Here is a 57,671-nt window from a genome sequence, read left to right on the forward strand (position 1 = left end):
CGGACTTCCTCCATGGGGTAAGTCCAGATGCCGTCTTGCAGGCGGTTTTCCCAGGTAAATTCGCCCTGCGCAAGGGGAGTGTGCGCTGCATCGATCAAAACCGCCTTGATGCGGGTGGAGCCAAGCTCCATGCCGAGGGAACATTGGGGTAAATCTATCATGGCGTATCTCCTTGACAAAGTGGGGGATGTTCGGTATCATGAAACTATCTTATTGTTCAGAAAGGGTGCGCTGACGTGGGGACAGTTTTCAACAAAAAAGAGCTTTTGGTTCTGCTGCAGGACTTCCACTGCCTGACCGGGCTGCGCTCAGCGGTGTTTGACTCCTACGGCATCGAAGTGCTTGCCTACCCGCCGGAGCTTCCGATGTTTTGCAGCCTGATCCGCAGTGTGCCGGAGGGCAAGACCGGCTGCTATCTGTGCGACCAGGCGGCGTGCCGCAATGCGACCCGGCAAAAGAAAACCATCATCTACCCCTGCCATGCAGGGCTGATCGAGGTCATTACGCCCATCCAGATCGACGATGCGGTGGTGGGCTTTTTGCTGTTGAGCCACATTGTGCAGGGCGAGGATGAAAACGTCGAATGGGCATATGCGAAAAAATGCTGTGCTGCGTACAATTTGAACACAAACGCCTTGCACGAGGCCTACAATACCCTGCAGCGAACGCCGTACCCGGTGCTGAAATCGGCAGCCGACCTGCTTGCGCTGGCAGCGGCGGCGCTGTACCAAAAGGGAATGACGCGGCTGGCGTCGGACAGTATGCAGGAAAAGCTCAGCCAATATCTGGCAGCGCATCTGCACGAAAACCTGACTAGCGAAACCATCTGCCGGGCGCTGTCCGTAAGCCGCACGGGGCTGTATTATCTTTCACGGCAAAGCTACGGCTGCGGCATCAATGAGCAAATCACTCATCTGCGCATCCAAAAAGCGATGAAGCTGCTTTGCGACACCTCTTTGTCCAATGCGCAAATCTGCCAGCAGATCGGTTTCCCGGACGACAACTACTTTTACCGCGTATTCCGCAGGCAAACCGGCTTGACGCCCCGCCAATACCGTGATTCCATCATAGCAGACAATGCGAAACCTGAGTAGGGATTCCTGTTTGCAATACTGGATTTTTGTTCAAAAATTTTGATAAAATGTCCGCCCAACAGCAAGAGAAGCCCTCGGTTCACAAGGAACCGAGGGCTTCTCTTTTAGAATGCAGCGGGAAGGGTACGCGGAGTCTGTGGCAAATTAAAAGGAATTTGCGGCAGGGCGCGCTTACCCTTCGTATCCTTTTTCGTCGTACTTGTCCTTTTCCGGTGCGGCAAGCAGAACCTGCGCATAGGCACCGCCCAAGGCCTGCAGCCCGTCGGCAACAAGCCCGGTGAACATTACCGCCCCCGCATACCGCAGGTGGGTATTGTCGGTTTTTCCTTCGGGATAGTTGGGGTAAAGGTTGGGGGCAAAAACCATATACAGCTCACGGCTGGCGGGTTCGCCCAGACGCTGTACCAATCGGGCGCTGGCGGCGGTTAAGTCGATCAGCGGCAGACCCTCGCGCGATGCCAACGCGCGCACTGCGTCGGGGTAGGCACCGTGGGTCGGGGTCAGGGTGTCCCCCTCAAAATGGCGGCGAACCAGCGGTGTGATCAGCACCGGCAGCGCACCCTTGGCTTGTGCGGCGCGGGCATAAGCCAGCAGATTGGCGGCAAACTGCTCCGGCGAAGCGTAGCGGGTCGGGTCGTTTATTTTTTCGTCGTTATGACCAAATTGAATCAGCAGCAGATCGCCCTGGCGCAGTGCGTCCTCAACAGGAGCCCACAGCCCTTCCTCACGAAAGCTCTTGGTGCTGCGCCCGTTGCGGGCGTGGTCGAACACTGCAATGTCGGGGCGCACATACAGGTCTAAAACCTGCCCCATACCGCACTGCGGCCAGGTAAAAATCGAATTGAACTGCACGGTGGAATCACCGATCCAAAAAATACGCGGTGCCATACAAATACCAGACTCCCCTCTATATATTATATATGTTATAGCACGCAGACTGCCTAAAAACAAGAGAAAAACCACACAAAAGTCGAAATTCACAAAATCACGCAAATGCGCCAAAGTCGAGCGCGCGTTCATACTTCGGGATGATTTACTTTTTTGCCTGCAATGGTATAATCTAAGTATCGTACTACCATTGGTTTTCTGCCTTTACAGAAATGGGGAAACAAACGTGAACGGAAATGTCTTAATAAAACCGGCTGTTCAGCAAAAATTTGACGGTGTTATGCGAAACGGACGCATCCTCTTTTTCAGCGCGCCCTGCGGCTTTGGCAAAACAGCGGTGGCCAACGCCTTGCTGCGCAAATGGCGCACGCTTTGCCTGCGTGCCGATGCACCGGATTTTTCGCTGCAGGGGCTGCCGGACGAATGGGACATTTTGCTGATTGACGACTTCCAGCTCATACAAGAGAAGGAGCAGCTGCAGGCGCTCTGCGATTTGATCCGCGCCAACCCGGCCCGCCGGTTTGTGCTGCTTTCCCGCGGGGTTCCGCCCGCCTGTATGGCGGCGTTCCAGTACACGGGGCTGATGACCACCTTGGAGCCGGACGACCTGCTTTTTGACCGGGAGGATATCCGCCGCTATTTTGCCGACAACAAGGTCCCTGAAACTGAGAGCGAAATCTCCGTTATTGTAAAGGAAAGTCTCGGCTGCCCCTTGGGTGTGGTGATCACGGCGCGGCAGATGTTCGGCGGCAAGCCTTTCAGCCCGGAGCTGGTAGCGCGAGCTTACCGGGAGGTGTTTACCTACCGAAGATTCGCAAATGTTCCGGAGCTTTTTGTCAGGCTGCAGCCTCTCCCTTGCCTTGCGGAAGGGAAGGGGCTGTTTGTGTTTTTGAGCAGATCTTCATCGGGCATAAATGATGTAAAATTTATGACGAAAATCCGCGCTGCAAAGAATACTCCTATTGCAAAACAGAAGAAAGCGCAGTATAATAAGGCTAAGAATACAAAAGCCGCAGCGATGCGGCTTTTGTATGGAATGGTAGTTAGTACTGTCTAACCAAGCGGTTTATGTACATGGGTTAGTTAGCTCTAACAATAAAGAGAAGAACCGCAATGCGGGAAGACAAGAGTTTCTGGGACAGAAATGCAGGTCGGTACGACCGCTTAATGCGAATCGGAGGTGTGATATGTCGTTCTTTGAAAACACCCGTAAGCCTGAGGGCTTTGGCGGGAAAATTATGGTTGCTATGATGAATCTGGGTCACAGCCCTGTGGCGCGGTGGGGGCTTCGCTTTTTAGAGCTTGCGCCGGATGCCAGGGTACTGGACTGCGGCTGCGGAGGCGGCGCCAATATAAAAAGGCTGCTGAAAAGATGCCCGCGCGGCATTGTCAGGGGTGTGGATTATTCCGCTGTCAGCGTAGAGAAAGCCCGAAACTTAAACCGGACTGCCATTCAGAAAGGGCGCTGTGCGGTGTGGCAGGGCAGCGTGGAGCATATCATCTTTGCGAAGGATTGGTTTGATGCGGTTACCGCGTTTGAAACAGTCTATTTCTGGTCGGATCTGCCGCAGTGCCTTCAGGAGGTTCGGCGTGTGCTGAAGCCCGGTGGGACATTTCTCATCTGCAATGAGAGCAACGGTGACACGGCTCAGGACGAGAAGTGGACGAAAATTATCAACGGTATGACCATCTACAAGGACACCCAACTGAAAGTGTATTTGGAACAGGCGGGTTTTCAAAATATTCAGATACACAAAAGAAAAAACTGGCTTTGTGTCACGGCACAAAAATAAGGTGCGGCGTTGATCCATTCGACACCGGAAGGGCAAGCCCGATGCGGGAAAAGTGATAAGGGGGAAAACCTATGGAACGAAAAGAAGCGATTCGCAGCGCCTATCGGCTGACAGGCGGCAACAATTTTTACGACGGAATGATCACCTGCTCGACCTTTGGCGGAAAAGCGGTATGCCGCTTGGTGTGGGATATGAACAAGGCGGAAAACGATGCCTATCTGGAAAATGCACTGTCCGGTATCCCGGAGCATTTCTCCGGTAAGCTGCTGGAAGTGCCGGTGGGAACCGGTATTCTGACCATGCCGCTTTACAAGACACTGCCCCAAGCGGACGTTACCTGTCTGGATTATTCGGCGGATATGATGGGACAGGCGAAGGAAAAGGCGGAACGTCTGCACCTGCAAAATGTGACCTTCCGGCAGGGAGATGTAGGGGCGCTGCCCTTTGCGGACGGCGCGTTTGACGTGGTTTTGTCGCTGAACGGCTTTCACGCATTCCCGGATAAAGAGGCTGCCTATCGGGAGGTGTTTCGGGTCCTGAAACCCGGGGGAACCTTCTGCGGCTGCTTTTATGTGGCGGGCGAGCAGAAGCGGACGGACTGGTTCGTTCGGCACATATATGAAAAGGCGGGGTTCTTTACAGCACCCTATGAAACGACCGCCGGCTTGAAAAAACGGTTGGAGAAACGGTACGCAGCGGTAACACTGGGAACCGTGAAGAGCATGGCGTGGTTTGTCTGCCGGAAAGGAAATCAATGAAAGGCTGCAGGTGCTGCTTTGACCGCAGGCGGCTGTTGAGATAGTAGTGTTCACTACGGAAAGGACTACGATGAAATTTAAGACATTGGGAAATCGGAATGCCCCCGCTGTTTTGTTTTTTCATGCAATGGGCGTGACGGGGGAGAGCAGCGAACCGGTTGCAAACTATTTACAGGATAGGTATTTCTGTATTCTGCCTACTTCCACGGTGTACTGCAAAGGGCAGAAATATGTCAGCAAGGCGGAAGAGGTTCGTCAGGTGGAAGCATATCTGAAATCTCAGGGAGTGGAACACCTTGAATTGGTTGTGGCTTCTTCGATCGGTGCCGATCTTGCCATGGCTTTTTTAACAGGCACGAAGCTGCCCATCGGACATGCTTTCTTTGACGGCGGGCAGTTTGCGCAAATCGCAAAAGGAACGCGCCGCATTATGACGCCGTTTTTGTATTTCGCTATCAAGAGTCTGTATTGGTCAAAGGGCGGCACACTGAAAAAGATTTTGTGGTGTGACGATGACTCCATAAAGCCGTATTTTATAGCTGCAGGTGAAAATCTGACCTACACAAATTTGCGGCGGCAGATTTTGGACAGCTTGGAGGATAAGCCCTTTCCGTGCCTTGCCGAGGAACTGCAAAAGCATATGTATTTCGAGTTTGGCAGCATAGAGGATCATTGTAAATACCGTCAGGCAGTGATGGAAGCCTATCCCTGCGGCCATTATCCTGTGTTTGAGGGGTACGATCATATGCAATATCAGATTCGTGACCCGCAAGGCTTTGCTGAAATGCTGACATATATCGCTGCGCATGACGATATGCCGAAGCTGCCCTTTATCAGAAAGTGAGCTGTCTTTATGAAATACAAAATTGAGAAAAACACCGTACAGGAAACGCTGGTTCTCCCGCTGTATTCCCGAAAGCTGTGCTCGGAACTGTACCCAAACCTCTATCGGGATGAAACGGCGGTGCGTTTGATAGAAAACATCGACTACGATTTTTCAGAGGCGGAGAAAAATTCCCGCAGCCTGATGCAGCGCTTTGGTGCGCTGGAGGTTGCCATGCGGCAGTGCGACCTTGCGTGGGAGGTACGGGAGTATCTGAAAGCCCACCCTAACGCGGCGGTGGTCAATCTGGGCTGCGGGCTGGACAACACCGGCAGAGCCTGTGACAACGGTCGCTGCAAAATTTACAATCTGGACTTCCCCGACGTGATCACTGTGCGCAACGAACTGCTCCCTGCCGGAGAACGGGAGCAAAACATCCCCTGCAATTTAAACGACACGGCGTGGTTTTCTGAAATCGATGCATCGGACGGCGCAGTGTTTTTTGCCTCCGGGGTGTTCTATTACTTTTTGACCGAGCAGGTCAAGGCGCTGGTACAGGCAATGGCGAGTGCCTTCCCCGGCAGTATACTGGTCTTTGACGCAGCCAACAAGACAGCGGTGAAGATGATTGCAAAAACGTGGCTCAAAAGCGCAAAGATTCAGGATGTGGGCGCGTATTTTGCCGTGTCGGATGCCAAAAGCGAGCTTTCCCCCTGGGACAGCCGTCTGCAGGTATCCGGCCGGGGTTATATGCTGGGCTACAACGATTTGAAAGACCCTTCCGTCAGCGGATTTTTCCGCTTTCTTGCCAAGGTAGGGGATAACGGGATGAAAATGCAGATCGTAAAAATTGAATTTGGAGACAGACAATGAAATACGCAGGGATGCCCTTTGGAATGTGGGCGCTGTTTGCCGGTTCGTTTCAAAAGCAGCTGACTGCCGTGTTGGGCTATGATGCAGCCACCGCAAGAGCCATCACGAAAAAGGCAAAGCCGCAATACCGGCAGATCATCCGCGGGCTGCCGGAGTTTGAAAAGGCCGACCGCTTCAAAATGAATCTTGTCAACTGCGCCATGATCGGGGCGTTCATTCTCTCCATGCCGCAGCGCCCGGAGGTGGACAGCCTGACGGATTACTACGCAAAATCCATGATGACAGCGCCCATGCAGTGGTTCTGCTGCAGGAGCGGAAAAAGCAAGTTTACCCCAAAGGACATGGCCGCTATGAAAGCCACCGCCGCGCTGAAAGCCGCCGACCGCAACCCCTACTCGTGGAACATGGAGTTTTACGAATACCCGGATGGCAGCGGCTACGAGGGACGCTTTACCAAGTGCGGCATCTGTGTGCTGATGAAGGAACTGGGGCTGTACGACCTGACCCCCGCTTTGTGCCATCTGGATTACACCATGAGCGAGGCGGGTGGTGTGACAAATTTTGTGCGGCAGTACACCCTTGCCTCCGGCGGACCCTACTGTGACTGCGGGTACAAAAAGAAGGGGTAGCGGACGCTTCTGTCTGTGTTGCCTTTTTATGCTTTACTGCCGATATAGAAATCGCAGCTGTTTTTGACAAAAAGTGGACACATCCCACTGGACAAGAAGAAAAGTGGCGGTATAATACTAATATAGGGCAAAATCGGCACAAAAATGCAGTTTTTACCGATCCCGTGCGAGCAATGTTTCTTTTTGGAGGCTTTCGTGAACGGATATTTTTATGTTTTAACAGGCATTGATCTTGTCGTTCTGAGCTTTATGTGTATTCTCACAAGGCTGAGCGAATCCTTGAGCAAAAAGCAAAAACGGGGTTTCCTTCTCGCCTTTGCGCTGATTGCGGCAATTTCCGGCTTGGAAATGGTTACCCTTGCCGTTGACGGTGCGCCGGCAGAATTGCGAGGGGTGAATATTTTGTCCAACTATCTGGGCTTCGGGCTGTCGCCCGCCGTGCCGCTTTGCTTTGTGTATGTGCTGGATAAAAAATCGCTGTCAAGGCATAGCTTTAAGGCAGCGGTATGCTGCGAGATCGGGTATCTGCTCTTTTTTGCGCTGTCTATACCTTTTGGCGCGGTGTTTTCCGTCAGCGCCGATAATGTCTATACGCGAGGCAGGTACTTTTTTGTTTACGTCATCCTGTACTTTGCGTCGCTTTTGTACCTCTCGGTGTCCATGGTAATCACAAGCCGTGTGTTTCAAAACCGGAGTCGAGCCTTGATCTATCCGCTTATGTGCTTTCTGACAGTTGTCACCGTCATTCAGGTGGCGCTGCCCGATTTGCACGTGACCTGGATGTGTGTTACCCTGCTGTCGGTGCTGTACTTTACCTATTGCAACGAGATGTGGAACCAGTTGGATTCGCTCACCGGGCTTTTGAACCAAAACAGTTATCTGAATCGCACGGCAGAGATGCGCAGCAGTGGCGGGCTGTTGATCGCCTTTGATGTAGACAGCTTCAAGCAAATTAACGACTGCTACGGTCATTTGCAGGGTGATGTCTGCCTGGCCGCGATTGCCGCGTGTCTGAAAAAGGCATACGCGAATGATGGGTACTGCTATCGCATCGGAGGAGATGAATTTTGTGTGCTGCTGAAAAACGCCGCCAAAGAGGCCGCCTGCAAAGAGGAGTTTTTGCGTCAGATGGAAGAGCAACGCAGGGAGCTTGAATTTCTACCGACGGTTTCCTATGGCTCAGCCCTGCTTTCCGGGGAGAATGTTCTTGCGGTAAAGGAGCAGGCCGACCGTGCCATGTATCAATACAAAAAAGCGCGAAAGAGCTGCGCGGCAGCTAAACAAGAGGAAACTACAGCTTAACATAGGTGTTTTTTATATAAATAAGCAGGAATGTTTTTGTTTATTAAGGGACAATCAACAAAAAAGCTTAAACTGTGCCATACAGCTTGTTAACTGTGGTGACGAAACAATCTTGAATTTTGACTTTGCCCTTTGTTGCATGGTATAATTAAGGCAAGAAAAACCGCACGAAATGCGGTCAGAGAGAATCACCATGAAACTGCACATGTTTTGATTTCAAACGTTGTCGGCCTTCTCCTTGGCAGGAAATTGTCAAGAAGAAGGCCGACTTTCTGTTGCTGCACCGATTGCGGGTGCAGCGTTGTTTTCAATTATGGGATGTTGACGTGTGTTCTGCGGGCGGCGATTCCTGACTCATCAGGGTCATCAGGTAGTCGCGCAGGGCCTCAGGTGTTTTACCTTCGAGCTTTTTTGTCACGCTGCAAAAGTAATTTTCGCTGCTGAAACCCACCATTTCGGCAATGTCCGCTACGCTCAGATCAGACTCCAACAGCAGACTTTTGGCCTTTTTGATGCGGTAACAATTCACATACTCTACCAGACGCTGTCCTGTTTCCTGCTTAAACAGCTTGCTGGCATACTCGGTATTCAGGCCGGTCTCGGCGCAAATTTCCGCTACGCTTAGTTTGCGGTAGTAGTTGTGTGCCACCGCCGTCTCGATTTGGTGGATCACATGCGAATGCCCTGAGGTGCGGGCGTCGTCGCGGCGGGTTTCCTGCAAAATCATCGTAAAGATGACCATAAAATGCACATGCGCTGTCAAATGCCAGTAGGGGTTTTGCTGGTTGTAGGCTTTCAGGATGGCGCGGAAACGATACTCCATGTCGGACGGGTTTTTCAGGGATAACGTCACAGGAAGCTGATAGCCGCCCTCAAACACGGGATTCTCGCGGATGTGTTCCGGCTCCGGTATCTCCGGGCTGAACAGCCGTACATATTTCGGGCCTTTGTAAAACTCGCTGACCCACTCGCGGTCGGGGTAAAAAAACAAATCACAGTGGAACCAGTATAATTCGCCCTTTTCGTTTTCATCCACCCAAAAGTGGTGCGGCGTGTTGGGCGGGATAATAACAAGCTGCCCGGACTGGATTTTGTAATAACGGCCGGCTACCGTGAAGTTGGCCGTGCCCTTAAAGCAGAAAAAGAACTGGTGATCGTAGATTCTTCTGGCAAAGCTCTTCCACGAATCACGGCCTTGTATGCCTGCCTCGCGAATGTAGGGGCAAAGCTCATCGAAACGGCGCTCCATATTCAATCCCTGCTTTCTCTCTGTTTTTTATTTTACTCTCTTTCAAAATACCATGTTTTTCCGTCTGCGTCAATAAAAGTTGTATATACTTTTGTTCTTTTTTGTGCGAAATGCCCCAATTTTTCGAGATGATACGGCTTTTCTGTGATGTGCATATCGAAAAATTGAACTTGCTGCCTTTGAAAACAGTCACGCATCTGCTATACTGAAGAAAATGTACCCCTAAGGAGGATACCACCCATGCGCTGGAATCTGCAGCAAGACAAACTGGTACTTACCGCCGCCGATCCACATACCGACAGCATTGAACTTTCGGGCCGCGGTTGCAGCCTGATGCTGGGCTATGGCACGGGCGTTGAAGGGGAACTGATCCTTTCGCGCCGCGCAGTTTTTCCCACGCTGCGTTTGGCCCCCAACGTGACAGAGGCTACTTTTATCTGTGATATTCCCGCCGATGCGGCGCTGCATCTGGAAACCTCTGAACGGGAGCGGGCCGTAGCATTTACGTTTGACGGTGTATTTACAGCGCAAAGTAGACTGGGCGATTTGTCGCTGCTTCGTACTTTTGTACCGGACAGCAGCGCTCTCGGTTTTTGGGAGGAGCTGCGGGTTCAAAACACAGGTACACAGTCGGTGGCTGTGCAGCCCTGCCGGAGCGAAACCATGCCCGCGCAGTACGGACGCGGTGTCTACGGCATTTATGAGGTACAGACCCAACCGGAAAACAGCGATGCCGTAACACTGGCGCCCGGCGCGCAGGTCATTTACCGCGCCCATACCGCTGCACGCATTTACGGCAAGCCTTGGCCCGAACCACTGCCCTTTGCGCAGGAGCTGCAAAACCGCCGTGACCGCATACAGGCGCTGCAGGGGCAAGCTGTACTGAAAACCGGCGATGCGGCGCTGGATACGATGTTCCGCCTTTGCAAGCTGCACGCGGCGGAAACCATCTTTGATACATTGGTCGGCCCCTTGCACAGCCCAGGCGGGTGCGAGTATTACGCCGCCAGTTGGACCAACGACCAGGTCGAATACGCAGGGCCGTGGTTTGCCTTTGCGGGGGATGCGTTAGCCAAGCAGGCGGCGTTGAACGCTTACCGTCAGTACGTCCCTTTTATGGGGCCGCAGTACACACCGATTCCGACCTCCATCATCAGCCAAGGGCAGGACATCTGGGAAGGCGCGGGCGACCGCGGCGATGCGGCCATGTTTTTGCAGGGGTGCAGCCGCTTTGTGCTGACGCTTGGCTCGGCACAGTTGGCCGAGGAATTCGCCGAGCCGCTGCTCTGGTGTGCCGAATACTGCCGCCGCCACACGCTGCCCAACGGGGTCATTGCCTCCGACAGCGACGAACTGGAAGGACGGTTCCCTTCGGGCGAGGCCAATCTTTCCACCAACTGCCTGTGTTATATGGGTCTTGCCACAACAGCGGTCCTGCTGCGTGAACTGCATCGCGACGCCGATGCCCACCGGCTGGAGCAGCAGCGAACGGCGCTGGGGGACGCCATTGAGCGTGAATTTGCCGCCGAGGTGCGCGGCTTTGACACCTACCGTTACTATAACGGCTGCGAAAAACTGCGTTCCTGGATTTGCTGGCCACTCTGCGCGGGGATACCGAACCACGCTGCCGGTACTGTGGACGCGGTATTCAGCCCGCAGTTGTGGAGCGTGCAGGGCATGTTGTGTGAGGAGGGCGATGCTACCTACTGGGATCGTGCCGCCCTATATGCTTTGCGCGGCAGCTTTGCGCAGGGCTTTACCGAAAAAGCCTGGCCGCAGTTGGCTGCCTATACCCGGAACCGCCTGCTGGGCGAGCGTGCACCTTACCCCATTGAGGCATGGCCTGAGGGCGGTATGCGCCATCTGAGCGGGGAGAGCGCGCTCTACTGCCGCATCGTCACCGAGGGGATCCTGGGCATAGAGCCGCTGGGTCTGCATCGCTTTGCGCTGACACCCCGCTGCCTGCCCGGCATCGAAAGCTGGAGTCTTGAAAATATCCATGCGTTCGGCACGGTGTTCACGATCCGCATAGACGGAAAAAGCTGCCGGGTCGTTTCCGAGCACGGCAGCCTGAATATACCTATGGAAGAACGCAGCGTCGTGGAATTTTCGGCGGATACCCGCTAAAGGCACTCACTCAAACGGGTAGCGGATGTCCGGCCGCCAAAAAACAGAGGTTTTGCAAAACTTCCGAAAAACCAGGAGGCATATATGGATATACGCAACATTCCGTTCAGTCGGCGCGGCTCTTATATGGCGATTTCCGACTGCTGCGAAAACTACCGCGGCCATGGCAACCGCGCAGGGCTGTGGCTGCGCACGGTGTCGGGCGCAACCGAAACGCCCTTTGTCATGCGGCTGCAGCTGCTGGAGCGTGGACAGCCTGCCCCATTTACCACGGAGTTTGACGGCCTGACGCTGCACCTCGTCGGCGCACATGGCAATGTCAGTCTGTGTTTTTGCGGGCCAGATACTCTGCTGTGCCATGGCATCGGCGCAAATATAGGGCTGCTTCTGGATGAGATCTGCGCGCCGGGCAGCTGCAACTACCTGCAGCCCATCGTGCCGGGCGATGAAGATATCCTTTGCGTCAACTGCTACAAGAATTCCGCCCGCTACCTGCTTTTCCGCAGCGCGGGAACGATGACGCCGCATCAGGTTTGGGATCGTGAGGAGGCGCATGACTGTTGCGTGAAGTTTGGTGCGGCAGCAGGGGAGTTCCGCTTTGCCATACGCGAGTTTGTGCGAAAACTGGATCTGACGCCCCCGCCTGCCGATGCTGCCCCCTGCCTTGCGACAGCGCGGGAGGATTTGGCGCGCTTTTTGCCGGAGGCTGCAAGCATACCCGCCGCGTACCGCACCGCTGCGCAGACATCGGCCTATGTGCGGTGGGCATCACTGGTGGCGCCGCGCGGCCAACTGCGGCGGGAAGCTATGCTGATGTCCAAAAACTGGATGACCAGCGTCTGGTCGTGGGATCACTGTTTTAACGCATTGGCACTTTGCGATGTTGACCCCGTGCTGGCGTGGAATCAGTTTTTGGTGCCCTTTGACCTGCAAAGTCCCGACGGCGGTTTGCCGGATTTTGTGGACGATGCGGCTTGCTTTTTTAACTGTGTCAAGCCGCCGATTCACGGTTGGACGCTGAAAAAAATGATGCAGCGCATGGAATTGACGCGGCAGCAAAAACAGACCGCCTACGAAAAACTCTCTGCCCTGACAAGGTGGTGGTTTGCCCAGCGTGATCAGGATGGGGACGGCCTGTGCGAATACTGGCACGGCAATGACAGCGGATGGGATAATTCCACCGTGTTTGCGCAGGGGCCGTGCGTGATTTCCCCCGATCTGAGTGCCTTTTTGGTGGTGCAGATGGACGTGCTGAAAATGCTGGCTATACAGCTCGGTCTCACGGACGAGGCCGCGCAATGGCGGGAACAGGCACAGAAAACCGCCGATGTAATGGTAAAAACACTGTTTGAGAATGACCTGCCCATTGCCCGTGATGTCGTGACCCGAAAAATCATTCCCAACAAAAGCCTGCTGCCCTATATGAGCCTGCTGGCAGCCGACTACCTGCCGCGCCGCTGCGTAGACGCAATGCTGGCTGTGCTGCAAAGCAGTGATTTTTTAACGCCCTACGGTTACGCTACCGAAAAAGTCGCAAGCCCGGCCTTTGAGGAAAACGGCTACTGGCGCGGTGCGGTGTGGGCACCTACGATGTGTCTGTTGTACGATGCCCTGAAAACCGCAGGGGCCGATACGGCGGCCCGAACCGCAGCCGAGGCGTACTGCCGTGCCGTCCAAGTCGGCGGCCCGGCAGAAAACCACAGCGCCCTGACGGGAGCCGCCCTGCGCGACCCCGCCTACACCTGGTCAGCCAGCGTGTTCCGTCTGCTTCTGCAGGAAATTTTACAGTAAAAAATCCCCCGCGCTGCTCCCCAAAAGGGAACAGCGCGGGGGATTTGTCGGTTACAGAGAAAAGCCGAAAAATGCAAGAGCCTTTTGGATGGAAAAATCCCAGAACCGCCATTCGTGCTCGAAATTGTCGTATTCCTCAAACTGTGCGTCGATGCCTAAATCCTGCATGTGCTGCTTGAAATGCAGGTACTCTTGATACAAAAAGTCGTTCTTGCCGATGGCACAGTACAGGCGGGGACGGTCGGGCAGACGATCCCATGCCTGCAGACGATCCCAAACGTTGGAGGGTGAGTTCAAAAAGGCGTCCGTGCCGCCTGCGTCCTGCACCATGTTCTGCAGACGCGGCCCCCACACGGGCTGCGCATCGGAATCCCGTAGGTGGGTATAGTCGGCGGCGCAGCAGGACAAAACCGCAGCGCCCGCGAACAGATCCGGGTGCCCGACCGCATATTGCAGCGCGCCCGACCCACCCATCGACAGTCCGGCAATAAAGTTATCCTCTTTTTTGGCAGAGGCAGGAAACCAGCCCTGTATCAGCGGCATCAGCTCCTCGGTCAGGTAATCCCACATGCGGTAACCCAGCGCAAAGCCCTGCCAGTTGACATAGTTGGCATTCAGCCCTGTGGGCATCACGACAATCAGATCCAGCTCGGTGGCATATAGCTCAATGCGGGACTTGCGCAGCCAGTCGGTGTAGTCACCGTAGGTACCGTGCAAAAGCCACAGCACCTTGTACTTTTTGCCGCTTGCGTAGTATTGCCTGGGCAGACCGGCGGTTTCAGGCGACCAGATGGGGTAATCCGGCAAAATGACCGCGACATCCGTGTTGCCTTCCAGATAGTAGCTTTGAAAATTCAGATGCACCAAAGACATGGCAAACCCTCCGTTTCGTTAGCGGGGCAGCGGCCCCTTTGCTGTTATGATACCCGCAAACCGTCGCGCCGTGCAAGAGACGATTGCGGAATTTTTGTGGTTGTATCGATTTTTTGCACCCTGCCCGGCGTTTCGGAAAACACACAACGGGGGCAGGTTTGCTTTTGTGCTTTTATCCGTTCTGCTGGCGGCCGGAAGTCTCGTTGGCGCAATGCAGTTCCAGATATTCGGTGGGGGTCATGCCGAAATACTGCCGAAAACACCGATAAAAGGTACGCGGGCTTTCAAAACCGGAGTTTAGTGCCGCGTGCAGGATGGGCGCGCCGTCGTTCATCAACTCGGCGGCATGGCGGCACCGCAGGGAGTAGAGGTACTCCGGTACGCTGCAGCCGAACGCGCTGTTGAAAATGTGAGAAAAGCGGCTTTGACTGTATCCAAACTGTTCGGCCAGTGATTTTTGGGTCAGGGCTTCGGTGTAGTGCGCCTGCAGGTATACAAGGATATCCTGCACTAGATGGGTGTCAAACTCATGCTGTTTGGGCATCAGCCCGACCTTTTCGATCAGCGTACCCAGCACAATATATAAATACCCGCGCACGAGGGTTGGGTTTTGCGGCGGCTCGTTGTCGTGCAGCATACCGGCCAGCGTCAGCATAGCGGAAAGCAGCGGCCCATCGGGGCGGTCGTCATCGTACACCAGTCGCTGAAAGGTCTGTCCTTCCAGAATATCGCGACAAAAGGGGACCCAGTGCGGCGGAATGATCAGCACGACCGACTCGCAGTGGCCGAGACTCTGGTAAGAATGTACAAGGTAGCTCGGCGCAATGGCAAGCTGCCCGGCGTGCAATATCTGCCGCTTGCCGCCTAAGGTGATCAGCATCTCGCCGCTTAAAATATAGGCCAGTTCAATGCCGGCGTGAAAATGCGGATAATATTCGTCGTTGATAAGGCGCCAGCAGATGGGTACATCGCGCTCGTCACGGTCGTGTTCGTAGACTCCCAGCATGGACAGAACCTCCTTTGTTGATATCTGCCTCTATTATATAGCATATTTTGACACTTGAAAAGTAGCGAATGGCAAGACTTTGTTAGTGAATATCGCTAAAATAATAAGTGCAAAGGGAAAATCAAAAGTAAAAATGATGAACCGAGGCTGCTGTACAGCAAAGAAACCGCCCTATAAGACTGGAAACGTAACGACTCCTGAAAGAAAAATTGACATTTTTGTGCGGATAACCAAAAAACAGAGAAATGCAAAAATGTTGGCCTTATGGTGCTTTTCCGAAATCTCGTTACGTCGGCAGCGATTTCTGCATGATTTTAACCGGAAATGCTTTGAAAATCTCGATTTTTTATAAAATCTCACTGTTTTGAGTCTTTACAAATCCGCTTGGCAAAATTATAATAAAGGCAATAAAGGCATAGAAAAATCAACGAAAATTGATTAGATTTGTGCAATGTGAATAGAAAACATGAGAACTATGTGAAGAAGCTCTTTTGTAAAACAGAAATATTTTCACTTCTCAAAAATTCGTACTTGATAAGAATTTGCTGTTTTTTATTTGCTCACGGTTCACTGCCCGCGGGAAATCCAACAAGGAATTGGCTGCCAAGGCAGCTGGAGAAAAACTATACAACATGAAAAAACGGAGGAAAACAAAATGAAGTTGAGCAAACAAATTTGCGCGGCGACTATGGCGGGCCTGATGGCCGTTTCCATGGCAGCTTGCGGCGGCGGCTCCGGCAGCACCGCAGCGTCCGGCAATGAAGGCGGCAACACCGCCGCCCCCGCAGTGGGTGAGACCCTGGGCCATGCGCTGACCTACGACACCGCCGCCCCCGTCAACAACGGCGAAAAGATCGAGCTGACCCTGTGGACCGACCCCGAACCGGAGCCATACTATCAGGAACTGGCCGAGAAATACCACGCCATCCATGAGAATGTCACCATCAACGTGATTTCTCAGCCTTGGAGCGACTACTGGACCAAGCTGCCTCTGGCGCTGGATGCCGGTAACGGCCCCGACCTGTACCGTACCCACCCCGGCTACTTCCCCAACCTGCAGAAGTACAGCTATGAGCTGCCTGCCGACACCTTCCCGATGGATCAGGTGGCCGAGGACTTCCCCCAGTATGATGCCTCGCTGTATGACGGCAAGTTGTACACCATTCCTCTGGGTATGACCACCGGCGCCGGTGTGTACTACAACAAGGATATGTGGGCTGAGGCCGGTCTGACCGAGGACGACATCCCCACTACCTGGGATAAGTTCGAGGAAGTCGGCAAGAAACTGGTCAAGACCGACGACAAGGGTAATATTATCCGCTACGGTTTCTCCATTGACCACGCCTTTGAGGGCTTTATCGACACCATGAACTACTCCGCCGGCGAGGCTATGTTCAAGGACGACCTGTTCACTTACAACCTCGACAACGAGACCACCTACGAGAACATCGCCCTGCTGCAGCGCTTCAAGGACGAGTTCATGATGTACTCCGACGGCGACGCCGAGGACCAGTTCGGTCACGGTCAGGTTGCCATGGTCGGCCACTGGAACTGGGTTGCCGGTTACTGGAACGCCACCTACCCCGAACTGAACTGGGGCTTCTTCCTGATCCCCACCAAGGACGGCAAGCAGCCCGCTGCTTATGACCGTGCCATGCCCGAATGGACTCTGACGGTTTCCGCTGCCGACGAAGCCAAGCGCGCCGTTGCCTTTGACGTGCTGAAATTCTACGCCTGCGAGCAGAACAGCTATCTGGATCACGCCGTTCGTATCGGTTGTGTCTGCGCCAACAAGAACCTGGTTGACGACCCCAAGTTTGACGACCAGCCCAACCTCAAGACCATCAGTGAAATTTCCGACCACCTGGTCGCTCTGGGCACCGTTCCCAACTTTGAGGCCAAGAACAAGGCTCTGCGCGCTGCCGGCAGTGATATCTTCATCAACGGCAAGGACCCGAAGGAAGTTATCCCCGGCGTCATGGAACAGCTGAACAGCGATGCCGAGAAGAACAACATCGTGTTCAAGTCCAGCGAGAACGAGTTCAAATACTACGACCAGCTGCACAAGTAAGCTGTACGCAGATATCCGCGTAATAACCAACAGGCAAGCACGGGCCGCTGCAAATGTTGCGGCGGCCCGCTTTTATTACCCGCCCAAAGGGTAATGCATGCCGGCAAATCATCAGGGGTGAATAACGTGAAACCAAAGACAGCAGCAAAAAAATCTTCGATGCGCCAGCCGGGCCGACGGTTGATGATCGGCGGTACGATGGGCTTTGTGCTCGTCACCTACGGCCTGTTCATCTTTTTCCCGATCGTGTACGGTTTGTGGACCAGCTTTTATAACTGGAACCCGTTCCGCAGCCAATTTGAATTTGTGGGTCTGGGCAACTATACCTACGTCATCCAAAGCCCGGATTTCTGGCTTTCGCTTAGAAATACCGTGCTGTTTACCATCGGTGCACTGATTATAACGGTTGTTTTCAGCCTTTTGTTGGCGGCCATGATGCAGGGCGTCAAAAAGGGTATGGGTTTCTACCGCGGCGCGTATTTTCTGCCGGTCATCAGCTCGACGGTTGCGACCTCGATGCTGTGGAAATTCATGTTCCGCTACGACGACGGTCTCTTCAACGCTTTGCTGATGCAGATGGGCCTTTCCAAGGTGCCATGGCTGCAGGACGCCAACGTAGCTTTGCCGGTTTTGATGTTTGTGCAGGCGTGGAAGGACATCGGCTATGCGCTGGTGCTGATTCTGGCCGGCATCAACAACATTGACCCCAGCATCTACGAAAGTGCCGAGATCGACGGTGCCAGCAAGCCGCGCCAGTTCTTCAGCATTACGCTGCCGTTGATCCGCAACACAATGACCATCCTGATCATCACCAAGCTGATCGACTATATGCAGGTGTATACCCCTGTTAAGTTTATTACCGGCGGCGGTCCCGGTACCAGTACATGGACCATGTCGTTCTATATCTTTGAACAGGCGTTTACCTACTACAACTTCGGTTTTGCATCTGCCGTATCGTTCCTGTTGTTTGCTATTATTTTTGTGCTGTCGCTGATACAGATGCGATTCGACAAGAAGGAAGCAGATTGACCCAGCCTGTATACGAAAGAAAGGTATGACGATACATGAATACGATCAAAAGACGTAAACCGATACGCATCGGTTACCTACTGTGCCATTTGTTCCTGCTGCTGGTCGTGGCCGTGATGCTGTTTCCCTTCCTGTGGATGATGCTGTGCAGCTTAAAGACCACAGCGGAAATTACCCGCATCCCGCCGCAGTTCTTCCCCGAAAACTGGGGTTATTTCGACAACTTCATCAACGTTATGGTCAAGTATAACTTCGGCCTGTTCTTTATGAACAGCCTGAAGTATACCGTTATCAAGACACTGGTCGTGCTGTATGTTTCGGCCATCGTGGGTTATGTGCTGGCCAAGTTCCAGTTCCGCGGCAACCGTTTCATCTTTATCATGATCCTGTCCACCATGATGATCCCCTGGCCCGCCACACTGATCCCCAACTACCAGATGATGGTCTGGTTCAAGTGGATCAACACCGATATCTCGATTCTGTACAGCTCGCTGACTTCAGCATTCGGTGTGTTTATGATGCGCCAGTTTGCCTTCTCTATCCCCGACTCGCTGATCGAAGCCGGGCGACTGGACGGCGCGGGCGAGCTGAAAATTTTCCACCGCATTGTTCTTCCCATGATGCTTAACGCCATCGGTGCGCTGGCCATTTTCACCTTCCTGTGGGAGTGGGACAACTACCTGTGGCCGTATCTGATGTTGAACGACATGAAAAAGTACACGCTGCCCATCGGTCTGGCTATGACCAAGGGCCAGTTTGTGGCCGACTACGGCCCGATGTTTGCCGGTATCTGCATTTCTGTTGTGCCGGTGCTGATCGTGTACCTCATCTTCCAAAAGACCTTCATTCAGGGCATTGCGTTGGGCGGTGTCAAAGAGTAATCAGGCATCCCAAAGGCCCTTCTGTTTCTGAAGGGCCGATTTTTCTCACAGGGCGTGCGGTTGCCGTGCGCCAAAGGAGGTTTGGCGTGAAACCCGAGCAGATCTTGAAGAAAATGACACTGCAGCAAAAGGTGGCGTTTCTTTCCGGCGACGGCGACTGGCACACCAAGGCCATTCCGGAGTTGGGCGTGCAGGCGGTCGCCATGGCAGACGGCCCCAACGGGTTGCGTATCGAGACCGATCAACTTACCCGCGACAGCCTTCCCGCCATCTGCTACCCCGCTATGGCCGCGCTGGCATCTACCTGGGATCGTGCGCTGGCGGCGCGTCTGGCACAGGCCTTGGCCGAGGAATGTCGCGCTGCATCGCTGGATATTTTGCTGGGCCCAGGGGCTAACATCAAGCGCAGCCCGCTGTGCGGCCGCAATTTTGAGTATTTGTCCGAGGACCCGTACCTTGCGTCCGAGCTGGCGTGTGCCTATGTGCGCGCCTTGCAGCAGGGCGGCGTCAGCGCCTGTCTTAAACATTTTGCACTCAACAATCAGGAATTCTGCCGCATGACGGTGGATGTGCGCGTGCGGCAGCGCCCTTTGCACGAAATCTACCTGAAAGCCTTTGAAAAGACCGTGCGCGAGGCACATCCCGATACTGTGATGAGTGCCTACAACCGCGTCAACGGGGAGCAAATGGCCGAAAGCTCGCTGCTGCGCGATGTTTTGCGCGGTGCATGGGGCTTTGACGGTGTAATCATCAGCGACTGGGGCTCGGTCAGCCAACGTGACGGCGGCGTGGCCGTCGGCATGGACCTGGAAATGCCCGACTCCCACGGCAAATTTGACGGCGATGTCTATGCCGCGCTGGAGGACGGCCGCCTGAGTGAACAGCAGCTGGACGACTGTGTACTGCGCCTGCTGCAATTTGCCGAAACCTGCGCGCAGCGCCGACAGAACGCACAGCCTTCTCAGCCTATGGACGAGCAGGCGCATCTTGCCCTGGCGCGGGAGATCGCCGCACGGGCCATGGTGCTTTTGAAAAATGACGACGCGACCCTGCCGCTGCAAAACGGCCGCCGCGTGGCTGTTATCGGCGAGTTTGCCCGCACGCCGCGCTATCAGGGCGGCGGCAGTGCCCATGTGCGGCCCGCACAGCTGGAGGTGCCGCTGGACTGCCTGCGCAAGGCATACCCCGATTTGATTTTTGCCCCCGGCTATCGTCTGGACGGCGGAGATGCCGCCCTGGCCGATGCCGCTGTTCAGGCAGCCGAACAGGCCGAAGTCGCCCTTGTGTTTGCAGGCTTGCCCGACGCCTATGAGGCCGAGTGCTATGACCGCGTGGATTTGGAACTGCTCGCCGAGCAGAACGAGCTGATTGCGCGTATCTGCCACGCCAACCCCAACACCGTTGTGGTGTTGTTTGCAGGGTCGGCGGTTACTATGCCGTGGGCGCAGCAGGCAAAAAGCATCCTGATGGCCTACCTGCCCGGACAAGCTGTTGGTTCCGCATTGACCGATGTGCTGACAGGCGCTTGTGAGCCGACAGGCCGTTTGGCCGAAACCTTCCCTGCGCGGTTGGAGGATACCCCCAGCTATGGCAACTTTCCGGGGGATGGTTCTGTCTGCGACTATGCCGAGGGCATCTATGTCGGCTACCGCTGGTACGACAAGCGCAAAATTGACCCGCAGTTTGCCTTTGGTCAGGGCGAGGGCTATACGCAGTTCGCCTATCGCGACATATCGCTGTCGGCAGGGGAACTTGACGCCGACGGCGCGGTGCAGGTGAACGTCACAGTGCAGAACATCGGCACCCGCAAGGGGCGCGAGGTCGTGCAGCTGTACGCTGCGCAGGATTCGGGGCAGTGGGGGTATGTTCGCCAGCTCAAGGGTTTTGAAACGCTGGAACTGGAGTCGGGACAAATCGGCCACGTCAGTTTTACGCTGCGTGCCGAAGATCTTTCCGTGTGGAGCGAGCGCGAGCAGCGCTTTTGGGTACAGGACGGCGTTTATATTCTGGAGGCCGCGCATCACAGCCGTGATATCCGCTGCCGCGCCAAACTGGCCGTGCACACCGGCGACTGTGAGCGTGCCCCGCAGGGACGCAACGTCAATGTGCGCCAGCTTTTGGCCGACACGCGCACCCGCGCTATGGCAGAGGAGATCTACGCCGAAATGTTGGCCGACCGTGCCGCCCGCGACCCGAACTTTGACCGCAGCAAGGCGGAACGGCTGGGACAATCGCTGTTTTTAAGCTACCCGGCCCGCAACTTTATTGACATTTGCAGCGCCGAAACAGCAGCCAGACTGGAAGAACGGGTCTACCGAGAAATGGCGGCGCCGGAATAATTCTGCGCCCCAAGGAGGTATTGCAATGCAGCGCTTCAGCAGGCAGGCCCTGATTTATGTCGGAACCGAGGCTGTCTACGGTACGGCGATGGGCATGTACGGGTTTATCCTGAACTTGTTTTTCCTCTCGCTGGGGTTGACTGCCGCGCAAATCGGTGTGATTACCGGCGCCGGCATCGGGGTCATGGGGCTGTGCGCGCTGCCGCTGGGCTTTCTGGCCCGCCGAACAGGCCGCAAAAACATGTATGCGGGCGGTGTGCTGCTGATCGGCGCCAACTTGGTTTTGTATGTGCTTTGCCCGTTGTCGCTGCTGTTTTTGCCGGTGGTCTTTGTGGCCGTCGGCATGACGATGGTCGAGGTATCCGAGGTGCAGGTCATGTACCAAAGCTGCGCCGACGACCGCGAACGGGTGACGGTGTTCAGTGTTTCCTTTGCCACATTTTCGCTGTGCAGCGCGCTGGGCACTTTTTTGGCCGGGCGGCTGCCGGGCCTGATAGGCTACCGCGGCACCATGCTGCTGGCGGGTGTTATCACGCTGCTGGTGGGTCTGATGCGCTGGGTGGCCCTGCACGATGACCGAAAAACGCCCGAGGCCGCGCGGCGCCGCCAACGCGCGCCGCTGAAAACCGTGCTGGATCGCAGGTTTTTCTCGTTTTTGGCGGTCATTGCGTTTCACGGTGCGCTCAGCAACACCATTGGCCCGTTTTCAACGCTGATCCTAAAATATCGCTGCAACTGGCCGGACAGCCGCATCTCCACGGTGCTGACTGTTTCGCTGGTGTGCGGGTTTCTGCTGGCGCTGTACACGCCGCGTCTGCAGCGCAAAATCTACCACGCCGGCATCTATGTGGGCGGCTATGCGGCGTTGATTGCCGTGCTGGCCGCGCTGGCTGTGATGGGCAATGTCTACCTGTTTGCCGTACTGTTTATCGTGCGCAGCGGGCTGGAAATCATGCTGAAAAACATGATCGACTCGGTGACCTACCTGACGCTTGACGAGGCGCAGAAGGATATCTATGCGGGCGCTCGCTCGCTGATGAAGGGCACTGTGGGGGCGCTTACGGCGTTGGTCGTGGGCGTACTGCTTAGCCGCGGCGATGTGGGCTTTGTATTCTGGCTGGCTGTGGGGCTTATGGTCTGCGCGGCAACGCTGTTTATCCTGTGTATCGCACCCCTGTTTCATGACAAAAAGAATGGAGAGCGACCCTTATGACCGAACTGTATCATTTTGACTGGAACGACCAGTCGGTGTTGTCCCGCGGGCGGCTGGCACCGCGCGTACATTTTTACCCCTATCAGGACGTGGACGCCGCACGGCAGGGCGAGAACTCTGCCCGTGTGCAAAGCCTGACGGGGCAGTGGAATTTCAACTGGTTTTCCTCCCCGCTGGAGGTGCCGGACGCATTGCTGCAAACCCCCTTTGATGCCGCCGCCCCCTGCCTGACCGTGCCGATGAACTGGCAGTATGCAGGGTACGGAAAACGCTGCTATACCGATCTTTTGTATCCCTTCCCAGCAGATCCGCCACATATCCCCATGCGCAATGAAACCGGTGTCTACCGCCGCGCCTTTACGGTAACGCCGCAGCACGGCAGCCGTGTTATGCTGCGCTTTGAGGGTGTGGAAAGTGCGTACCATCTGTATGTAAACGGTCAGGCGGCAGGATATTCGCAGGGCAGCCGTATGCCCGCTGAGTTTGATATTACCGAGCTTGTCCATGACGGCGAAAATCAACTGGCGGTCGTGGTATACCAGTACAGCGACGGTACCTATCTGGAAGATCAGGACATGTGGTGGCTGGGCGGTATCACCCGTGATGTTGCCCTGCTGAACCGCCCGGCCTGCTATTTACGGGACATGGTGCTGGACCCCGACTACGACACGCATACCGGCGAGGGCATCCTGCGCCCCGTGCTGCCGCTTTCGGTGCAGGGCGGCCATGTGGAACTGACGGTCTATGACAAAAACGGTACGGTACTGGCACATACGGCGCATCCCGCAGATGAGGTGCGTGTTCCTGCTGTGCGGGCCTGGACGGCCGAGACCCCGACGCTGTACACCGTGGTGGCTGCCGTGTACGATGCCGACGGCACGCTGACCGAGGCTGTGCCGCAGAAAATCGGTTTCCGCCATATTGCGATAGAAAACGGCGTACTGACGCTGAACGGGCGGCCTATCTTTATGCGCGGTGTCAACCGCCACGAGTATAACCCCAAAACGGGCCGTGCCGTCACCTGTGCGCAGACCCGCAGCGAATTGCAGATGATCAAGCAGGCGGGACTGAACGCCATCCGCTGCTCGCACTATCCCAACAACCCTTTCTTCTATGATTTGTGCGAGGAGTTAGGCCTGTATGTCATCGATGAGTGCGACCTGGAAACCCACGGCTTTGAACCGCTGGGCAAGGATACCCGCCTGAACAGCGACCCGACCTGGCGCGAGGCATATCTTGACCGCATCGAGCGCATGGTCGGGCGCGACCGCAACCGCGCCTGCGTGGTGATGTGGTCCCTGGGCAATGAGTCCGCCTACGGCCCCAACTTTAAGGCTATGTACGACTGGTGCAAGCAAAACGAGCCGACCCGTCCCGTACACTACGAGGGGGACTTCAAAAACCAGAGCGTGGATGTTTCCAGCACGATGTACTCGACCATCGGTATGCTGAAGGAGCTGGACACCCAGCAGGACCCGCTGCGCCCGCATATCCACTGCGAGTTTGCCCATGCCATGGGCAACGGCCCCGGCAGCCTGCAGGAATATTATGAAGTGTGCGAAAATTCCCGCCGTATTCAGGGAATTTTTGTCTGGGAATTTAAGGATCACGGCGTATACGAAAAGCTGCCCGACGGGCGCGAATGTTACCGTTTTGGCGGCGAGTACGGCGAGAAATTCCACAACGGCAACTTCTGCATGGACGGGTTGGTGCGCTCGGACGGCGTGCCCTCGCCGGGATTCTTCGAGTACGCCCGCGTGGCCGAGCCGGTGCACGTTGAGGCGTTTGATTTGGCGCGCGGCAATGTGCGGGTGAAAAACCGCTTTGATTTCCTGACATTGGACGGCTTTGTATGCCATGGCCGCGAGCTGTGGGACGGTGTGCCCCAAAAAGAGTTTACTTTGCCGATGCCCGCTGCCGCACCCCGCAGCACGTTTGAGTTGACTCTGCCAGAAAACATGGGGGAGGGCTGCCCCGTCGGCAGCCTGGTAACGCTGGAGTTGGAATTCCGCACAAGCACTGCCCTGGGTGGGCTGCCGCAGGATTGGCCGGCCGGACGTGCCGGCGTCGTTCTGCGCGAGGAAACCCCCGCGCCCGCCGCCCCCGCCGCGCCCGCCGCCTGTGAACGGCAGGGATATGCCCTGTATGTCAGCGGAAAGGATTGGTCCTTTGTGCTGGATCCCGTGCAGGGGCGCATCTGTGAGTACATCTGCCGCGGACAGCGTCTGCTGGAGCATGGCCCCGAACTGAATTACAACCGCGCGTATATCGACAACGACATCAAAAACCAGCCCCAGTGGAACGAAAAACACCTGCACTCGATGCGGATGTGCGTATCCGCCATTGACTGGCAGCAGGAGCAGGACGCCCTGGTAATTCGCGTTGAGGGAAAATTCTCGCCTGAGGCGATGGATTGGGGCACCGATGTCACGGTGACTTATCGCGTCTTTGCCGACGGCACACTGACAGTGGCGCTGACCGGCGATTTCTACGGCCCTGCACCCACCGAACTGCCCAAAATCGGCAGTGAACTGCATGTTCCCGCTGACCTGCACTGCGTGACCTGGCGCGGCTTTGGCCTGGGTGAGTGCTACTGTGACAGCAAGCAGGCGCAGACAGACGGTATCTGGCAGCAGCAGGCGGCCGATATGGGGTTTGCCTACTCCTGCCCGCAGGATAACGCCAACCGCACGGGTGTGCGCTGGGCGGCTATGCAGGCAGAAAACGGCGCAGGTCTGGCTATTGCCGCCGACCGCCCGTTGGACATGGCGGTGCGCCGTTACAGCGATGAGCAGCTGCAAAATATCGCACACGACTGCGAACTTACGCCCGATGCCGACCGCCTGTACCTGCACATGGACTACCGCAATTCCGGTTTGGGCAGCGGCAGCTGCGGGCCAATCGCGATGGCGCAATATAAGGCGTATCCCATTCACTACGCATGGAAAATGGCCTTTGCGCCCATGAGGCCCGACGAGGACGCCCCCCGCGCCGCCCGCCGCGCTATGGCAAGGCTGTAAGGCATTTTGCGGTATAAGAACTTATGCAACATCATGAAAGGGGAACCGTTTATGTGGAAAGACCGGTTTTGCCAGCCCATCCGCGACCTGCTGGCCGATGACGCCTGGCTGGTAGCGGAGGAAGGCTACCACCCGCGTGAGCAGATCGTCTACGAAAGTATCTTCTGTTTGGCCAGCGGCTACATGGGCAGCCGTGCCAGCGCCGAGGAGGGCTTTTGCCGCCGCACACTGCCCGCCAACTATATCAACGGTGTGTTTGACCGTTCCGAGGCATTCCAGCGCGAACTGGCCAACACGCCCGACTGGTGCAAGCTGAAAATGTACTATCAGTGCGAGCCGATCGCCCCCGAGGAGGGCAACACGCCCGAGGACTACCTGCGCGTGCTGGATATGCAGCACGGTCTGCTGGCCAAGCGCTATGTCACTCAGGCGGCGGACGGCCGACGCACCAAGGTGGAAATTCTGAAATTCCTCAGCCGCGCCCACGGCTGGTGCGGCGGGTTTAAGGTCTGGCTGACCCCGCTGAACTACGGCGGTTTGCTGGAATTTGAAAACATCATCGATGCCACCGTCACCAACTTTATTGACTTTCCGCGTTTCCGCGTCAAGCATATCCGCACCACGGACCTGCGCGCGCTGGACGGCTTGGGCTGCTATCTGGGATGTGAGACCCGCGACTTCAAGCTGCCCGTCGGCACGGCGGCGGGGGTGCGCATTGTGGACGAGCAGGGCAGAGATATCCTGAAAAGCCGCGCGTTCCGCCCCTACGGCGAAACTGCCTGCGAGTTCGTGGACGCCTACTGCCGGGAAGGGCAGACCATCTGCGTGGAAAAATATGCCGCCGTCTGCACAGGACGCGATGTGCCCGAATCTCAGGTGGCCGAAACGACCCGTGCGCGGTTGCAGGCCTTTGTGGACACCGGCTTTGACGCCGAGCTGCAGGCACATCTGGCCGAGTATGCCCGCCTGTGGCACCGCGCGGACCTGGAGCTGACCGGCGATGACCGCCTGCAAAAGGCGCTGCGGTTCAACATTTTCCATCTGATGTCTACCCCCAGCCGGACCGACAACCGCACCAACATCGGTGCCAAGCTCATCCACGGCGAGGAGTACGGCGGCCACGCGTTCTGGGATACCGAACTGTTCCTGCTGCCTTTCTTTGACTATGTTTTCCCCGAAGTGGCGCGCAATCTGGTGGATTACCGCTATCTTTTGCTGGACAAGGCGCGGGAAAACGCCGTCAAAAACGGGTTCCGCGGCGCCAAATACCCGTGGGAGTCGGCAGACACTGGCGATGAGGAATGTCCTGCCTGGACCATTGAGCCGGACGGTTCCTGCTACCGCTGCTATGTGGCCGACTACGAGCACCACGTCACGGCGGCCGTGGCTTACGGCGGTGTGCACTATTTTGAGCTGACAGGGGACGAGGATTTCTTTGACCGTGAGGGGCTGGAAATTCTCTGCGAGACCGCGCGGTTTTGGGTGTCCCGCCTGGAATACAACGCCGAAAAAGACCGCTACGAGATCTGCAAGGTCACAGGCCCCGACGAATGGCATGAACCGGTGGACAACAACGCCTACACCAACTATTTGGCGCGGTGGAATATCCGCAAGGCGGTGGAATACCTGGCCCTTTATAAAAAGGAAAAGCCTGAGGTTTACGCACGTCTGGCACAGCGCATTGACCTGGCAGAGGACGAGCCGAAGCGTTGGAGCGAGCATGCCGAAAAAATCTACCTGCCCGACACCAACGGCGTCATTGAGCAGTTTGAAGGTTACTTTGACCTTGCGGACGCTGTCATCGACGAGTGGGACGAAAACAACATGCCGCTGTGGCCCAAGGCCCTGGCCGAGATACCCAAAGAGCAGCGCTGTATCCTGAAACAGGCCGATGTGGTCATGCTGATGTACCTTATGGAGCATGAGTTCAGCGCCGAGACCCAGCGTCTGAACTTTGACTATTACGAGAAACGCACGCTGCATCGTTCGTCCTTGAGCCCCAGCATCCACTGCCTGATGGGGCTGCGCGTGGGCGAAAGCGAGCACGCCTACCAGTATCTGTGTCGGTCGGCGTATGTGGATATCGACAACAACCAGCGCAATACGCGCGAGGGTATCCATGCAGCCTCGGCGGGCGGCACATGGCAGTGTGTCACGCTGGGCTATTGCGGCATGTCCACCACCGACACGGGTGAGCTTTGCTTTACGCCGCATCTGCCCGAACAATGGCAGCGCGTGCGGTATCATATCCGCTGGCGCGGTGCCGACCTGCGTATTACCGTAACGCAGGACGGTGTGGACGTTGAGCAGGAAAACGGCACACAGCCCGTTATATACCTGTGCGGCGGCGAGCGTCGGACGGCCCGCAGAATCTGAAAAGAAGGGGAAACCTATGCTGAACTGTGTGATTTTTGACCTGGACGGGGTGCTGGTATCTACCGATGAGCTGCACTACCGTGCATGGAAGGCCATCGCCGAAAAGCTCGGCGTTCCGTTTACACGGCAGGACAACATGCGCCAGCGTGGTGTCAGCCGCATGGAATCGCTGGAGGTCGTGCTGGAAAAATGCCCGCGCACCTTTACGCAGGACGAAAAACTGGCCCTGGCTACCGAAAAGAATGATCTGTACCGCGCCATGCTGACCGATTTAAGCCGGGCAGATGCCCTGCCCGGTGTGCGCGAAACGCTGGCTATGCTGCGTGAGCGCGGTGTAGTCACGGCGGTGGGATCCTCCAGCAAGAATACGCCGGAAATTTTGCAGCGCACCGAGTTGGGGGACGGTATGCAGGTGGTGGTCAGCGGGCTGGACATCACCCACTCCAAGCCGCATCCCGAGGTGTTTGCCAAGGCGGGCGAGCGCGCCGGCTTTGCTCCGCAGCAGTGCCTTGTGGTTGAGGACGCCGAAACGGGCGTGCGTGCCGGCAAGGCGGCGGGTATGCGCGTGCTGGCGGTGGGGGCTGCCAAGGACAACAGCGAGGCGGATTTCCGCTTTGCAACCCTGGCGGAGACATTGCCCCACTGGGACGAGATTTTTTCTGCATTTGAACAGGCATAAAAGGAGCGTGTAACGTTGCAGCAAACAAAACAGGAAACAAAGGCCTGGGCGGCGGACCTGCTCTGCCTGCTGGTGGCGGGCATCTGGGGTTCGGGCTTTATTGCCAGCCAGATGGCCATTGACGCCCACATGAGCGCCGCGCTGATCATGGCGCTGCGTTTTGCGCTGGCCGCTGTGGTCATGCTGGCGGTCTGCCTGCCTAAGCTCAAGCGGCTGCGCCTGCGCGATATCAAAATGGGCGGGCTGGCAGGTGTACTACTGTTCGGCGCATTTTATACGCAGATCGTCGGCCAGCAGCACACAACGGTATCCCACTGTGCTTTTTTGACCGCGACCAACGTGGTCATGGTGCCTTTCATCGTCTGGGCGGTCAGCCGCAAACGGCCGTCTGCCAAGACCTTTGTGCTGACCGCCACGACCCTGCTGGGTATCGGTGTGCTCAGTATTACACCGGGCAGTTTTTCGCTCAGTTTTAACTACGGCGATGCCATGACTCTGTTGTGTGCCTTGCTGTTTGCCCTGCACATCACCACGCTGGGCTGGGCTACCCGCGGCGCGGACGTCATGCTGATCAACCTTGTGCAGCTGGCCACGGCGGCGGTTATTTCGGCGGTGGTTTTTCTGCTGACCGATGCGGGCGCAGCGGCAGCGGCAGATTTGCAGCACGGCCTGCCCGCCGTCATCTATCTGGGACTTTTTAGCACCTGTCTGTGCTATTTTTTGCAGACACTGGCGCAAAAACACACCACCCCTGCCCAAGCCGGTGTGCTGCTTTCGACCGAGGGGCTGTTCGGCAGCCTGTTCTCGGTCGTGCTGGGCCTGGAAACCCTGACCACAAACTTAGTCATCGGCGGCATCATCATTATGGCGTCCATTTTGCTGATGGAACTGCTGCCGTCCAAAGAATAAGGAGCAGAAGATCATGAACGAGTTTCTTTCGTCTTTGCTGGAGACTGCCTCCGTAACCGGAAGCGAAACGCAGGCCGCTGAGGTTTTGCAGCCGTATTTTGCGCAAAAGGGCCTGGCCACGGTGCGCGATGCGAGCGGCAACTTCTATGCGGGCGATGTGTCAGGCAGCGCGGGTGTGCTGCTGGCTGCGCACATGGATGAAATCGGCCTGATGGTGACCTGCATCATGCCCGACGGCACGCTGCGTGTCTGCAGTGTGGGCGGCATTTATATCCCAATGTACTTTGGCCACCGTGTGCGCATTTATACGCGCGCTGGCGTTGTGTACGGCAGTGTGTCGGTCAACCGCGAGCTGTACCGCCGCAGCGAGTTCAAGGCCACCGATATCATTGTGGATATCGGTGCCTCCAACGCCGAGCAGGCCGCCGAATGGGTAGAAGTGGGGGACATTGCCACCTTTGATTCCGACTGGCGTATGCTGAAAAACGACTGCCTGAGTGGCCGTGCGCTGGATGACAAGATGGGGGTATACATCCTGTCGGAAACACTGACCCGTCTGCACGAGAACGGCAAGGATGCGCAGGTCTGCCTGTGCGCCACCGTGGGCGAGGAAACCGTCAAAAACGGCGCTTACTGGGCGGCATCCCGCCAAAAACCCAAGCTGGCTATCGTCGTGGATGTGACTTACACCAGCGACTACCTGCACGGTGCCGCCAAGGAGGAATGCGGTGAAATCCTGCTGGGCGGCGGCCCGGCCGTCTGCATCAACCCCATTTGCAGCCGCCGCCGTATTGAGCAGATCAGGCAAGCTGCCAAGCGTGCAGGTATTTCGCTGCAGTTTGAGGTTTCGGGCGAGCGAACCCACACCGACGCCGACGGGATCCATCAGGCAGCGGGCGGCGTGGAAATGCTGATCGTTTCGCTGCCGATGCGCTATATGCACTCTGCCTGCGAAACCGTAAGCCTGCAGGACGCAGAGACCTGCATCCGTCTGCTGACCGAATACCTGGGCAGTCTGCCCGAATAATCCGATCAAGAAAAAGCGCTGATGCACAGCTACGCCTGACAGCGCACTGACTCAATACAGCAGCCCCACCCTTGCCTTATGGCAGGGGAGGGGCTGCTTTTTGCAAAGAACAATCCTTGCAAAACGGAATGCAAGATTCTATCGTTAGGTTCGGCATAGCCATTGTACCGGATCACCCAATTTTGCAAAGTATGGGGCTTAAAACCCTGCGCATCACCGAGCCTTGCCCTGACCGCACCGCCTACCTCTGCCGCAAGCGCGGCGTATTGCACCCTTTCGGGGCGCAGCGGTTTTTTAATTTCTGTAAAACGGAATTGAACGGGAAGGAAATCGACGGCAAGTGAAGTTATACCTAGTAACAGATAAGAACATATAAAGCGTATAGGCAAGCCCCACAAGGCTCAAAACGGTTCAAAACCGACGGAAAGCCTTGCGGTGCTTTTTTAGCAATTTTTCTAAAGAAATTTCGCTCCTATCCTGACATCATGGGGTATGCAGCTCTTGCCCGCAGAGCATAACTTTGGCGCAGAAAGTACCATTTTGATAGGTAAATGTACTTGTACCGCCGGTCTTTTCTGCAATATGGGTGACGGACTGGATGCCGATCCCGTTACCCTTCCGTTTGGATGAGCGGAAAACGCCGTTCTTTTCGTTGACCTCGCCGTCAAACGCATTTTCAACCTCGACCAGAAGAATCCGATTACTATGTACATAGGCGGTTATTTCGATTTGCCGCCTGCCCGGAGCGGTGCGAAGGCTCGCTTCCAGCGCATTTTCCAGCAGGTTGGACAGCACCATGCACATATCGATCTCATCGATCGGCAGTGTTTCCGGCAAATCGAGTCTGGCGCGGAAGGGGATCTCCTCGCGCTTTGCCATGGCACAGTAATAGCCGACAACACTGTCAGCCGCACGGTTTTCGCTGAAGCACATATCAAGATTCGGAATGCGGGCGACGGTTTTTGCGAGGTAGCTTTTCAGTTCCTCCGAATCACCCGCCTCGACCAGCACAGAAATTTGATTGAATTGGTGGCGCATATCGTGCCGTGCCTGCCGCGCTTCTTCGATAGCAGTCTTAAGGCTCTCATAGCGCTGCTGCTGCATGGAAAGAAACTGGTTTTCCTGCTGCAGTTTCGCATTACGGTTAAGGCTGGTTGCCATCAGCAGAAAAACCGCATTAAAGCAGAACATAAAAATCAGAAGTGCGCTGCTTAGCACAATATAGCCCTGCAGCACGCGCCCGGTCTGCAGCGTTGTCTGATAGCGCGGAATCATAAAAAGGTTCAAAAGAATGAACGCCAGCGGCAGGACCCAGAACACATACCAGGTTTGCGCAAAATTATCGTCCTCGACCATCGCACGCACCGTATGTGACGCAGGATAATACGCGGCCAGCACAGTGATCCAGCAAACAGCGTTATAGAACACGCAAGCCCCAAGGCAGAGCCACGGTTCGTCCGTCGGCAGCTGCTGATCCCGGATGATCGCGGCGCTGACAGCGCGGGACAAGCTGTTCACGCACGCGAACACCGCGCAGACGGACAGCGCAATCGTGCCGGATTTCCAGAGGGAGATGGTAAGCGTTCGGGTGTACAGGCAAATTGCAGCCAGTGCGACCCCTGCAAGGGCAAAGAACGTAGAAGCCCGAAGCCGATAGCAGGCAAGCCCGCTGCCGATACACAGGCACGCCATCAAGGGGAGAAGCCATGCGGTCAGCCTTCCCGGTGACTGCTTCAGATAGGTTTTTACGGGGAAATATCCAAGCAAAAGACCGGGGAGTACGACGAGCAACTCCAAAATCGGACGCAGAATTTCTTTCATCTCATACGCTCCCTTTGCAGCAGAAATTCCATAAACGCCTGCCGGGCAGGCTTCAAAAGTTCCTGACTGACATAGGCACTGCTGCCGTCTGTCATACAGAAGGCGCCATCCCGAAAATCAGCGGCGTGCTCTAAATTGACGATCACGCCTCTGCCGCAGACGAAAAAGCGGGGGTCTTTTTTCAGCGGTTCGGTGAATTCCTTGAAGCTTTGGCGTGTGGCCAGCGTTTTCCGGGCAGTCGTGCGGATGTTGATCCTGTGGGCAAAATGCTCTGCCGAAATAATATCCCGATAGCAAAGACGGACATCGCTGCCGTTAGCTTTCACCGTCAGGACCGGCTCAGGGCGGGGAAGTCTTGCAAGCATCTCGGCAAGCAGGGCGGAAAGATCTTCCTCCGAAAAGGGCTTCACGAGATAGTGAAGCGCACGCACCTGAAAGCCTTCCAGCGCGTGGTCGGTCGAGGTCGTGGTGAAGATCAGAAGGCAGTCTGCATCCGTCTTGCGCAGCTCCTTGGCAGCGTCCATGCCGCTCATCCCCTGCATATAAATATCCAGAAATGCGGCGGTAAAGCGCCGCTCTTTTTCTGCGGCGAGAAAGCTCTCGCCGCTTTCAAATTCCAGAATTTCCGCCTTTGCGCCGCACTGGTTCAGCTGCCGTGCAAGGCGCGTTTTTAGCAGTGCGCGCTCGGTTTCCAGATCATCCACAATTGCTATTCTCATGCCGGACTGACTCCTTCGGGAAAGATTCTGCTTAGATTATACCACAACTTTCCGGCTCCGGCACAGCGAAAACCCCGATTTCGTGCCGGAATCGGGGCTTTCGTGCCAAAAGGCTTGAAAAGCGCGAAGCATTCCGTATACTGAAAGCAGAAACAGTCAACGACGGCAGGAAAAAGGGGAGGAGGGCGGAGCGCTATGTACCACATTGCCGTGCTGACAAAGAATGAAACACAGGAGATTTTTTACACAGAGCAGCTTTCGCGGTTCTGCTCCGAGCGCGGTCTGTTCCCGAAGGTAGATTGCTACCGCGGGCAGGAGGTGTTCTTTGAGGTCACGCGCAAAAATGCGCCGACCAATGCTGTAATTGCCCTTCCGGGTGTGGATGGGCTAAATGCGGTGGAACACCTGCGAGCGCTTTTTCCGGAAACGCGCATCATCTGGTGCAGCGAGCTGGATTTTTCCCTGCACGCATTTCGGCTGCGCGTGGACTACTTTCTGCTGGAGCCGATAACGGAAGAAGCGTTTCGGCAAGGACTTTGTGCATGGGTAGAGGAAAAACAACCGTCTGCTTCGTACCGAGCGGATCACAACCAACATAGCAAGGAGGATCACCGATGAAAAAGAGAAACCCGATTCCATCTGTATGTAGTTTCCTGCTGGCAGGAACCCTGACCCTGTCGATGGCAGCCTGCAGCGCAGCACAGACACCGGCACAGGATACCGCAACACCTTCACCGACTGCTGCCGCTGCACCTGCTGAGACAGCGGCACCTTCTGCGCCGGTATCCGGTGCGCTTCCCGTGAAGGCTCTGCAGCCCAAACAGGTCGAGGAAAACCCTTACATGGCAAAAAGTGATGCGAACATCCATCACGACGGCTATAACACCGATTCAACCGATGAGATCCTGCCGCTCGGCATCTATCCGGAGATTCACGTTTCCTATGAAACGACAAATCCGAATGCATCGCCCGCCATTTACTTTGACAGCTACGGTCACGCAGTCGTTCCGCTGCTCGGCGGCATCGCCATCCGCAATCTGAATGCGGAAGAAACAACGACGCTCGGTTATTTTTCCCCGAAGCAGCATGACGGCGGCAACTACCTGATCCAAAGCTCCTATACTTTTCTGGACGCTGAAAACCGCATCGTCTGCCCGACCAGCAACAACCATGTACTGATGCTCCGCACAACGGATGAGGCGGGCAATGTCCTTCCCGAGTTTGAAAAGGTACTCGACATCGACATCAAGGCAGCGGCAGAGAACGCGCTCGGCAAGGAATTGACACAGAATCTTCTTTCCGTGGTCTTTGATTACGATGGGAACCTCTGGTTCGCCACCGGCGGCTTCCGCATCTACCCCGAGCGCCAGCAGCAGGGTGTTCTCGGCTACATCGCTCATTCAGCAATCGAAGCGATTCTCAACGGTGAGCAGACCGACCTGTCGAAGGCGGTTTTCGTCTACGAGCTGACGCCCGGTGAGGGCGCGGAGAACGGCATCGCCGCTTCCAAAGACGGCGCGGTCATTCTGACCAACATGAATTGCTATCTGCTGCGCGCCAACCATGGCGTTGAGGCTGTCTGGTGTACACCGTATGAGAGCGTCGGCGCGAAGGTCAGCGGAGAAGGCGATAAGACCACCGGCGGCGGTCTTGCATGGGGCGGCGGTTGCTCTCCGACGTTGACGCCGAACCTTGTGATGTTCACCGACAATGCAGACCCCGTGAATCTTCTTGCGCTCGACATGAAAACCGGTGAGGTCGTGGCAAAAATGCCGGTGCTTGATGATCTACCCGATGGCTATCAGGTGGCAATCGAGAACTCTGCCATCGTCTACGATGATGGCGAGGGTACGGTCAGCACGATTGTATGCAACTGGTTCGGCGCAGGCAACGCAGGTCTTGCCGACCCCAACAACGATTCTTCGATCCAGAGCTACGCCAACATCTATGACCAGAATTGGCTGATGAAGGGCAATGCCATGATTGCCCCCGGCGTCGAGCGCGTGGACACCGTAAAGACCGACAGCGGGTACGAGATGAAGAGCATCTGGACCCGAAATGACTTGAGCGACACCTCGATCATGAAGCTTTCCACAGCAACGGGCTATATCTACGGCTATGTGCAGGATCTGACCACGGGTATGTGGCAGTATATCATTCTTGACTTTGCTACCGGCGAAACCGTCTTTACGATGGATGTATCCAACAAGTACGGCTACAACAATATGGCCATCGGTATGTACACCGGCAACAGCGGAAATGCACTCTACTGCCCGACCGGCTATCTGGAGCTGCTTCGCCTGCAGGACCGCTTTGTCTATCTGCCCGAGCTTCCGTACCGCGAGGTCGATCTCGATCAGGCGGCAAGAAATGTCCTTTCGCAGGATCAGTTTGCACAGGACGGCGGCGAAGGTACGGTTGCAAGCTGGTGCAACACCGCGACCATCCGCAATGTGCATCCCAGTACCACGGTAGCCTTCCGTATGAATAACCTATCCGGCAACGTCTCCGATTTGACGCTCTACGCCTATGGTGCAGACGGCAAGCTGGCAAAGGTTGTCTCCGAGCTGTGGTCGATCACGGACGAAACCGGCGCGGCTGTCACTGAGCTGACGGACGGTGTACTCTATGAGCTGCGCGTGACCGTTGCCGATGGTGGCGATTTCGACCTGAGCGAAACGGAAAAAGAAATCAAGCTATCCATTGTGCTTGGAAAATAACTCGGCTCGGAATCCGGCGTTTTGAACGCTGGATTTTTTATAATATCAGCCGTGTCCACTATGGCAAGTGATTCATAGATTCTTCAAAGCGTTACTTGCAAAACTTAATGCAAAATTCTACTGTCAGGTATTTTTTGCAAAGGTAAACGCAATCTTTGGGGCAAATAAACAAGTGCATTTTAAGTTATAACTGCGGAGAAATCGACATTGAGAAGCATTTTCTGTATAGCAAACAGGGAAAGCTGCGCTATTTTGCAAGACTTAACGCAAATTTCCCTTGTTTCAGAAATATTGCATTAAGTCCTACAATTGCGGCGGGGTGCAACATTTTTACATTAAAAGGTATTGCTAAGTTTTTCCTGGCAATACCATCCGGTTTGGTACGTCAGTTATTGCAGCAGTTCTTGCTTCGGGGCTGAAATTCTGCATTTTTTCAGCAGTGAGGGGCGTAGTTGAATATCCATGGCCGGAATTTTCCTCAGATCGAATTTGGTAAGCAACTGCGACCCCATAAGGAATTCAGCAACTTCAATGGGCGATTTGTCATGCAAACGCGCTCTAGGATAGCTGTTAATATGACTCATCATCAGGTCAACGGCATCCTGTGTCAAGCAGTCAAAAGAGGTACTTTTGGGTAAAATTTGGCAAATAAACTCGTGGTTCTTTTCTACGCTGCCCTTTTGCCAAGAACAATAGGGGTCACAGAAAAACACCTGAGTGCGTGCCTTTCCGTTATCCGCGTGTTCAATTCCGTAGACATTGCGAAATTCCGTGCCTCGGTCAGTAAGAATCACGCCAAACAGCTTGCGAAAGGCAGCGGCACCCATCGTTACATACAATGTATTCAGCGCTTCAATCACGCAATCCTGCGTATCGCGTTCCAGTAAAATAGCAAGCATCAAATTGCAGCTGCGAAAAATGAGCGTCAGCAATGCTTTGCCTCCCGGACGACCAATAACAGTGTCCATTTCACAAACAGAAACATCCGGATTGCTTTCCATAAAAGCTTTGAAATCTTCGTATGTACGTCCCTTTGAAAACTCCACATCATTTGCGCCGCGGGTTTTGTGCTTGTAGCGAGTCTTAAAACGAACCTTGCGCGGCATATCCAGATTGCGTGCTGTCAGCAGGCATTTGTCAACATAGTTGTACAGCGTCCGTTCACAGCAGGGAAGTTTGTCCTTGCTGGTAGCAAACACAACATGAACAGATTGGCGGTTCAGCAGTTGTGGGGAAACGAGGTCATCCAGATATTGCAGTTCTTCCGGCTGCAAGGACACATCCCTGCGAGATTCGCTCAGCAGGTCATCTGCAACGACCTGCGCGCGTTTTGCATCGTAACGGAATTTGACATCCCGACAGGTCCTAGCAGCCCACTGTGGGCAGCCGTTGCAGCAGTGCGGAGCTTTGGTAAGGCGTGTGCAGTGGCTCGGCTGGTAGTCCGGGCAGCGTGGCGAGAGACAGACCTCGGCACAATCAGCGCAGCTTGTACGGTTACAATCGGCGCTGCAAAGGTTTACCATCGCGCAGACATTTACATGGGCACAGAGCGCGGTGTGGTTAGCGCTGGTTTTGACTTGATAGCGGTTGCGGATGATTTCGCGGGAGATTGTAGAATCGCTCTTACACAGACGCTGAGCGATCTTGTGGAGAGATGTACTGTTTTCCAACTCCTGCTGGATGACAAGACGGTCTTCATAGGCTAAATGCTTGTGTTTCATAATGGCTACCTCTATATAAAAGCAGCCGCATTGTAGGAAACAATGATACATTATTATAAAACGCATTTACACCTATTTGCAAAACTAAAAGCTGCATCTTGCATTAAGTCCTGCAAAATTGCGTTAAAAAATGCAAGTGACAAGCAAAAAAATTGCCAATCCAAGTCGGGGAAGTGATATATTAAGATCGTTGAGCGCGTTTCGCTAAATTCAGGTTTAGCGAAACGTAGGGGGAGAAAACAATCGTATTTCCACAATTTTACTTCTTTGTCACTTGCACTTTTTAACGTTTTACTTCTTGCGGCGCTTATAGTCATCCTCAATGGCTTTCTTCCATGCAGTGCTTATAGGAGCAGCACAGCGAACGGCAGAGACTGCTTTGTTGAGGCATTCGTAGTTGACCGCAGTACCAACAGAATCGCAGCAGTAGTCTGCGGCGTGATCAGCATCGATACCCATATGCCGAGCCGTTTCAACGGCATCGATGTTGGCGCCGAGGAACAGGAACTCCCAACCGTGCCTTGATTTCTCGGATTCAATCATGGAGCGCACTTTTTCCACGCTGTAATGTCGGCTTGCATTTTCCATCCCGTCCGTTGTGATAATAAGCAGCGTGTGCTCAGGAACATCCTCAGGTTGGGCATATTTGTGGATGTTTGCAATGTGATGTATAGCACCACCGATGGCATCAAGCAAAGCAGTGCAACCACGAACCTGATATTCCTTTTCGGTAAGAGCCGGTACATTTTCAAGCTTCAGTCGGTCGTGGATCACTTCAGAATAGCTGTCGAACAGCACCGTTGAAACCAAAGCCTCTCCGGGTTCCTTCTTCTGTTTGGCAATCATTGAGTTGAAACCGCCGATCGTATCGGCTTCCAAACCACTCATGGAGCCGCTGCGGTCGAGAATGAACACGAGTTCGGTCAGATCCTTTTTCATAATAAAACCTCCGGTAAGTATAATAGGGATACTTGGAAGCTGTTTGCCTTCCTTGTATCCCTATTATAGTTATCAGAAGAATGGATTTGGTCGCTTTGAAAGCGACATCATGCACCAATCAGCTGCTGGTCAAAAGCGAAGAGAGCCTCATTGATTTCGAATACGTTGTAATTTCCTTGCTGAATGAAATACTCTACGATCACATCTGCTTTGTTGGAGTGAGACAAGGCAAATCCGGCCTTCTCCAACATTTCCTTGATTTCTGCCAATGGGAGTTTTAGTGCTAACGCAAAGGCAAGAACGGTTGTTTTTCGGGGCTTATAGAATTTGTCATTGCGAATCTTGGAAAACAGCTTACGGTCGATGTTTGCGTTCCTATAGCATTGAGAGTCTGTCATTCCCTTTTCGTCGATCTTGCGAAGAAGCATTTCAGAAAAGCTCTCATCCAGTTGATTTACAACCACCTCAAGAGACGATGGTTCGGAAGGAGCAGGTGCTCCGCAGATCGGGGGCGCTTCGAAGGCGAAAGATTCGCTCACGACAGGGCTTTTTCGGCTTAGCTTGCAGAGGAGCCGGTCATCATGGATATCCACATAGTGGTCGTCAATGTATGCAGCAATATCAGAGTACAGTTTGCTGCTGATTTGATATGCGCACTTATCGAATACGACAATGTATGCCTGCATATCGTTCTTTTCCAAAAATGCAGTGATGGTACTTGTAGCGATTTTGAGAGCCTTGTCTTTGGGATAGCCGTATATGCCGGACGAAATCAAAGGAAACGCAATAGACTCGCAGCCATACTCTTTGGCAAGTTCTAAGGAACGCTGATAGCAGGAAATCAGCGCTTGTTCTTCCCCGCTATGTCCACCATTCCAGACGGGTCCCACTGTATGTATGATGTATTTGCAGGGCAGCCGGTATCCTTTTGTGATTTTTGCATCACCGGTTTTGCATCCGTGCAGCGTTCGGCATTCCGCCAGAAGCTCCGGACCGGCAGAGCGATGGATGCAGCCATCGACTCCCCCACCACCAAGCAGCGAACTATTGGCAGCATTTACGATGGCATCGACGGACATCTTCGTTATATCATTTCGAACAATTTGTAACGGCATGCGTTGTTGCACCTCCTCAGAAAACGGCACGAAGTGTGTTTGAGCTTATTATATCACAGTTTGACAAAACAAAGTACTGATTTTGACAATAAAGAATAAGAAGTTGTACCCGTATCCTCTGTACATTGCCAAGCGATGCAAAGTCCCCGAAAGGGGGTAACCGGCGCGGGAGCGACGGTTAGCAAGCATTGCATATGGGACCCATTTGTATCGTTCAGGGACACCCTGAAACCCATTTTTAACGCCACCAAAAAGTGAAGGAGGTCGATACATGATATCGGCCTCCCATTTTTTTCATCATTGCAAGGAGATACGGAAGTCGAATCCGCACCGCTGCGGGGCATCCTCGATCCATACTCATTCCTCAGGCGTGTAGCCTGCGGATAAGTTTGAATGCCACTTCATGTTCCAGCACAAGCGGCTTATCCATGGCAAAGAATACAAGCCCGCTGGTGGTGGCGGTCACCGGAGCCACGACTTGCGCTGTGAACGGATCGAGGATTTCCCCTATCGTATCTCCGTACTCCACCTCCTGCCCCGGTACGCGCAGCGCACGGAAAATTCCCCCGGCCGGTGTCAGCACCGTGGCAAGGTCGTTCTCGTTGATAACTGTGGAAAGGTATCCGTTGTGGCAGGCATACTTCACCACACCGACACGGCTCAGATACCGCAGTACGGCACTCACCGCCTGCGTTGCGCTTTCCTCGTCTATATTTGCCGTTTCCTTGGTATAGATGCTGAACGCATTGCTCTCCCAGATCTGCCAGTTATAGTTCAGGGTGGTGGTGTCGATCGGCTTTGGCGTGCGCATGACCACATAAGGCAGCCCGAACAGGTTGCCCAGTGACGAGGTCTGATAGCCGGTATCCATAATGCGCACATGGGGAACAAAGTCACCCGGCAGGTAGAAGCTGGCAAAGTGGATCCCATAGCGGTAGCCCCTGACCGCATCAAAGAGAGCACCCGCAATGCGCTGGGTCGTTTCTCCCTGCATATAGCCGGGGAACATACGGTTGATGTCTGTATTGTCCATCGTCCAGAACCGTTTTCCCACATTCATAGAATAGCGGTTCACGCAGGGAATGACCAGTATCTCGTGTCCCTGCAGGATCATCCCCTGCTTTTCCATCGCCGTTAATGTCTTGACAAGGCGTGCGCAGACATACATCTGCTGGATCTCGTTGCCGCGTATACCGCCCACGATCGCGCAGGAGTGTTCGCCCTCACCGAAGCGGAGGCCTTCAAGGCGAAAGGGCTGGCGGTAGGGTGTTTCCATCTCGTAGAAAATTTCCTGTTTCATTGTGTTTCCCCCTCCATCAAGATGCGCGCCAGCAGGCTGCCGGGGCAAACCACAGGGTATTCCCGCAGGGTAAAAAGCAATCCGTCCACCGGCGCGGTGACCTTCTGCCGAACCGTACCCGTCAGGGGGTCCGCAATGATTCCCAGACACTGCCCTGCCTGCACCTTGCCGCTGTGAACGGTTTCCGGCACAAAAATGCCCGATGCATCCGCATTCAGGAACGCGACCTTATCCCGGCTTACGATGGGCGTGCGGGGACGCATGACCGGACCTGCCCACATGCCCTGTGTGTGCATCAGATTTAGAATCCCCTGCGTCAGCTGTTCTCCGTATCCGGGGGTCAGGCGCATACCCACACCCATCTCGACAACAAGGCAGTTCGTGCCGATCTCATTTAAGCTGTGGGCCAGCGTGCTTTGCAGCACCGTCGCGGCGGCATGGACCCATACAAAATCAATGTTCAGCTCCCGCGCCAGCGGCACCAGCGCATCCGCAGTTTCCTCCGATATGCGAACCTGCGGCATCTCCCGCAGATATATGTTGGAGGCGTGGATGTCGATCGCCAGGTCCGCACCGCGCATATCCTCGATAGCCTCATGGGCCATGTACTCTGCGGCGGGACCGTCCGTAGCGCCGGGGAATATGCGGTTCATATCCAGATCGAACAGCGGCACACCGCGTTGGATCGTGTTGATGCCCAGCGGGTTCAATGCGGGATAAATATCAACGGTGCCGCGTAAGTGTTCGGGATGCTGCTGAAGCTCCTGATTTAGAAGGAACGCCACATACTGCCCTTCCAGCTCATCACCGTGGATGCCTGTCACAACACAGATCCGTTTGCCGTCGTCGTTTTCCGGCAAAGGGGTTATATGATTTTTATGCAGCTCCCACTGCTCATGCACAGAAAGCCCTAAATCGGCTACAATTTGATCCATCTTTCCCTCCCCCTTTATAATTCTGTTACCCGCATACGGATACTCTGGCTCTGGGCTGCGCTGCCAAAGAAGATGCCCTGCTCTACGGGGCAGTCAGCAGAATCCCGCCCGACGCCGAAGCGCAGATACCGTTCATCGGCAGCGCAGTCGCGTGTGGGGTCAAATCCCTGCCAATGGTCCTTGTAATAGATCTCTGCCCACGCATGGGTGGCACCCTCCCCTACGCTGAGTCCCATGCAATACCGGGCAGACCACCCTGCAAGCCGTGCCAGTGCCACAAACACCTGCGCATAATCCTGACACACACCGAGGCCGCCGTGCAGAGCCTCCTCCGCCGTGGTGGTATTGTCGGTCACACCGGGCGTGTATTGCAGCAAGCTGTGTACAGCATGGCAGAGTGCCTCGGCAGCCTCATAGGTTCCGGCTTTTGGCATAGCGGAGGATACCTGCCGCAGCGTCCGTCCCGGCTGGGTGCGCAGACCGGGACAGCGGAACGCCGGGTTCGGCGCTGCCTTGTCCGCCCTGTTTTTATCCACAACAGTCACACCGCTGCTGGCGTATCGCAATTCCTTGTGCGGCTCTAACGCGCTGTACCAGTAGACGGTATTTCCAAAGCCATCCTGCAAGGGCTGCGGCAATGCGCCGGGTTCTACTGTGACTGCGCATTTTTCCAGCTGCTGCACCGCATCGGTCATCGGCACACAGCGCAGTGCAAGCTGATGCCCTGTCACGGGCGCCGAATACTGTACGGTTGTATCAAAAGAAAATTTTAAGCGTTTCATTGTGTTTTTATCTGCGGCGCAGAACTTCCCGCCCGCATCACCTTATCTATTGGGAAAAAGTTCCTCCACTGCCCGTACCAGAACAGGAACAGACGGGGTTGGCTTTTCGGTATCCAGAAGGGCATCCACCAGCATGGCAAGCGGCTCTTTGGCGGGCTTCAGCGGTGCTTTATACAGGCGGTTAAAAAGGCGTTCAAATTCCTTCCGGACTGCCTCCTGCGGGTAGTCCAGCCGCAGGTAGAGGTCTACCCTCTCCAGACTGGCACCCGTCTTGATGATGCCGCGGTTTTTATCGTCCGCTATCTTTTCTTCGCACGCCCCGCGAAACGCCATAATATCGTCCAGCACCCACTGCAATTCCACGGCAGGGCCGCTGCTCTTGGCAGCAAGCTCCATCGCGGATACCGCCATCTGCACATAAGCCAGCGTTTCGGAAGAAAGCATTTCCCGCAGGACAATGGCATTGTCATACGCATAGCTGAGCGATGCTGCAATGGACGATGGGTTTTCGGCATCAAAATAATACCGGCTGATAAAATCGGCGGTGTCGCGGTAATCTGCAGAAATGCCAAGGGACATGCAGTAGGCGGTAAAATCTGCCTCTCTGCCATCCGTGTAAGCATCAAACAGCGGGCGTGTGGTCTTCAGCGTCGTGTAGACCCGCTCCAGATAGCGCCCCAGCCAATACATACGATTTGTTTTATTTAATGTGACAGTACCCATGTGTCTTTAAACCTTCCTCCTTGCGAACTGTTTACCACAAAGCTGTCTGCGTCACGGCTGAACCGCGTCAGGCCGCTGGGCCATACCGTTGTTTTCGCACCGGTCAGCACAAAGGCGCGCAAATCCGCCTTGCGCGGCACTTCTTCGCTGTTTTCCATGATGGGCAGATCCTTGAAGTCGATGACCTCCTGCGCGATAAAACGCCTCGGCTCGTGCTGGATCAAATCGGCAAGATCGACAAGATTTTCCTTTGTGAGGTCGCGCCCGAATACTACGCCGTAGCCGCCGGCCTCCGCCACATCCTTGACGACCAGCTTTTCCAGGTTTGCCAACACATAGCTGCGATCTTTTTCATAAAAAGGCAAGTAGGTCGGCGCGTTGTGCAAAATTGGCTCCTCGCCCAGATAGTAGCGGATCATCTTAGGCACAAAATAGTAGATGCCCTTGTCATCCGCCGCGCCGTTGCCGGGGGCATTCAGCAGCGCCACATTACCGGCGCGGTATGCCCCCATAACACCGGGGATGCCGATCAGGCTTTCCGGCAGGAAGGTCGTCGGGTCCAGATACTCGTCGCTGATGCGGCGGTAAATTGCGCCGACCAGTTCCGGCCCCTGTTGCCCGCGGTAATAGACCTTGTTGTTTTCCACAAACAAATCCCCGGATTCGGCAAGAACGGCCCCCGTCTGCTCTGCCAGATAGCTGTGCTCAAAATAGGCTGCGTTGTAGCGACCCGGCGTAAAGATCACGTTGATGCCGCCGGTGTTCACATTGTCCATAACGCCGCGCAGAAGGCTGCCATATTGGCGGTTGTCCGCAATGTCATTGCTGCGGAAGGTGGCGGGGCTGCAGCGACGGCAAAGCTCCCGCGCAATCAGCGGATAAGATGCACCGGAGGGAATCCGCAGGTTATCCTCCAGAATGAACCAGCCGCCATTCTTGCCCTGCACCAGATCAATGCCGGATATATGGCTGTAAATGCCCTTGGGCGGTGTGAAGCCGTCACACACGGGCAGATACCCCGACCCCGCAAAAGCAAAATCCTCCGGCACAACGCCCTCCCGAATGATTTTTTTATCCCCATACAGATCCCGCAAAAACAGATTCAGCGCCGTGACACGCTGCACAAGTCCCTTGTCCAGCGTCGCAAATTCCTCTGCCGTGATAATGCGCGGCAACGGGTCAAAGGGAAAGAGTCTCTCTTGAAAAGAACCGTTTTTGTAAATACCAAATTTAACGCCGTAACGCGCCAGTTGGCGGTTGATACTATCCCAATGTGCTATAAGTTCCTGCATGGACTGCCGATCCCCTTTTCCATCATGAAATAAAAAAGGCGAAGATGCCCCCGAACGGGCATCTTCGCCTTTTTATTTAACAATTGTAGCGAATAAATTTGCTTTCGTCAAGTATTTGAATGCAAAAACTTATGAAAATTAAGCTTTTGGGCCTGCCGGCTGCAGCTTGTTTCAGTTCGCAATAAACAGCACGCCGAGTGTGCCCGGCCCGCAGTGGCTGGAGATGACACCCCCGGCTCTTGTTTCGTGAATTTCGCGGAATCTATGCAGGCTTTCCAGATAGGCACGGACTTCCTCGACCACCTCGCGGCTGCAACCGGAGTGCGTAATAAAAACCCTGTCGGTTCGGGCGGCTTTCAGGTCGGATTCCAGATCCTTTACATAGCTCATAATGGCGGTGTCGATTTTCCCACGGTACTTCTTTGTGGCGTGCATGGCGCCGTTTTCCACCACGATCTTGGGGTGCAGCTTCAGCGCGCTGCCGGCCAGTGCCGCCACGGCATTGCATCGCCCGCCGCGCCATAAGTATACCAGCGTATCCACCACAAAGCTGGCACGAACCTTAGGGATGATATCCTGAATCGCAGCGGTGATTTCCGCTGCCGAATGCCCCTGCCCTGCCAGAATGGCAGCTTCTATGACAAGAAGCCCGATACCGGTAGAAAGATTCTCAGAGTCGATCACCGTGACCAGCGCGGAAGCGTCCAGCTCCTCTGCGGCAAGGCGCATAACGTTGCCGGAAGTGGACATACTGCCGGAGATGGAAAAACAAATCACCTCACGCCCCTCCGCAACATAAGGGCGCAGCAGCGTTACGGCATCTTCCAAGGAAGGTGCCGAGGTTTTCGGCGTAGCTTTGTTTGCATCTGCCCAGCTGAATATACTGTCCGGCGAGATATCCTTTCCGTCGCGGTACTCTGCATCGCCCAACAGGATATGCAGCGGCAGAATGTCGATGCCGTATTTTTCTAAAAGCTCCTGCGAAAGGTCACAGGTGCTGTCCGAAATAATTTTGACCGTTTGGTTTACTTGCATAGCATAACCCCTCTTTCGATTGCCTTTTCTCTATTGTACGCTAATTGTATGGAATAGACAAGAAAAAATCCAAAAGTTATACATAAGTTTGAGGCAATTCCGCGCAATTCTAAGCGGGCTTATTTTCCGTCCCAGAATACATCCAGTGCATTGTTATACAAGATGCACTGCCGCTGTTCTTCGGCAAGAACCGTATCCTCGGCTATGGTATTTACCATGTCCGCATAGCGGAATTTGCACAGATTGGACGGCAAGTCGGTGCCGAAAAGCAGACGCTCCGCCCCTACGATTTCTATGGCCTTGTGGATAAAGGCGCGTGTCACCGGGTAGGGTGCTTCATCGGGGCGTACATTGTGCTGCAGCGATGCCAAATCAAACCAGACATTCGGCAGGTGCAGTGCATCCAGCCCGGCAGCCATCAGGGACAGCTCACTCTGCTTTGGCGCCAGCAGATGACACACGACAAATTTCACCTTGGGATGCCGCAAAACCGCGCGCCGCAAAGCGTCGATCTGGCTGCTGGGGCTGCCCAGCTTGCCGATGTCGATAACCACCACAAGGCGGTGCTGCTCGGCAAAAGACAGCTCGCGCTCCATCATTTCGCCGTCCAGCGAAAATACAGGATGGTTTGCCATCAGCCCGGAGCCGGTGGAAACCTCAAACTTTACGACCCGCAGCGCCAGATCCTCAAACAGATGCTGAACGATTTTATCGCGGCTGCGGCTGTACGGGTCATACGCCCCCGCTGCCAGAAAGCGATGCGGGTACTTTTCTTGCGCCTGCCAGCTGTAGAGGTTTTGAAATCCAAGAAAACCGCCCTGCAAAAGCACGGCACGCTCCACCTTGTGGGCGTCCATAACTTGCAGCACACGCTCGGGGGTAACAGTGTCGGTGTGCCATTCGGCGGGGATCAGCTCATACACCGTGCCGTCGGCACAGATGCCCCGCCCTTGTCCGCAGGAACGCATTTCCCCGTTTGCCTCAGTTCCGGCGATGCACTGCACAAGATGTACATGAGAATCAATAATTTTCATAACAGATACCTCTATTATTCCGCGCCAACCGTCTGTGCTGCCTGCCGGGTCCTTTTGCGCAGGAACAGGACGGTCATAACGCTGCAATACACAAGTGCCAGCGCCCAAGCGGCGGGGCTGGCCAGACAAATACCCACAAAGCTGCCGGTCTTGACGGCTGCCCAGCCGCAGACGGCGCGGCCGACCAGCTCGCCCACACCGCTCAGCACGGCGTGCAGGCTGTAGCCCATACCCTGCAGGGTGTTGCGGAAGATCATAAGTGCGCCGTGGAAGCAGAACAGGCAGCTGATGATGCCCAGATACTGCACCGAGAACGCAGCGGCGGCGTCGGCAGTGCTGCCCAGCACAAGGCAGGTGAACGCACCCTTGCCGACAAAAATAACAGCCCACGCGGCGGCGCAGTAGATCCACTGGATGGCAAGACCGGCGCGGATGCCCTGCCGGATGCGGTCATAATTTTTGGCGCCGTCATTTTGCCCGGCGTAGGTCGCCATGCCCATACCGACCGATTCCATCGGCAGGGTGAACATCTGGCGGATCTTGTCGCCCGCCGTCTGCCCGGCAATGGCGGCGGTGCCCAGCGCATTGATGGAACCCTGCAAAATGACCGCACCGATGGCGGAAACCGAATACTCAAACCCCATCGGCAGACCGACGCGGCAAAGCTCCCGCATATGGGGGCCGGAAATGCCGCGCAGCCCCTCGCTGTTGTGCAAAAGATCCGTCTTGCAGAACAGCCAGCCGAGGTTCAGCAGTGCGCTGACAAGCTGGCTGAGTACCGTTGCCAGCGCTGCGCCCGCCACGCCCATGGGGATGACAGCAATCAAGAGATAATCCAGCGCGATGTTCAGAAAACTGGAAATCAGCAAGAAGAGCGTCGGATGGCGGGAATCGCCCGCGGCGCGCAGCGCACCCGCGCAAAAGTTGTAGACAATGCCTGCCGGGATGCCCCAAAAGACGATGCGGACATAAATAGCGGCGTCACCAAAAATATCGGCGGGGGTTTGGATCATCTGCAGCAGCGGGTGCGTCATGCTTACGGTAAGCAGCGTCATCACCAGTGCCAGCACGCCGCAGAGCCAGCAGCCGTTCCAGAAAAAGCGCCGGAATTCTGTATGGTTCCTGCCGCCGACTGCCTGCGCCAGCGGAATGCCAAAGCCGATGCAGCAGCCCTGTACAAAGCCGAGGACAAGAAACCCCAGCGAATGGGTGCAGCCTACGGCGGCAAGCGCCTGCTCGCCCAAAAGGCGCCCTACCATCATGGTATCGACAAAGGAATACAGCTGCTGAAACAGCGTGCCCGCCACAAGCGGCAGCGAGAACATCAGCAGCTGGCGCATCGGTGCGCCCTTGGTTAAATCCATGGTGCTGTTTTGTGACATGGTTTCCTCCGAAGAAACATATTTTCTCCATTATATCACAAAAGCCGCCCTTTGTGGGCGGCTTTTGGCATGGGAAAGGAAAAAGAAAGAGAAAAAGGGAGGAAATCAGATCAGATGCATCAGACTGGGCAGACCCAAGGACAGCGCCGGAATGTAGGTGACTGCCAGCAGCGCGGCAACCAGCGCCACAAAGTACGGAATCAGCTTGGAGGTGACCTGCTCGATGGAAACGTGTCCAATGCCGCAGCCGACAAACAGAACCGAGCCGACCGGCGGGGTGATGTTGCCCAGGCACATATTGAAGATCAGCATAACGCCGAACTGAATTTCGGTCATGCCGAAGCTGGTGGCGATGGGCAGGAAAATCGGGGTGAAAATCAGGATGGCGGGTGTGATGTCCATAAACATACCGATGACCAGCAGGATGATGTTCATCAGCAGGAAGATGATGTACTTGTTGTCGGTCAGGCTCATCAGACCGTTGGAGATGGCGGCGGGAATGCCGGAGTACGCCATAACAAAGGACATCGCGGAGGAAGCGGAAATCAGGAACAGGATGATGCCGCTGGTCTTGGCGGAGTTCAACAGGATATCGAGGAAGCCCTTGAAGTCGATGCTCTTGTAAATGATGGAGAGGATCAGGCAGTACAGCACGGCGATGCCGGCACCCTCGGTGGCGGTGAACACGCCGGAGACGATGCCGCCGATCACGATGACGATCAGCAGCAGGCTGGGTACGGCGTCCCAGATGGTTTTCAGCACGCTCTGGCTGCGGTCAAAGCCGGTGGCCTTCATACCCGCCTTTTTGGCGCCGATAAAGGCAACGATCATGCAGCACAGACCCATCAGAATGCCGGGAATGTAGCCTGCCATAAACAGGGTGGAGATGGATACGCCGCCCGCGACGGTGGAGTAGACGATGAAAGCGGAGGTCGGGGGGATCAGCAGACCCGTGGGGGCAGAGGCAATGTTGGCAGCAGCGGAGTAAGCGGGGTCGTAGCCGTTTTCTTCCTCAATGGGGCTGATGCAGCCGCCCATGGCGGACGCAGCGGCAACGGAGGAACCGGACAGCGCGCCGAACAGCATATTGCCCAAGATGTTCGCCTGAGCCATGGAACCGGGGATCTTGCCGACAAACAGCTGGGCAAAGTTGACAAGGCGCTTGGCAATGCCGCCGTTGTTCATAATGTTGCCCGCCAGAATGAACAGCGGCACAGCCAGCAGAGAAAAGCTCTCAACGCCGGAGTTCATCTTCTGCATCGTGATAAAGGTGATCTGATCCCAGGACAGCGTGGACATGGCGGTCACGATGGAGGACGCCACAATGCTGATGGAGATCGGCACGCCGAGGAACAGCAGGATGCCGAACACGGCAAACAGGATAACGGTGGTCATAGTGATACTCATTGTTCTGCGCCCTCCTTAGAATCGACTTTTTCGCCGGTGATATCCTCATAGATATTGATGATCTGCGCCAGCACAATAAACACGCCGGAAATCGGGGCGATGGAATAAACCAGACTGCGGGGAATGCCCAGCAGTGCCGAGAACTCGCGGCTGGCAGACACGGCCAGCTTGAAGCCGCCGATGGTGAATACGAAGATCGCCATCAGCAAAATCAGACCGTCAATGGCAACCAGCAGGGCGGTGTGAGCCTTGCCGGTGAACTTGTCGCGCACCAGCGTCAGCGACATATGCTCGCGGGTGGAAAAGGCGTAGGCGGCGCCGATAAAGCCCGTCCAAATCAGGCTGTAACGAACCAGCTCCTCGGTAAAGGCAACAGGGCTGTTGAGGACATAGCGGGAGAAAACCTGAATCAGAACCAGCACCGTCATAAAAGTAAGCAGCACGGCGCAGGCGATGCTCAAAATTTTGTCCATCCAGAATTTGATGGCAGCAAAGGTGTTTTTCATCACTTACTCCTCCCCTCTTGCGGCTTCCACAGTGTCCAGCAGCGTCTTGACGCCGGGATACTGCTCCTCGTAGGCTTCGATCATCGGCTGGGTGGCGTCGCGGAAAGCCTGCTTGTCCACATCGTAGACAAAGGTCACGCCCATGGTTTCCTGCGCTTCCTTGACGGCTTCCTCCACGGCGGTGTCCCACATAACCTTGTGGGCGTCGGTGGAATCGTGGGCAGCCTCCAAGAGGATCTGCTGATCCTCGGGGCTGATGGTTTTCCAGACCTTTTCGCTCATGATCAGAACGTCGGGGATCATGGCGTGCTGGTCAACCGAGTAGACCTTGCAGACCTCGCCATGCTTGCCGGTGGTCAGGGCGGTTTCGTTGTTCTCGGTGCCGTCGATGATGCCGGTCTGCAGCGAGGTGTACACATCGCCGTAGGACATAGCAACGGGAATGCCGCCGAGGTAGCTCATCATATCGGTCTGGCTTTTCATATCCTGCACGCGGATCTTAAGACCCTTGAGGTCTGCCGGGGTGCGGATGGCCTTATCCTTGGTGTAGAAGGAACGTGCGCCGGAGGTGTAGTAGGTCAGCGTGACAAAGCCGTCCTCCCCGGTGGAGAGGAAGAAGTCCTGCATCTCCTGCGAGTCCATAACGTGGTAGAAATCCTGCGTGTCCTCAAAGATATAGGGCAGACCAAAGGCGTTGTACGCCTCGTTGTAGGTGGCAAGACCGGGCGCGGAAACCTTGGTCATGGCGATGACGCCTGCCTGCAGCTGTTCGAGGTTTTCGTTTTCGCTGCCCAGCTGACCGTTGGGGAAAATCTTGACCTGAATGCGCCCGTCGGTCTTTTCGTTGACCTCCTCGGCAAACTGGGTCATGGCGATATGGACGGTGTGCGTTTCAGACAGACCGTGCGCCAGCGTCAGAACCAGCGGGTTTTCGGCGCTGTAGCCGGTGTCGGTCGCGGCGGTGGCACCGCAGCCGGTCATAAGCCCGGCACCCAGCACCGCCGCAGCGCTCAGGGCTGCAATTTTTTTGAACATAGCGTTTCTCCTTCTTGTGGGTTGTGATGCGTTGGTTTTTTACTGACCTTATATACTTTCCACTCTCTGTTACATACCGATCAGGTCAAACTGCTCGAACGAAATCAGGACCTCGTAGTCCTTCTTGGGGTTCGGATACTTGATCTGTACGCTCTTTAAGCGCTGGCTGTAATACCAGCCGCTTTCCGCCTCCTCAAACTTGCGGCGGTGCAGGAAGTGCGGCAGCTCCTTGCCGTCCAGCTGCACATAGAACGGGGACTTTTCGCGGTGAATGACATCCAGGCTGACATTCTCGACCGCCGTTTCGTAATGGCCCTCGTTCGTAAAGCGCACGACCGTCTTGACGCCCGCCTGTACAGCGATCTTGGTTTTCAGATACGCGCCGTTGCGGTAGTCGTTGGTGCGCCCGTCGTCCTCGTACATCGTGAATTCCGAATCCACATCCGGCGCCATCAAAATGTTGAGGGCGGTGGTCTTTTCGGTCATCAGGTTGTGCAAAGGGGTGTCGCTCATCGGCAAAATGGCGCCGCTGCGCACAAACAGCGGGATGCTGCCCAGCTCAACGGGGACGTTGACCGTCTGCCCGGGGGTGTAGCCCTCGTGGGTGTAAAAGTCGTAGAAGCGCTCGTTTTCGTTCTCGGTCCGGGGCAGGTAGACGGGGCGCACGGTCTGACCCTTCTCCACAACGTTGGCAACCAGCAGGCTGTCACCGAACATAAAGTCAACGCCCTCGTCATAGGTAGCGGCATCGTTCTGGAACACCGCAAAGGTCGGCTGCCAGATGGGCAGACCGTTTTCGTGGGCGCGCTCCATCAGTGCGTAGAGCGTCGGGCTGAGCTTGTAGCGGAAGTCGATAGCGTCCTTGATGTACTGCTTTTTGTCGCTGTACATCCACGGCTCGGTGACGGTGTTGTCGGTGTTGGTCGAATGGATGGAGAAGCGCGGCTGGAAGATGCCGTTCTGCACCCAGCGCACGAACAGTTCACCCTCCGGCGCAGGGCCGAAGAAGCCGCCGATGTCGCAGCCGTGGTTGGACACACCGCACAGCGCCATGCCCAAAATCGTGGCAATGTTGTATTTTAAGGTATCCCAGCAGGTCAGGTTGTCGCCCGCCCAGACCTGTGCGTAGCGCTGGATGCCCGCGTGACCCGAACGGCAGACCGAGAAGGGGCGGCAGTCGGGGTCGTATTCCTCAATGGCCTCGTTGGAAAGCTGGCACATCAGGTTGCTCATAACCGGCTTCATCGTGCCGATGGTGCTGCCCTTGCCCTCAAAATAGACCTTGGCGTCCTTGTCTACCAGCGAGTCATACTCGCAGTTGTCGTTCCAGATCGAACGGCAGCCGTACTGCAGCAGGGCGTCCTTGATGTACTGCTTCCAGTGCAGACGGGTGGATTCCTTCGTGTAGTCCACGAACAGTCCGGGACCGCCCCACCATGTGCCGACGGCCAGGCCATCGACGCCGGCGTTGTCGTCAGAGGCGGGCAGGAACATCCCCTTCTGCTTCATCTCGTCCAGCAGCGGGTGAACCAGCAGCATACCGGGCTTGATGTTGGGCGAAACCACGATGCCGCGCTTGTCCATCTGGGCAAACCAGTCTGCCGGGTCCTTAAAGCGCTTGTGGTTCCAGGTAAAGGTGCAGCGCTTGATGCCCTCGGCCGTTTCAACAGCGCAGTAGCCGCTGGAAAGCTGGAACCCGTCGGCGGGGATGCCCTCCTCGCGGGTGGTGTCGATGAAATCCAGCACCGCGTCGTCGCTGTTTTCGGGCAGTTCGGGGTAGTACATCGAGCTGCCGAGGTAGCCGAGCGCCGCCTTGGGCAGCATAACGCTCTTGCCGGTCAGGTCGGTGTAGCGCTCGATGATGTCGCGGATGGCGGGACCTGCGATCAGGAACAGGTCAATGTCGCCCGCGTCGGTGCGGTAGGTGGAATAGCGATGCCAATAGTTGCGCTTTTCGCGCCCCATATTGAAATCGCACTCGGCGGTGTTGTGGTAAAAGTAGCCGACCGCCTGCTTGGTGCTGCGGTTCAGGCGGATGTAAAACGGGATGTGCTTGTACAGCGAGTCGGTTTCCTTGGCGTTGTAGCCCATGGCGTCGCCGGGCGCCATATTCATAAACTTTTCAGCCTTGTTGATCTCGCCGGATTTCTCGCCAAAGCCGTAGAAGCAGTCATCGGCTTCGATCTGGCTGGCGTGGATGCGGCGGTGGTTGCTGTCCTCGCGGTAGGCAAGATCGGGAATGTCCGCGTGCAGCAGGCTGCCGTCCCTGTCGTAAACCAAAATGCGGAAAGGCGCCTTTTCAATCACGACCTTCAGGCGGCTGCCTTGGATCACGGCCTGCTTGTCGCCGTCGGTCAGAATGGCGTCGGCGGGCTGTACGCGCTTGCGGCAGTCCCGCATCAGGGCATCGGTGCGGGATTCCCACGCGGTCATCGTCAGGCTGTAGGAGGCTTCGTCCCAGTCGCCGTCAAACCCGGCGCGGATGCGCAGGATATCGTCAGTCAAAAACCAGATGCGCAGCTCTGCCGCGTTGGTGGCAACGGCGTAGTAGCTGCCGCAGTCCCGGACGGTGCCGCCGGTGTAGCACACTTTCATAGTTTTTCCCCTTTCTCTTTTTGCGGTGCCCCCTGTTTGGCTGGGGGATGCTTGCGGCGAAAACTAGCAATATTGCACAAAAATGCGCGCATATTTTTGGTATATATGTGTTTGTCGCCTTATCTCGTCATTATAATATCAAATCCATTGCGAAATATCTCTGCTTTTTGTGGCACAAATGTCGCAAAATGTGATATAATCGCAGCAAAGAGATTTTTCGGCGGAGGGTTCAGCTATGCTTGTGCAAAAAATGCCGCACTACGTTGATTCTGTTTTGACAAAAGAAAAGGCCGCCACCTCGCTGCAGGGCGGCGATGTGGAGGTCGCGTTGTATACCAACCAGTCCAACAGTCAGTCCGTCGTACACTCGCACCCGTATTACGAGTTGATCTTGCCTGTTTCGGGCAGCAGTGTGCGGTATTCCGTCGGCGGCAGCGTCTACGACTTACACCTGGGCGAGCTGATTTTGTTTTCCGGCGAGGTGTTCCACTCCGGCAAGTTCAACATTACAGCTGACACATCGGAGCGTTTGGTGGTGCAGATTTCCGCCGATATCTGGAAGAAGGCGATGGCGCAAAGCGGGCTGACCGAGCAATTTTGGGGCAGCGAGCCGGTGATACTGGACGCAAACGCGGTGCTGCAATGGGATTTGAGCGGCTTGCTGCAGCGTATGGCGCTGGCGGCCGGGCTGGAGGCACCGATGCGCCAAGCCGTTGAACTGTGCGAGGTCACCGAGCTGCTGTTGCTGTTCAGCCATATCATTCACGGGCGGCACACCGCGCCGCCGCCCTCCGCCACCAGCCTGCTGGTCGCCAAGGCGGTTGCCTACCTGCAAGCCAACTACACCGACCCGCAGCTGACCGTCGCGCAGCTTGCCAGATATACCTACACCAGCCGCGAGCATCTGTCCCGCGTATTTAAGGAGTACACGCTGGAAAGCGTACACGGCTACCTGACCAACCTGCGTATGCAGCACTGCCGCAACGCCATTGCGGCGGGGTTCAGCGTGCTGGACGCCTGCACCGCCAGCGGCTTTACGAATTACAGCAGCTTTTTGAAGAGCTTCCGCGCGCTGTACGGCATCACCCCCAGCGAGTACCGCGCCGCCCTGCGGCCAAATAAAGGTGCGGAAATATCAAGCTGAAAAGGCGGCTTTTTTGTGTGGAGAACAACAATATTTTGAACAACTGCTTGCGATTTTAAGATAAGTCTGCTACAATAATATAGTATATATATCGCAATTTTGAAAGGAGGGCTTGACAATGTCCGTGAATGGTGCGAAAATGGCTCGGCTCGGCTCGGCTCGGCTCGGCTCGGCGGTAGTATCGCGCCTTTTGTTCAGTGTGTCAAGCTCTATTACATCAATTTGTCAGATAAAATCCGGAAACTGGGTGTACTATGCCCTGTTTCCGGATTTTTCTTTTGCGGGAAAGGGGGATCACTGCCGAAACTTTACGCCTAAATGTCAGGTGTTGCGGATGTTTCAATCTATTTTATCGGTACACTTACTGCGGCAGCAATTTTTCATGATTTAAAAACACGAGGAGGAATGAAAATGAAGAAAAAAGTTCTTAGCCTTCTGCTGACGCTTTGCCTTGTTATGACTTTTGTACCAATGGCAGCGTTTGCTGAAGGAACTTCAGTAGATAATTGGGACGGTACGGCAGATACAAGCTGGTACACCGAACATAAGACGGATACTGAATACCATTTCACCACTGCCGAACAGTTGGCCGGTTTAGCCCAGTTAGTCAATGACAAAACTACACCTGTATTATTTGGAGGAAAAACGATTTACTTAGATAATGACCTCGACTTATCCGGCATCCAGTGGACCCCCATTGGAAATGGTGACAACTTTGTCAGACATTTTGCTGGTACCTTTGATGGGCAACATCATAAAATCATGAATCTGTACCATCACTATACTGGGGACGAACTTGTTCGAAATGGACTTTTCGGAGTTGTTTCTGACGGTGGTACATTAAAGAATTTACTTGTTATAGACGCTGATATTGCCTCAAATGATGGTTCGTTACTTGCCGGCATTTTGGCAGATTGGGTCAATGGCGGCACAGTTGAAAACTGCTATACAAGCGGAAAAATAGAAAACAATGTTGGCGACAAGATGGTTGGTGGACTGATTGGTCAATGCACTTGGAGTACACAAGTAAAAGGCTGCGCCTCAGACGCCACGGTTATCAGTACAGAATCCGATGAAGATCATGTTGATACCGTTGGCGGGCTGATTGGTCAGTGGGAAAACTCTGCGGACAGCTCGTCGATTACTGATTGCTGGTTTGGTGGTTCTGTTTCCTGCAATAATATCTATTCAGCTGTAGGTGGTATTCTCGGTGCAAACTTTGAAAACTTCTCTGGGAACAAGCCTGGCGTAATAATCAAAAATTGCATAGTTGCAACAAAAAACATCACTGGCGCTGAGCCTGGCAATATCACTTGGATTACAGCTGTTGTAAAGACCCATGTTACCGACTGCATTTGGCCGGATACCCCTCCTGATGGTGTAACGCTTGATGAAGAAACATATCCTGATAATAAAGGCAATTACTTAGCCGTTGCTAAGCTGGTGGTTGATTGGGATGCAGGTACTGCGGGTGCCGACCCGACCTTTGACCAGTCATCGTGCGGCACTGCTGTCTCCAACTTCACCTCCGCAGATGTCCTTGCTGGCTTGCAAACCAATGCCGGTGCGGGCATTGAGTGGGTTGCCGGAATCGGTCATCCAACTTTTGTGTGGGATGACAATAACATCCCCGCTGATTACACAGCTGTCGATGCAGCCATCGCAAGGGCAACGGCTCTTGATAGCAGCCTTTATACAAATTATTCTGCGGTAGAAGATTCCATTAACTCTGTTGACCGAGCAAAAAGTAAAGCCCAGCAAGCAGAGGTTGATGCAATGGCAAAGGCTATCGAGGATGCAGTTTCCGCCCTGCAATACAAGGGTGCTGACTACACCAAAGTAGACGCAGCCATTGCCAAGGCAAATGCATTGAAGAAGGATGACTACAAGGATTTCTCTGCTGTGGAAACCGCTGTCGGCGCTGTTGTGCGCGGCAAGAACATTACCGAGCAGAGCAAAGTAGACGCCATGGCGAAGGCCATCGAGGATGCCCTTGCCGCCCTGCAATATAAAGACGCCGACTACACCAAAGTAGATGCCGCCATCGCCAGGGCAAAGGCTTTGAAGAAGGATGACTACAAGGATTTCTCCGCTGTGGAATCTGCTGTCGGCGCTGTTGTGCGCGGCAAAAACATTACCGAACAGAGCAAAGTAGACGCCATGGCGAAGGCTATCGAAGATGCCCTTGCTGCTTTGCAGCACAAGGATGCCGTCAGCACGCCGAAGCCCACGCCGAACAGTACACCGACTCCTACCAAAACGCCCGCGCCGGACAACACAGCGGCTGCTGTCCAAACACCCGCGCCGGTCAGCGCAGCGGCTCCTGTCCAAACGCCCGCGCCGAACAGAACGTCGGCACCTACCAAAACACCCGCGCCGACCAAGACAGCGGCTCCCACGGCAACGCCCGCGGCCGAAAGTACGGCGACCCCTACCCCTACTCCCGCACCTACCGCAACGCCGAGTTCCACGCCCTCGCCAACACCCGCACCTCAGGACACCGTTCCGCAGGACAGCCATACAAGCAGCCCTGCATTGTTGATCACCCTTATCCCTGTTATCGGCGGTGCAGTCTTTGCCATAGCTGTTTTTGGCAAAAGGAAAAAGAATAACAGATAACGGAACATCAAACCCGTTGCTCTAAGAAAAAGCCCGGCATCACGTTAAACACGCGATGCCGGGCTTCTTTCATGCTTGCAAGGCACACAAAAGGCAA

General features: G+C 55.2%; 46 protein-coding genes. 25 read left to right on the plus strand and 21 right to left on the minus strand.

Annotated features, from left to right (window positions below):
- Window positions 1-236: 236 nt before the first annotated feature.
- Window positions 237-1,094 carry a PocR ligand-binding domain-containing protein gene (locus tag Q0I19_RS06995; RefSeq protein WP_294760791.1) on the plus strand — a complete coding sequence of 286 codons (858 nt, stop codon included), beginning with the start codon at window positions 237-239 and terminating at the stop codon, window positions 1,092-1,094.
- Window positions 1,095-1,265: 171 nt separating this feature from the next.
- Here Q0I19_RS06995 and Q0I19_RS07000 read toward each other — a convergent pair whose 3' ends face one another.
- Complete coding sequence (locus Q0I19_RS07000; RefSeq protein ID WP_294760790.1) at window positions 1,266-1,982, minus strand: rhamnogalacturonan acetylesterase; 717 nt, start codon at window positions 1,980-1,982, stop codon at window positions 1,266-1,268.
- Between Q0I19_RS07000 and Q0I19_RS07005 the strand changes: the two genes are divergently transcribed.
- From Q0I19_RS07005 to Q0I19_RS07035, 7 genes are all read left to right on the plus strand, one after another.
- The gene (locus Q0I19_RS07005; protein ID WP_294760789.1) at window positions 1,936-3,039 is read left to right on the plus strand and encodes a hypothetical protein; all 1,104 of its coding nucleotides are present in this window, start codon (window positions 1,936-1,938) and stop codon (window positions 3,037-3,039) included. The genes Q0I19_RS07000 and Q0I19_RS07005 overlap by 47 nt on opposite strands.
- A 130-nt stretch (window positions 3,040-3,169) precedes the next feature.
- A complete protein-coding gene (locus Q0I19_RS07010) occupies window positions 3,170-3,775 on the plus strand; it encodes a class I SAM-dependent methyltransferase (protein WP_294760788.1) in 606 nt (201 codons plus the stop codon).
- 71 nt (window positions 3,776-3,846) lie between these two features.
- Entirely contained in the window at window positions 3,847-4,533 is a 687-nt protein-coding gene (locus Q0I19_RS07015) for a class I SAM-dependent methyltransferase (RefSeq protein ID WP_294760786.1), read from the plus strand.
- Between the two features lie 70 nt (window positions 4,534-4,603).
- The gene (locus tag Q0I19_RS07020) at window positions 4,604-5,377 is read left to right on the plus strand and encodes a hypothetical protein (protein WP_296023481.1); all 774 of its coding nucleotides are present in this window, start codon (window positions 4,604-4,606) and stop codon (window positions 5,375-5,377) included.
- A 9-nt stretch (window positions 5,378-5,386) separates the two neighbouring features.
- Window positions 5,387-6,229: a class I SAM-dependent methyltransferase gene (locus Q0I19_RS07025; protein WP_294760783.1), complete on the plus strand. Its 843-nt coding sequence runs from the start codon at window positions 5,387-5,389 to the stop codon at window positions 6,227-6,229.
- Window positions 6,226-6,858, plus strand: coding sequence for an L-2-amino-thiazoline-4-carboxylic acid hydrolase (locus Q0I19_RS07030; RefSeq protein WP_294760781.1), 633 nt, complete (start codon window positions 6,226-6,228; stop codon window positions 6,856-6,858). The genes Q0I19_RS07025 and Q0I19_RS07030 overlap by 4 nt, the downstream gene beginning before the upstream one ends.
- 702 nt (window positions 6,859-7,560) lie before the next feature.
- Window positions 7,561-8,160 carry a GGDEF domain-containing protein gene (locus Q0I19_RS07035; protein ID WP_296023483.1) on the plus strand — a complete coding sequence of 200 codons (600 nt, stop codon included), beginning with the start codon at window positions 7,561-7,563 and terminating at the stop codon, window positions 8,158-8,160.
- Window positions 8,161-8,467: 307 nt separating this feature from the next.
- Here Q0I19_RS07035 and Q0I19_RS07040 read toward each other — a convergent pair whose 3' ends face one another.
- Entirely contained in the window at window positions 8,468-9,409 is a 942-nt protein-coding gene (locus tag Q0I19_RS07040; RefSeq protein ID WP_294760778.1) for an AraC family transcriptional regulator, read from the minus strand.
- Between the two features lie 240 nt (window positions 9,410-9,649).
- Between Q0I19_RS07040 and Q0I19_RS07045 the strand changes: the two genes are divergently transcribed.
- Window positions 9,650-11,536, plus strand: coding sequence for a hypothetical protein (locus Q0I19_RS07045; protein ID WP_294760776.1), 1,887 nt, complete (start codon window positions 9,650-9,652; stop codon window positions 11,534-11,536).
- Window positions 11,537-11,620: 84 nt separating this feature from the next.
- Window positions 11,621-13,327 carry a glycogen debranching protein gene (locus Q0I19_RS07050; RefSeq protein ID WP_294760775.1) on the plus strand — a complete coding sequence of 569 codons (1,707 nt, stop codon included), beginning with the start codon at window positions 11,621-11,623 and terminating at the stop codon, window positions 13,325-13,327.
- A gap of 51 nt (window positions 13,328-13,378) precedes the next feature.
- On the opposite strand, the gene Q0I19_RS07055 is transcribed toward Q0I19_RS07050, so the two are convergent.
- Together Q0I19_RS07055 and Q0I19_RS07060 are read right to left on the minus strand one after the other, a co-directional pair.
- Entirely contained in the window at window positions 13,379-14,200 is an 822-nt protein-coding gene (locus Q0I19_RS07055; protein ID WP_294760773.1) for an alpha/beta hydrolase family protein, read from the minus strand.
- Window positions 14,201-14,372: 172 nt separating this feature from the next.
- Window positions 14,373-15,206 carry an AraC family transcriptional regulator gene (locus tag Q0I19_RS07060; protein ID WP_294760772.1) on the minus strand — a complete coding sequence of 278 codons (834 nt, stop codon included), beginning with the start codon at window positions 15,204-15,206 and terminating at the stop codon, window positions 14,373-14,375.
- Window positions 15,207-15,861: 655 nt separating this feature from the next.
- Here Q0I19_RS07060 and Q0I19_RS07065 point away from each other — a divergent pair.
- From Q0I19_RS07065 to Q0I19_RS07115, 11 genes are all read left to right on the plus strand, one after another.
- On the plus strand, window positions 15,862-17,277 hold the full coding sequence (locus Q0I19_RS07065) for an extracellular solute-binding protein (protein WP_294760771.1): 1,416 nt from the start codon (window positions 15,862-15,864) through the stop codon (window positions 17,275-17,277).
- 126 nt (window positions 17,278-17,403) lie between these two features.
- Complete coding sequence (locus tag Q0I19_RS07070) at window positions 17,404-18,306, plus strand: sugar ABC transporter permease (RefSeq protein ID WP_294760770.1); 903 nt, start codon at window positions 17,404-17,406, stop codon at window positions 18,304-18,306.
- 35 nt (window positions 18,307-18,341) lie between these two features.
- Window positions 18,342-19,187, plus strand: coding sequence for a carbohydrate ABC transporter permease (locus Q0I19_RS07075; RefSeq protein ID WP_294760768.1), 846 nt, complete (start codon window positions 18,342-18,344; stop codon window positions 19,185-19,187).
- An 86-nt stretch (window positions 19,188-19,273) separates the two neighbouring features.
- On the plus strand, window positions 19,274-21,526 hold the full coding sequence (locus tag Q0I19_RS07080) for a glycoside hydrolase family 3 C-terminal domain-containing protein (RefSeq protein WP_294760767.1): 2,253 nt from the start codon (window positions 19,274-19,276) through the stop codon (window positions 21,524-21,526).
- Between the two features lie 25 nt (window positions 21,527-21,551).
- On the plus strand, window positions 21,552-22,739 hold the full coding sequence (locus tag Q0I19_RS07085; protein ID WP_294760766.1) for an MFS transporter: 1,188 nt from the start codon (window positions 21,552-21,554) through the stop codon (window positions 22,737-22,739).
- A complete protein-coding gene (locus tag Q0I19_RS07090; protein WP_294760765.1) occupies window positions 22,736-25,759 on the plus strand; it encodes a glycoside hydrolase family 2 TIM barrel-domain containing protein in 3,024 nt (1,007 codons plus the stop codon). The genes Q0I19_RS07085 and Q0I19_RS07090 overlap by 4 nt, the downstream gene beginning before the upstream one ends.
- A gap of 51 nt (window positions 25,760-25,810) precedes the next feature.
- Window positions 25,811-28,135, plus strand: a complete 2,325-nt coding sequence (locus Q0I19_RS07095) for a glycosyl hydrolase family 65 protein (RefSeq protein WP_294760764.1) — start codon at window positions 25,811-25,813, stop codon at window positions 28,133-28,135.
- A gap of 16 nt (window positions 28,136-28,151) precedes the next feature.
- Entirely contained in the window at window positions 28,152-28,814 is a 663-nt protein-coding gene (gene pgmB / locus Q0I19_RS07100; protein WP_294760763.1) for a beta-phosphoglucomutase, read from the plus strand.
- Window positions 28,815-28,829: 15 nt separating this feature from the next.
- Window positions 28,830-29,723 (plus strand): DMT family transporter, encoded by an 894-nt coding sequence (locus Q0I19_RS07105; RefSeq protein WP_294760761.1) that lies wholly within the window; start codon window positions 28,830-28,832, stop codon window positions 29,721-29,723.
- Between the two features lie 13 nt (window positions 29,724-29,736).
- The gene (locus Q0I19_RS07110; protein ID WP_294760760.1) at window positions 29,737-30,750 is read left to right on the plus strand and encodes a M20/M25/M40 family metallo-hydrolase; all 1,014 of its coding nucleotides are present in this window, start codon (window positions 29,737-29,739) and stop codon (window positions 30,748-30,750) included.
- 71 nt (window positions 30,751-30,821) lie between these two features.
- The gene (locus tag Q0I19_RS07115) at window positions 30,822-31,094 is read left to right on the plus strand and encodes a hypothetical protein (protein ID WP_294760759.1); all 273 of its coding nucleotides are present in this window, start codon (window positions 30,822-30,824) and stop codon (window positions 31,092-31,094) included.
- Window positions 31,095-31,233: 139 nt separating this feature from the next.
- Here Q0I19_RS07115 and Q0I19_RS07120 read toward each other — a convergent pair whose 3' ends face one another.
- The gene (locus Q0I19_RS07120) at window positions 31,234-32,571 is read right to left on the minus strand and encodes a sensor histidine kinase (RefSeq protein ID WP_294760758.1); all 1,338 of its coding nucleotides are present in this window, start codon (window positions 32,569-32,571) and stop codon (window positions 31,234-31,236) included.
- Entirely contained in the window at window positions 32,568-33,290 is a 723-nt protein-coding gene (locus Q0I19_RS07125; RefSeq protein ID WP_294760757.1) for a LytTR family DNA-binding domain-containing protein, read from the minus strand. Before Q0I19_RS07125 ends, Q0I19_RS07120 begins: the two co-directional genes overlap by 4 nt.
- Window positions 33,291-33,485: 195 nt before the next feature.
- Between Q0I19_RS07125 and Q0I19_RS07130 the strand changes: the two genes are divergently transcribed.
- Window positions 33,486-33,908, plus strand: coding sequence for a response regulator (locus tag Q0I19_RS07130; protein ID WP_294760756.1), 423 nt, complete (start codon window positions 33,486-33,488; stop codon window positions 33,906-33,908).
- Entirely contained in the window at window positions 33,905-36,010 is a 2,106-nt protein-coding gene (locus Q0I19_RS07135; protein ID WP_294760754.1) for a hypothetical protein, read from the plus strand. The genes Q0I19_RS07130 and Q0I19_RS07135 overlap by 4 nt, the downstream gene beginning before the upstream one ends.
- A gap of 389 nt (window positions 36,011-36,399) precedes the next feature.
- Here Q0I19_RS07135 and Q0I19_RS07140 read toward each other — a convergent pair whose 3' ends face one another.
- The 15 genes from Q0I19_RS07140 to Q0I19_RS07210 form a co-directional block, all read right to left on the minus strand.
- Complete coding sequence (locus tag Q0I19_RS07140; RefSeq protein WP_294760753.1) at window positions 36,400-37,731, minus strand: IS30 family transposase; 1,332 nt, start codon at window positions 37,729-37,731, stop codon at window positions 36,400-36,402.
- 291 nt (window positions 37,732-38,022) lie between these two features.
- Window positions 38,023-38,670 (minus strand): vWA domain-containing protein, encoded by a 648-nt coding sequence (locus Q0I19_RS07145; protein ID WP_294760752.1) that lies wholly within the window; start codon window positions 38,668-38,670, stop codon window positions 38,023-38,025.
- A 107-nt stretch (window positions 38,671-38,777) separates the two neighbouring features.
- Window positions 38,778-39,785 carry an O-acetyl-ADP-ribose deacetylase gene (locus Q0I19_RS07150; protein ID WP_294760751.1) on the minus strand — a complete coding sequence of 336 codons (1,008 nt, stop codon included), beginning with the start codon at window positions 39,783-39,785 and terminating at the stop codon, window positions 38,778-38,780.
- Window positions 39,786-40,149: 364 nt separating this feature from the next.
- Window positions 40,150-41,085 (minus strand): M14 family metallopeptidase, encoded by a 936-nt coding sequence (locus Q0I19_RS07155; protein WP_294760750.1) that lies wholly within the window; start codon window positions 41,083-41,085, stop codon window positions 40,150-40,152.
- On the minus strand, window positions 41,082-42,020 hold the full coding sequence (locus tag Q0I19_RS07160; RefSeq protein ID WP_294760749.1) for a M14 family metallopeptidase: 939 nt from the start codon (window positions 42,018-42,020) through the stop codon (window positions 41,082-41,084). The genes Q0I19_RS07155 and Q0I19_RS07160 overlap by 4 nt, the downstream gene beginning before the upstream one ends.
- A gap of 14 nt (window positions 42,021-42,034) precedes the next feature.
- Complete coding sequence (locus Q0I19_RS07165; protein ID WP_294760748.1) at window positions 42,035-42,802, minus strand: transglutaminase family protein; 768 nt, start codon at window positions 42,800-42,802, stop codon at window positions 42,035-42,037.
- 42 nt (window positions 42,803-42,844) lie between these two features.
- Window positions 42,845-43,525, minus strand: a complete 681-nt coding sequence (locus Q0I19_RS07170) for an alpha-E domain-containing protein (protein ID WP_294760747.1) — start codon at window positions 43,523-43,525, stop codon at window positions 42,845-42,847.
- Window positions 43,507-44,817, minus strand: coding sequence for a circularly permuted type 2 ATP-grasp protein (locus Q0I19_RS07175; protein ID WP_294760746.1), 1,311 nt, complete (start codon window positions 44,815-44,817; stop codon window positions 43,507-43,509). Before Q0I19_RS07175 ends, Q0I19_RS07170 begins: the two co-directional genes overlap by 19 nt.
- 171 nt (window positions 44,818-44,988) lie before the next feature.
- A complete protein-coding gene (locus Q0I19_RS07180) occupies window positions 44,989-45,852 on the minus strand; it encodes a DegV family protein (RefSeq protein ID WP_294760745.1) in 864 nt (287 codons plus the stop codon).
- 119 nt (window positions 45,853-45,971) lie between these two features.
- Window positions 45,972-46,886, minus strand: coding sequence for an amidohydrolase family protein (locus Q0I19_RS07185; protein WP_294760744.1), 915 nt, complete (start codon window positions 46,884-46,886; stop codon window positions 45,972-45,974).
- Window positions 46,887-46,900: 14 nt separating this feature from the next.
- The gene (locus tag Q0I19_RS07190) at window positions 46,901-48,268 is read right to left on the minus strand and encodes an MATE family efflux transporter (protein WP_294760743.1); all 1,368 of its coding nucleotides are present in this window, start codon (window positions 48,266-48,268) and stop codon (window positions 46,901-46,903) included.
- A gap of 105 nt (window positions 48,269-48,373) precedes the next feature.
- Window positions 48,374-49,675 (minus strand): TRAP transporter large permease, encoded by a 1,302-nt coding sequence (locus Q0I19_RS07195; protein WP_294760742.1) that lies wholly within the window; start codon window positions 49,673-49,675, stop codon window positions 48,374-48,376.
- Window positions 49,672-50,181, minus strand: a complete 510-nt coding sequence (locus Q0I19_RS07200; protein ID WP_294760741.1) for a TRAP transporter small permease — start codon at window positions 50,179-50,181, stop codon at window positions 49,672-49,674. Before Q0I19_RS07200 ends, Q0I19_RS07195 begins: the two co-directional genes overlap by 4 nt.
- Before the next feature lie 3 nt (window positions 50,182-50,184).
- Window positions 50,185-51,216, minus strand: a complete 1,032-nt coding sequence (locus Q0I19_RS07205; RefSeq protein WP_294760740.1) for a TRAP transporter substrate-binding protein — start codon at window positions 51,214-51,216, stop codon at window positions 50,185-50,187.
- 69 nt (window positions 51,217-51,285) lie between these two features.
- On the minus strand, window positions 51,286-53,811 hold the full coding sequence (locus Q0I19_RS07210) for a TIM-barrel domain-containing protein (RefSeq protein ID WP_294760739.1): 2,526 nt from the start codon (window positions 53,809-53,811) through the stop codon (window positions 51,286-51,288).
- 235 nt (window positions 53,812-54,046) lie between these two features.
- On the opposite strand from Q0I19_RS07210, the gene Q0I19_RS07215 reads away from it, so the two are divergent.
- Both Q0I19_RS07215 and Q0I19_RS07220 read left to right on the plus strand, forming a co-directional pair.
- Window positions 54,047-54,955: an AraC family transcriptional regulator gene (locus Q0I19_RS07215; protein ID WP_294760738.1), complete on the plus strand. Its 909-nt coding sequence runs from the start codon at window positions 54,047-54,049 to the stop codon at window positions 54,953-54,955.
- A gap of 411 nt (window positions 54,956-55,366) precedes the next feature.
- A complete protein-coding gene (locus tag Q0I19_RS07220; protein ID WP_296023497.1) occupies window positions 55,367-57,574 on the plus strand; it encodes a hypothetical protein in 2,208 nt (735 codons plus the stop codon).
- Window positions 57,575-57,671: the final 97 nt, after the last annotated feature.

The organism is uncultured Gemmiger sp. (genome assembly GCF_934561205.1).
Lineage (GTDB): Bacteria > Bacillota > Clostridia > Oscillospirales > Ruminococcaceae > Gemmiger.

Bases quoted from the DNA above. Each gene is read 5' to 3' on its own strand.
- Q0I19_RS07000 (WP_294760790.1), bottom strand. From the start codon at position 1,982: ATGGCACCGCGTATTTTTTGGATCGGTGATTCCACCGTGCAGTTCAAT.
- Q0I19_RS07010 (WP_294760788.1), top strand. From the start codon at position 3,170: ATGTCGTTCTTTGAAAACACCCGTAAGCCTGAGGGCTTTGGCGGGAAA.
- Q0I19_RS07015 (WP_294760786.1), top strand. From the start codon at position 3,847: ATGGAACGAAAAGAAGCGATTCGCAGCGCCTATCGGCTGACAGGCGGC.
- Q0I19_RS07020 (WP_296023481.1), top strand. From the start codon at position 4,604: ATGAAATTTAAGACATTGGGAAATCGGAATGCCCCCGCTGTTTTGTTT.
- Q0I19_RS07025 (WP_294760783.1), top strand. From the start codon at position 5,387: ATGAAATACAAAATTGAGAAAAACACCGTACAGGAAACGCTGGTTCTC.
- Q0I19_RS07030 (WP_294760781.1), top strand. From the start codon at position 6,226: ATGAAATACGCAGGGATGCCCTTTGGAATGTGGGCGCTGTTTGCCGGT.
- Q0I19_RS07040 (WP_294760778.1), bottom strand. From the start codon at position 9,409: ATGGAGCGCCGTTTCGATGAGCTTTGCCCCTACATTCGCGAGGCAGGC.
- Q0I19_RS07045 (WP_294760776.1), top strand. From the start codon at position 9,650: ATGCGCTGGAATCTGCAGCAAGACAAACTGGTACTTACCGCCGCCGAT.
- Q0I19_RS07050 (WP_294760775.1), top strand. From the start codon at position 11,621: ATGGATATACGCAACATTCCGTTCAGTCGGCGCGGCTCTTATATGGCG.
- Q0I19_RS07055 (WP_294760773.1), bottom strand. From the start codon at position 14,200: ATGTCTTTGGTGCATCTGAATTTTCAAAGCTACTATCTGGAAGGCAAC.
- Q0I19_RS07060 (WP_294760772.1), bottom strand. From the start codon at position 15,206: ATGCTGGGAGTCTACGAACACGACCGTGACGAGCGCGATGTACCCATC.
- Q0I19_RS07065 (WP_294760771.1), top strand. From the start codon at position 15,862: ATGAAGTTGAGCAAACAAATTTGCGCGGCGACTATGGCGGGCCTGATG.
- Q0I19_RS07075 (WP_294760768.1), top strand. From the start codon at position 18,342: ATGAATACGATCAAAAGACGTAAACCGATACGCATCGGTTACCTACTG.
- Q0I19_RS07085 (WP_294760766.1), top strand. From the start codon at position 21,552: ATGCAGCGCTTCAGCAGGCAGGCCCTGATTTATGTCGGAACCGAGGCT.
- Q0I19_RS07090 (WP_294760765.1), top strand. From the start codon at position 22,736: ATGACCGAACTGTATCATTTTGACTGGAACGACCAGTCGGTGTTGTCC.
- Q0I19_RS07095 (WP_294760764.1), top strand. From the start codon at position 25,811: ATGTGGAAAGACCGGTTTTGCCAGCCCATCCGCGACCTGCTGGCCGAT.
- pgmB (WP_294760763.1), top strand. From the start codon at position 28,152: ATGCTGAACTGTGTGATTTTTGACCTGGACGGGGTGCTGGTATCTACC.
- Q0I19_RS07110 (WP_294760760.1), top strand. From the start codon at position 29,737: ATGAACGAGTTTCTTTCGTCTTTGCTGGAGACTGCCTCCGTAACCGGA.
- Q0I19_RS07120 (WP_294760758.1), bottom strand. From the start codon at position 32,571: ATGAAAGAAATTCTGCGTCCGATTTTGGAGTTGCTCGTCGTACTCCCC.
- Q0I19_RS07125 (WP_294760757.1), bottom strand. From the start codon at position 33,290: ATGAGAATAGCAATTGTGGATGATCTGGAAACCGAGCGCGCACTGCTA.
- Q0I19_RS07130 (WP_294760756.1), top strand. From the start codon at position 33,486: ATGTACCACATTGCCGTGCTGACAAAGAATGAAACACAGGAGATTTTT.
- Q0I19_RS07135 (WP_294760754.1), top strand. From the start codon at position 33,905: ATGAAAAAGAGAAACCCGATTCCATCTGTATGTAGTTTCCTGCTGGCA.
- Q0I19_RS07140 (WP_294760753.1), bottom strand. From the start codon at position 37,731: ATGAAACACAAGCATTTAGCCTATGAAGACCGTCTTGTCATCCAGCAG.
- Q0I19_RS07145 (WP_294760752.1), bottom strand. From the start codon at position 38,670: ATGAAAAAGGATCTGACCGAACTCGTGTTCATTCTCGACCGCAGCGGC.
- Q0I19_RS07150 (WP_294760751.1), bottom strand. From the start codon at position 39,785: ATGCCGTTACAAATTGTTCGAAATGATATAACGAAGATGTCCGTCGAT.
- Q0I19_RS07155 (WP_294760750.1), bottom strand. From the start codon at position 41,085: ATGAAACAGGAAATTTTCTACGAGATGGAAACACCCTACCGCCAGCCC.
- Q0I19_RS07160 (WP_294760749.1), bottom strand. From the start codon at position 42,020: ATGGATCAAATTGTAGCCGATTTAGGGCTTTCTGTGCATGAGCAGTGG.
- Q0I19_RS07165 (WP_294760748.1), bottom strand. From the start codon at position 42,802: ATGAAACGCTTAAAATTTTCTTTTGATACAACCGTACAGTATTCGGCG.
- Q0I19_RS07170 (WP_294760747.1), bottom strand. From the start codon at position 43,525: ATGGGTACTGTCACATTAAATAAAACAAATCGTATGTATTGGCTGGGG.
- Q0I19_RS07175 (WP_294760746.1), bottom strand. From the start codon at position 44,817: ATGCAGGAACTTATAGCACATTGGGATAGTATCAACCGCCAACTGGCG.
- Q0I19_RS07180 (WP_294760745.1), bottom strand. From the start codon at position 45,852: ATGCAAGTAAACCAAACGGTCAAAATTATTTCGGACAGCACCTGTGAC.
- Q0I19_RS07185 (WP_294760744.1), bottom strand. From the start codon at position 46,886: ATGAAAATTATTGATTCTCATGTACATCTTGTGCAGTGCATCGCCGGA.
- Q0I19_RS07190 (WP_294760743.1), bottom strand. From the start codon at position 48,268: ATGTCACAAAACAGCACCATGGATTTAACCAAGGGCGCACCGATGCGC.
- Q0I19_RS07195 (WP_294760742.1), bottom strand. From the start codon at position 49,675: ATGAGTATCACTATGACCACCGTTATCCTGTTTGCCGTGTTCGGCATC.
- Q0I19_RS07200 (WP_294760741.1), bottom strand. From the start codon at position 50,181: ATGAAAAACACCTTTGCTGCCATCAAATTCTGGATGGACAAAATTTTG.
- Q0I19_RS07205 (WP_294760740.1), bottom strand. From the start codon at position 51,216: ATGTTCAAAAAAATTGCAGCCCTGAGCGCTGCGGCGGTGCTGGGTGCC.
- Q0I19_RS07210 (WP_294760739.1), bottom strand. From the start codon at position 53,811: ATGAAAGTGTGCTACACCGGCGGCACCGTCCGGGACTGCGGCAGCTAC.
- Q0I19_RS07215 (WP_294760738.1), top strand. From the start codon at position 54,047: ATGCTTGTGCAAAAAATGCCGCACTACGTTGATTCTGTTTTGACAAAA.
- Q0I19_RS07220 (WP_296023497.1), top strand. From the start codon at position 55,367: ATGAAGAAAAAAGTTCTTAGCCTTCTGCTGACGCTTTGCCTTGTTATG.